Here is a 57,671-nt window from a genome sequence, read left to right as displayed (position 1 = left end):
ACTTTTTCTAGTTGCTCTTGGTCCAATTGGTTTAAGAAATAGGTTTGATCCTTATTTGTGTCTTTTCCTCTAAGCATCCGGGTTTCGCCATCTCTAACCTCTACTTGTGCATAATGACCTGTTGCTAAGTAGTCCGCTCCTAATGCCAATGCATGTTCTAAAAAGGCTTTAAATTTTATTTCTTTATTACACATAACATCTGGATTTGGTGTTCTACCTGCTTTATATTCTTCTAAAAAGTAAGTAAATACTTTATCCCAATATTGTTTTTCAAAATTTACGGCATAGTACGGGATGCCAATTTGATTGCATACTTTTATAACGTCCTCATAATCCTCCGTAGCGGTACAAACGCCAAATTCATCGGTGTCATCCCAGTTTTTCATAAAGATACCGATAACATCATAGCCTTGTTCTTTTAATAAGTACGCTGCAACGGATGAATCCACTCCACCTGACATTCCGATAACTACTCGTGTATCCTCAATTTTTTTCATTTATACTCACTCATTTCAATTATTCATTATGAACCTAGAATAATTTTACTTATTTTCTTTGCTGCATCGATAACTTGTTGCTCTGTATTACTAATACCAAAACTAAAACGAACTGAATTTCGAAGTTCGGGTGTGTTTTCCCCGTACATCGCTACTAAAACATGTGATGGATCAATGGAACCAGCAGTACATGCGGATCCACTTGAAGCATCAATTCCTGCAAGATCTAATTGTACTAAAAATGTTTCAACGTCTGTTTTTGGAATACTTATGTTTAATACATGTGATAGTACTTGTTCCTTCGATCCGTTAACAGTGAACTCAACTCCATCACTTTCAAGTTGGCTAAGGAAAGTACTCTTTAACTGCTTATAATGGCTTATGCTTTTTTCTAGTTGATGTTGTTTTAATTCAACTGCTTTTGCAAATGCAACTATTGCTGGTACGTTTTCAGTTCCTGCACGTTTTTTTCTTTCCTGTTGTCCACCATAAAATAATGACTTCAAGTGAATTCCTTTACGTTGATATAAAAAACCAATACCTTTTGGTCCATTAATCTTATGACTAGAAACACTTAGTAAATCTACTTGTAGATCATTTACATTAATCGGGATACTTCCATATGCCTGCACTGCATCTGTATGAAAATAAGCAGTGTGACCTTTCAAAATTTCTCCAATTTCACGAATCGGTTGTATCGAACCAACCTCGTTATTTCCATACATAACAGAAACTAAAATAGTATCCTCTCGAAGGGAATTTTTCAAGTCATTGACATCGACAATTCCTTCTTTACTTACAGGTAAGTACGTTACTTCAAATCCTTCACGTTCCAATTGTTCGCATGCGTGAAGAATCGCGTGATGCTCAACTTGCGTTGTAACAATATGCTTCCCTTCATTTTTCCTAGAATATGCTGTACCAAAAACAGCGTAATTATCTGCTTCTGTTCCACCACTTGTAATTGTTACTTCTGTTTCATATGCACCAATACTTGCAGCAAGAATAGTTCTAGCATTGTCTAATTTTTTTCTAGCATTTCTACCTGTATGATGAATACTTGAAGCATTACCAAATTCATTATTCATTTCATCTGTGAATGTTTTTATTACTTCTTCTGCCATTGGTGTTGTAGCTGCATGATCTAAATAAATTCTAGTCATTTTCAAACTGCTCCTTAAATATAAAACATATATCCAGTATTATCCGGATTTTCTTCCGTGTATTGTGCCAAATCTTCAATTGTTGTTGTATCTAGCACATTTTTAACAGCATCTCGAATACGCATCCATAATTCACGCTGTGGTGGTTCTTCGTTTTCAATGCCCTCTACAGGTTGTATTGGTCCCTCTAAAACTCTAATTACATCTCCAGCGGTAAGTACACTAGGGTCTTTTGCCAGCATATATCCGCCATAAGCCCCCCGTACACTTTTAACGAGTCCTGCATTTCTTAGCGGAGAAACGATTTGTTCTAGGTACGCTTCAGATAAATCATGGTCAGCAGCAATTTGGCGCAAAGCTACTGGCCCTTCTCCAAATTGTTTTCCTAACGCTATCATTATAGTTAGTCCGTAGCGCCCTTTCGTCGATATCTTCAATACATTTCACCTCAAAAGTTAGTAAAAATTCTTTCATAAGTATAGCATAATTCATGGATAGAACGACTTCAAAATGACTTTTCCAGTAAACTTCGATATAATGATAGAACACACGTACGAAATAAATTAAGAACCGACTGTCTAAATAACAACAACGTTATAGCTAGACTTGAGTAAGGAGAGATCATTTTGCATAATGAACCATTAGCATATCGTATGAGACCTCATACAATTGATGAAATAGCCGGTCAACAACATGTCATTGGAAGTGATACGGCATTATATAAAATGATAAAAAATGGACATGTACCTTCTATGCTTTTATACGGTGACCCCGGTGTTGGGAAAACTTCACTTGCTTTTGCAATTGCAGGTACAACAAAACTCCCTTTTATTGCATTAAATGCTACTAAGGCCGGCAAAAAAGATGTAGAAGATGTTGTAGCCGATGCAAGGCTAAGTGGTAAAGTGATTTTGTTTTTAGACGAAATTCATCGATTTAATAAGCTACAACAGGACACACTTTTACCCCATGTAGAAAATGGGTCTATTATTTTAATCGGTGCAACAACAGAAAATCCATTTCATGATGTAAACCCTGCAATACGATCTCGTTGTGGCGAAATCAAACAACTTAAGCGACTCACGACAGAAGATGTAGATATGTTACTGCAAAGAGCCCTGCAAGATAAAGAAAAAGGACTCGGTCAAACAAAAATTGATCTAACTGACGACCAAAGAAAAAAAATTGCGGATGCAGCAAATGGAGACGCTAGAAAAGCATTAACATTGCTTGAATCTACCGTATTCGCAAGTTTCGAACAGAATGGAGTCACAGTAATAGAGGATTCTATTTTGAACAGTTTAATTGATCGAGTAGGAGTTTTTGGAGATAAAAAAGGATCACACTTTTATAATCTTTTGTCTGCATTACAAAAATCTGTTCGTGGAAGTGACACAGATGCGGCACTATATTACTTAGCTCATTTACTTGAAAATGGAGATTTAGTAGCTGTTTCTAGAAGACTTCTCGTCATGTCCTATGAAGATATCGGCCTTGCTAATCCTTCCGTTGGACCACAAGTACTTGCAGCCATTCAAGCAGCTGAAAGACTTGGTCTGCCAGAAGCACGTATTCCATTAGCAAATGCAATCGTTTTAATGTGTTTATCTGAGAAATCGAATTCCGCTTACGCTGCACTTGATGCGGCAATTTCAAGTATTCATCAAGGGAAAACTGGAGATATTCCAAGTCATTTAAAAGACACCCATTACACAGGAGCAAGCGAACTTGGTCATGGAGGTTATATATATCCGCATAATCATAAAATTGGTACTTTTGGTGGTTGGGTGAAACAAAATTATCTTCCAGAAAATTTGATTGGGACACAATTTTATAAGCCAATAGAGGCTGGTGAAGAAAGACGTCTTGCTGCGATTTATCACCGTATAGAAAAATTTAAAAAAGAATAATAAGTACTCCGTAAAAATACTAGAATAGAAAGAGCATGAATACATTTTTCTATACTAGATGGTTGTAGTGAAAATCGGCGACTCCAGCGGGATAAGCGTTAGTCGAAGACCCCACAGCGTAGCGAGGAGGGCACTGAAAAACTCGAATTAGTATTTTTGGAGGAACAATTTGCTGTATTTATTTAAGAGAATATAGCGCGACGCATGAGGCTCCTGCGGGAAAGCGAGACAGACGAGACCCCGCACGAAGCGAAGCGTAGGAGGAGGCTCGGCGCTCGCCCGCGGAAAGCGAATGCCAAAGCGCTAAATACTCTTAGGACTATTTGATAGATAATTTATTTGAATGACACTTTTTCAGCGCCCTCGTAGCGAGGAGGCTGAGGCAACGCCCGCGGAAAGAGTCCGCTTGGAACGGAATCCATTCTATAAATTTATATACTTTCATATTCTTTAAAAAGATAACCTATATTCAAATTAAAAATCCAGTCTAGATTAATACTAGACTGGATTTATAAGTTTTACTACATTTATTCTATGTAGTAATCTTTTCGCAGAACATATTGCATTAAATTCTAAGGAGTGTTTCTTTTACACACCCATTTTACGTCTTGTATTACTAACTTTTTTTGTTTGCTGACTTTTCATTTTTTGATTTGTTGCTGGTCCATTTCCTGTACCTTTTCCACCAGAAGATAGTTTCTTCTTTTCTTCTAGCTTTTGCTTTACTGCTTCTTGCAATGTCATTTTCTTTTTCGGTGCATCTTGGTTATTTGTTTCAGTCATTACGTTCTCCTCCTTATTACTTCACTTTTTATACTGCTGTAATTATAGTATATGGGAATAGGAAAAAACTTCAACTAATTATTGCACTCGATTAATATGAATTTCCCTAGTAATATCATTTATTACCCAACTTGCACATATTAAACCAACTGACGATGGTACAAACGCATTCGAAGATGGTGGCATTTTCGCTTTACGAATTGCTGCATCTGGCTTTCCTACTGTCTCCACAACATCTTCTCGAACAATAATTGGACTTTCATCGGAAAACACGACTGGAATCCCTTTTGTAATACGATCTTCTTTTCGTAATTTAGTTCGAATTATTTTCGCGATTGGATCTGTATGTGTTTTAGATATATCCGCTATTTTAAAACGGGTAGGATCTGTTTTATTAGCAGCACCCATACTTGAAATAATTTTAATGCCTCTTTTTAAGCACTCTTTCATCAAATGTATTTTGTAAATAATCGTATCAGAAGCATCGATTACGTAATCAATATTCATTGCAAAGAATTGTTCAAATGTTTCTTCCGTATAAAACATATGCATATCAATCACTTCACATTCTGGATTAATATCTGCTATACGTTCTTTCATTACCTCTGATTTAGAGCGACCTATCGTCGAAATATAAGCTACAAGCTGTCTATTAATATTAGTAATATCAACATTGTCCTTATCGACTAAAATAATTCGACCAACCCCACTTCTTGCACATGCTTCTGCAGCGAAAGAGCCAACTCCTCCAACTCCTAAGATTGCCACGGTCGTATTTTTTAATAAATCCACGCCTTCTTTACCTATTGCAAGCTCATTTCTAGAAAATTGATGTAACATATATAAAACACTCCATTTATATAAAATTAGTCGGAATAGTTTCCATGAAAAACCCTCCAGCAATTGTTGCTAGAGGGGAAATTGATCAATGTAAGGACGAATCCCAATCGTGCCGTCAAATGAAAGCGTATCGTTTTGAACCCGCACTCAGCAGGTGGGTGTCCTCTTTATTATGCCTGACGTCCTCAATGGAGGCATGTCATTTGTAATAAAAGTTAGACTCCCGACGATATAAATTGTTCGGTCAAAACTGATTGGCATGTTGCGAACACATCAGGATTCGTATTACTTGTATAATAGCATACGTATTTTGAAACTTCAATTATTTTATTGCGTTATTTTTTCACTATTCTGAACAATTACGTTTAGGCTTAATTCCTCAAGTTGAGCTGTGGCTACAGTACTAGGCGCTTGAGTTAACAAGCAACTTGCACTTGCCGTTTTCGGAAATGCGATTGTATCGCGTAAGTTTGTACTACCTGAAAGTAACATTACGACACGATCCAAACCAAAAGCAACACCGCCATGTGGAGGAGTACCATATTCGAACGCTTCCATTAGGAAACCAAACTGTGCTTTCGCTTCTTCCTGTGAGAATCCAAGTATTTCAAACATTTTTTCTTGAACTTCTCTTGAATATATACGTAGTGATCCTCCACCGAGTTCATAACCATTTAAAACTAAGTCATATGCTTGTGCTCGGACTTTACTTGGATCTGTATCCATTAAAGGCAGATCTTCTTCGAACGGTCTTGTGAAAGGATGGTGAGCAGCTTTGTAACGCCCATCTTTTTCATCATATTCAAATAACGGCCAGTTAATAACCCAAAGAAATTCAAAGCGGTTTTCATCGATTAATTGAAGATCTTTCCCAAGTTTTAAGCGAAGTGCTCCTAGAGCATCTGCTACTACTGATTTTTTATCTGCAACGAATAACAGTAAATCTCCTGCAGTTGCTTCTAAAGTTTCAATTAAACTAGTTGCCGCTTCTCCTTCGAAAAACTTCGCAATTGGACCTTTTAGACCTTCTTCATCTACTTTTAACCAAGCAAGTCCTTTTGCTCCATAAACTCCTGCAAATTCACCAAGTGCATCGATATCTTTTCGAGAATAGTTATCAGCGGCACCTTTCACATTAATCGCCTTAACTTCTCCTCCATTTTCAATCGCAGATGCAAAAACTTTAAATGCACTATCCTTCACGATTTCGGATAAGTTTACTAACTCTAATCCAAAGCGAACATCAGGTTTATCCGAACCAAATCGCGCCATTGCTTCATCGTAATCCATACGTTGGAACGGGATTGTCACATCTATGCCTTTGACGTCTTTCATCACTTTTTTCATCATACGCTCATTCATTTCCAGAATCTCATCCATAGATAGGAAACTCATTTCCATATCGATTTGAGTAAATTCTGGTTGACGGTCTGCACGTAAATCTTCATCTCGGAAGCATCTAGCAATTTGATAATACTTTTCGAATCCAGCAACCATTAGCATTTGCTTAAACAATTGTGGCGATTGAGGTAATGCATAAAATTCACCGCTATGCACTCGACTTGGCACTAAATAATCACGTGCTCCTTCTGGAGTAGACTTTGTTAAAATAGGTGTTTCTACTTCCAAAAAGCCTTCTTCATCCAAAAAACGTCTAACTGTTTTAGTAATGTCTGATCGCATCTTAAACGTGTCGTACATTACTGGTCTTCTTAAATCTAAGTAACGATATTTTAATCTAATATCTTCTCCAGCGTCAGATTGATTTTCAATTGCGAAAGGAGGATTCTTTGCTTCATTAATAATAGATACTTCTGCTGCGTGTACTTCAATCTCTCCAGAAGGCATATTGGGATTTACTTGATTTGCAGCTCGAGCAATTACTGTACCCTGTACCTCAATGATGTATTCATTACGAAGTTTATCTGCTACTTGAATCGCTGTTTCGGAAATTTCCGGATTAAATACTACTTGCACAATACCTGAACGATCTCTTACATCTACGAAAATAAGTCCGCCTAAATCTCTTCGTTTTTGTACCCAACCGATTAAATGGACAGTTTCTCCAATTTGTTGCATGTTTAATTCTCCACTAGTATGTGTTCTTTTCATTTTTCTTCCTCCACCCAAGCTGTAATACTATTTTTTACTTGCTCTACTAATTTGTTTAGTGGTATCAGTTGCTGTTCTCCATTTGACAAATTTTTAAGCATAACACTTTCTTTTTCAAGTTCATCGTCCCCTATTATGAGGACAAATTTTGCTTTCATTCGATCCGCAGACTTCATTTGTGTTTTTATTTTACGATCTAAATAATCCATTTCTGAAGTGATGTTATTCTGTCTGAATACATTTGTAAGTTCCACTGCTTTTTTCTTAGCAGCTTCTCCCATACTAATTACATATACATCTAACATAGAAAGGGTTGCCCAATTATTATCCTCTGCCTCTAAAGCAAGTAATAATCGTTCAATACTCATTGCAAATCCAATTCCTGGTGATTCTGGTCCACCAAGCTCTTCAACAAGGCCATTGTATCTCCCACCGCCAGCTAAAGTTGTAATTGCACCTAAGCCTTCAGCAGTACTCATTATTTCAAATGCAGTGTGATTGTAATAATCTAATCCGCGAACTAAGTTAGGATCCACTACAAAAGGAATATTTAAAATGGTCAAATATTCTTTTACTTTTTCAAAATAAGTAGCAGATTCATCGTTTAAAAAATCTGCAAGAGATGGCGCTGACGCCATTAATGGGTTATTACGATCAACTTTACAATCTAATATGCGAAGTGGATTTTTTTGCAGTCTATTTTGGCAATCTGTGCAAAATTCTTTAATATGTGGTTCGAAGTGATTTACTAACGCCTCTTTGTGTGCAACTCGGCTTTCTGTATCTCCAAGAGAGTTAATAACAAGCTTCAAATTTTTTAACCCTGCTTTTTGGTAAACGGACATTGCCAATGAGATTACTTCTGCATCTATTGCTGGATCGGCACTTCCAATCGCTTCAATTCCAAATTGAACAAATTGTCTGTATCTTCCTGCTTGCTGTCTCTCATATCGGAACATCGGTCCCATATAATACAATTTAACTGGCTGGTCAGCGTAACCAAACATTTTATGTTCTACATATGCACGAACTGTCGAAGCAGTCCCTTCAGGTCTTAATGTTAATGATCGATCGCCACGATCTTGAAATGTATACATTTCTTTTTGAACGATATCCGTCGTATCCCCAACACTTCTTGTAAATAATTCTGTATGTTCAAAAATGGGAGTTCTAATTTCTTTATATTGGAACAAACTACAGGTTTCTCTGATCAATTCCTCTACTATTTGCCATTTACCAGAATCACTAGGCAATATGTCTTGTGTTCCTCTAGGTACTTTAATATCCATAACTTTATCTCCCTTCAAATAAAAAATAAAAAAGCCCTCATCCCTTGCATATATGCAAGGGACGAGAGCTTATATTAGCTTCCGCGGTTCCACCCTAGTTGGTCACAAATTAAATGACCCTCTCTTCACTGAATAACGACCAGTACCGTTTTTGCCTACTAAAGTTACACTTTTTCGACAAAAAACCTCTCGAATGTTGTTCACTGAGTTCGTCTGTAGGAAAGATTTCAGCCACGTCTCTCCTTCTCTTTTCATCCGTTTAAAACAGCTACTTTTTCGGTCTTCGGTTTGTTTATTGTTTATAATTATACTTTATCTTAATGACAGTTATTAAATAAGTCAACCCTTTTCAATAAAAGGTAGAATTTTCATGAGAAAATATTTACAATAAGGATGGGAGGGATTCAATGAACGACAAACTATTACAAAAAATGACGATTTTCCTACTTGCCATTATTTTATTAATTCCTGTCTTCAAGGTGTATGCACAAGAATCAGAAGTGACTGTAAATGTGCCTTCACTTAAAGTCCGTTCTGGCCCCGGTCTCACATTCGATATAATCGGTGAAGTTGAGCAAAATGATAAACTCACAGTAATCGGTAAAGAAAATGATTGGCTTCAAGTTAAATACGGAAATACTAATGGATGGGTCGCAGGCTGGTATACAACAAGCGATTCGACAGAAATGACGAATAAACAAGTTATTTCCAAAGTGAATAAATTAAATGTTCGAAAGGATCCATCGTTGTCTTCAGCAGTAATCGGTCAAATTCAAGAAGGAACTCAACTTACTACATTCAAATCAGAAGGACAATGGATTGAAATATCTTTCCAAGACAAAAAAGGTTGGGTCCATAGCGATTATGTATCTATTGTTAAACAAGCAATAGAGAAAGAACCGAAAACTGAACAGACTACTAGTACTCGTGAAATCTTTGTAGTTTCCGTAGACGTCTTAAATGTTCGTGCAAAGGCTGATCTTTCATCCAAAATAATAGGACAAGTTTCAAAAAGCGAGCAATTTAAAGTCATAACAAAAGATCATAACTGGGTTCAAATTGAATTAGAGAATGGTAAAAAAGGATGGGTCTATAGCTTTTACGGGCAATTTGCCGTTCATTCTTTATCTTCTGAGTCAACAACGTCTCTAGAAACCATCAAAATTTTATACAATGGGACAAACTTAAGATCAGAAAGCACGACCAATAGTGAAGTTGTTGCACGCGTAAATGCCGGAGAATCTTTCCCCGTTTTAGAGAAAGAAAAAGACTGGTATAAAATCGAGCTTTCAGATAAAACGATTGCTTATGTCGCTAGCTGGGTTGTCTCATCTTCTAATTCGGATAATTCATCCATAACAGAACCGATTAAAGAACGAAAAAAAGGAACTTTACAAGGAGTAACACTTGTTATTGATGCAGGGCATGGTGGAAATGATAGGGGAACGACAGGAGCTCTTGGTACAGATGAAAAGGATATTACCCTTCTAACAGCAGAATTATTAGCTTCTAAATTACAAGCCGCTGGGGCTAATGTCATCATGACACGTGAGTCAGATGTATACGTAGACCTTCGTAAACGAGTTTCCATTGGTCATCAGTCTGCCGCAGATGCGTTTGTTAGCTTACACTATGATGCAATTGAAAATAGCTCTGTTCGTGGTTACACTACATACTACATGCACGATTTTCAAAAAGAACTTGCTACTTATGTACATAAAGAGCTTGGGAACATGGTATCGATGAAAGATCGTGGCACGCAACCTGGAAACTATTTAATTTTAAGAGAAAATAAACAAAAAGCCATTTTAATAGAGTTAGGTTTTTTAAGTAATCCAGTGGAAGAACGCTATGTAACTACACCTCAATTCAGAGAACAAGCATCACTTGGAATTTATAACGGAATAATAAATTATTTTGATTCTCAAATAAACTAAAAAACATAGGGATGCCCTCAAAAATCATTGAAAAATGACTAATGAGGGCATCCCCTTCCTATGTTTAGTGATTCTATTTTTTATGATAAATACTTTTTTATTTCTAGAAAATCGTTGAAAAAGGCGACACTCCTGCGGGAATAGCGTTAGTCGAAGGCCCCGCAGCGTAGCGAGGAGACTGAGGCAACGCCCGCGGAAAGGGAGGCCACTGAAAAACCAAAATTCAGAAAATAAAGTCACCACTTGAGAAGTATATTTGTATCAAAATTGGCATGACGTCCCCATAAACACCCTAAAAAGTGAAGGAATTATGGGATTTCGTTTTTATTTTTTGAAAAAAAGTGACTTTTTCAGTGGCCTCCGGAAAGGGAGCCGTTTCAACGATTTTCTTATCTATTGTGTTATTGCACATTCCCGTCTTGCAAAGCAAATAATTGAGACTTTTTCAGTGTCCTCGAAGTGAGGAGAGCACTGAAAACCTTTCTATTTTTTTGATAAATACTTTTCATTTCTAGAAAATCGTTGAAAAAGGCGACACTCCTGCGGGAATAGCGTTAGTCGAAGGCCCCGCAGCGTAGCGAGGAGACTGAGGCAACGCCCGCGGAAAGGGAGGCCACTGAAAAACAAAAATTCAGAAAATAAAGTCACCACTTGAGAAGTATATTTGTATCAAAATTGGCATGACGTCCCCATAAACACCCTAAAAAGTGAAGGAATTATGGGATTTCGTTTTTATTTTTTGAAAAAAGTGACTTTTTCAGTGGCCTCCGGAAAGGGAGCCGTTTCAACGATTTTCTTATCTATTGTGTTATTGCACATTCCCGTCTTGTAAAGCTGAATTCAGGGACTTTCTAAGTGCATCCCGTTTTTCCGCAGGAGTCTCGCGCAAGCTCAATGATTTAATTAAATCTATATTAAAAATGAATAAAAAAATCGTCGCTTCTTTAAAAATGAAAGTTACCACACAACCATTTTAAGAAGGACGATTTTTTTATATGGAATCCAAAGATTACTATCGAACGCTGAACAAACATCATTTCGGATACTTCTACGAAATAACGTTTGCAGAAGAACACGCAGAAAAGCGATTTTATGCTTCAAGCATAATTGTAACAGGACCATCGTTTGTAAAAGAAACATCCATCATTGCACCAAACACACCCGTCTCCACAACAAAGCCTTTTGCACGTAGCCTACTGTTAAAAAGTTCCCATAACGGCTTCGCAATTTCTGGACGAGCTGCATCGATAAAACTTGGTCTTCTTCCCTTCCGTGTATCCGCATATAAAGTAAATTGAGAAACAGAGAGAATAGCCCCTCCACGTTCAACAATTGAGAGATTCATCTTACCCTCTACATCCTCAAATAACCGCAATCCTGCAATTTTGTCTACTAAATAGTTTATTTCTTTTTCACTGTCTGTTGCTGTAATGCCTACTAGCAATAAATAGCCAAATTCAATGGAGCCGGTAATTTCTCCATCTACTGTCACAGAAGCATTTTTACAGCGCTGAAGTAATACCTTCATAAAATAGAAACTCCTTTAATTGATAATACGTTGAACAGAATACACATCTGGTAATTGCTTAATACGATCAGCAACTTTATGCAAATGAGCAATATCAGTTATTTTAATGGTTAAATTAATCGTCGCCATATCATTTTCTGTTTTGCCACTTACTGCGGCAATATTTGTTTTTGATTCATTTACCACTTGTAATACTTCGTTCAACAAGCCTGGACGATCAAAAGCTGATACTTCAATATCAACATGATAGTCTTTTTTCATTGGCGTATCAGACTGTTCCCATTCCACTTCAATAATTCTAGAAAGTGATTCGTCACTTTGTACGTTCGGACAATCTGCACGGTGAACGGATACGCCTCTTCCTTTAGTAATAAAACCAACGATATCGTCTCCAGGAACTGGACTACAACATCTAGAGAGACGAATGAGCAAATTTTCAATACCTTTTACAACAACACCTGATTCTGTTGTCTTCTTCACAACTGGTGCTTTCATTTCAGTTGTAATTTTTTCTAATGCTTCTTCTTGATCGCGTATTTTTCTCATTTTTTCCGCTAAACGATTTACAACTTGTTGTGCTGTAATACCGTTAAAACCAACTGCTGCATATAAATCTTCTTCACCAGCAAATGCATATTTTTCGCAAACACGCTTTATATTTTCAGCAGTTAATACTTCTTTTACTTCAAACTCTTGTGCTTTTATTTCTTTTTCTACTTGCTCTTTACCTTTTAAAACATTTTCATCACGCAGCTGCTTTTTAAAAAACTGTTTAATTTTATTTTTTGCTTGAGAAGATTGTGCAATTTTCACCCAATCACGGCTTGGCCCAAATGATTGTTTAGAAGTTAAAACCTCGATAATATCTCCCGTTTTTAACTTCGTATCTAACGGGACCATTTTACCGTTCACTTTAGCTCCAATTGTTTTATTTCCTACTTCAGAATGGACGCGATAGGCAAAATCGATTGGAACAGATCCTGCTGGAAGCTCAATTACATCACCTTTTGGAGTAAAAACATACACCATATCAGAAAATAGATCGAATTTCAAAGACTCCATAAATTCTTCTGCATTTGATGATTCTTGTTGAAATTCAAGGATTTCTCTAAACCAAGTGAGTTTGGAGTCGATAGATTGTTTATTTGTTTCAACTTTTCTTCCCTCTTTATACGCCCAGTGTGCCGCAACCCCGAATTCTGCAATATTATGCATTTCTTCTGTTCGGATTTGCACTTCTAGTGGATCTCCATTTGGTCCAATTACAGTAGTGTGGAGGGATTGATATAAGTTTTGCTTTGGCATGGCAATATAATCTTTAAATCTACCCGGCATTGGTTTCCATAACGTATGGATAACTCCTAATACTGCATAACAGTCTTTTATACTTTTCACAATGATGCGCATTGCGAGAAGGTCATAAATTTCGTTAAACTGTTTGTTTTGTACGACCATTTTTCGATAAATACTATAAATATGTTTTGGTCGACCAGATATATCTGCATCAACTTCCATTTCATCCAATTGTTTTCTAATATCATTCATTACATTTGTTAAGTAAGATTCGCGCTCAGTACGCTTTTTTTTCATGAAATTTACGATGCGATAATATTGTTGTGGATTTAAGTAACGAAGTGCTGTATCTTCTAACTCCCATTTCACAGCAGATATACCTAAACGATGTGCAAGTGGGGCAAATATTTCTAATGTTTCATTGGAAATACGACGTTGTTTTTCTTCAGGTAAATGTTTTAACGTGCGCATATTATGTAAACGGTCAGCAAGTTTTATTAAGATGATTCGAATATCCTGAGCCATAGCGATAAACATTTTACGATGATTCTCTGCTTGTTGTTCTTCTTTTGACATATATTTTATTTTACCGAGTTTTGTTACACCTTCCACTAGAAGTGCAACCTCTTCATTAAATTCTTCTACAATATCTTCCCGTGTATAGTCTGTATCTTCCACTACATCATGTAAAAAGCCAGCAGCAACTGTTTCTGGATCCATTTGAAGATCAGCAAGAATACCGGCTACCTGAATTGGATGTAATATATATGGTTCACCTGAATTCCGAAATTGTTCTCGATGAGCAAGTTCTGCTAATTTATAAGCTTTTTTTACAAATTCAACATGCCCTACATTCATATACGTGGAAACTGTATCGAAAACATCTTCCGCTGTCTTCACTTGATCTTTTGCCATGCCAAATCACCTGATTTCGTTATATTTCTAGAATAGTATATAAGCTATATTGTATAAAAAAAAAGATGGACTTGTAAAGTCCACCCTTATATTGTCGAAAAAGTGTCTATAGATAAGTGACATTATCCTACAATTCCTAATATACTCCTAGTATTGTATCAATGCACAAATGTCATATTCGTTTAGCTTATTGCGACCCTCTAAGTAAGTTAGCTCTATCAAAAATGCGCAGCCAACTACTATTCCGCCTAACTCTTCCACTAATTTAACTGTTGCTTCAATTGTGCCCCCAGTTGCAAGTAAATCGTCTACGATTAATACTTTTTGTCCTGGTTTTACTGCGTCTTTATGCATTGTAAGCACATCTTTGCCATATTCTAAGCCGTATTCCGCACGGATAACTTCTCTAGGAAGTTTACCTTCTTTACGCACTGGAGCGAATCCAACACCAAGTGCATAAGCAACAGGACATCCAATGATAAATCCACGTGCTTCCGGTCCAACTATAATATCTGCATCTACTTTTTTCGCATATTCAACAATTTGATCTGTAGCGTATTTATAAGCTTCCCCATTATCCATAATTGTTGTAATGTCTTTAAATCTTATTCCTGGTTTTGGCCAGTCTTCCACGATTGTAATATATTGCTTTAAATCCATGTTTGCTCCTCCTCAGGAACGGTTTGTACTGCTTTTCGCTCTTCAAACCATTGTTTCAGCTCAATATATGGCGCGTATAATAATTTTTGCTCTAGCTCAATTTGTTGTGCGCGCTGTTTATAAGATGGTGCTTCCGATAACTCCGTTTTCACTACGCTATCATTTAGAACTAACATCCCACCCTCTATTTTAACAAAACTAAGCTCAAAAAACACCTTTGACATGAAATTAAATGTCTTTTGACTCCACCCTGTATGCTTCGATAATTCGTGGACATGTTGTTTTAATGCAAAAGTTTTCCGTTTTACTAAAAAGGAATAGTACCACTTAAATTGTTCTCTAGTTGGCAATCCTTCAAAATAAGTCGATTCACTAGCGTAGAAATGGACGTAAATTCTTGACCAGTCATGATATTCTAAAACTTGTTTCAACAACATCTCATCCGGTGGTAAATCAAGAATTACAACATAATCGTATGTTATTTTTTGCTCCATTAGTTCTGAAAACAACCAAACTTTTTCTTGTATTAAAGAACTAAAGTGAGTAATAGTTGCTTCATTAAAGGCAATAAATACGGTCTTCTCTGCATGTATATTTGGTAGCCAACGGTTAACTTGTCTTATTCCTCTTATATCAAAGAGTTGCCATTCATTCACTTTTGCATCATGAATCATCAGTTGCGGTTTTTTTCGACCATTCCATTCATTAATTTGAATATCGCCAACAAAGGAAACCTTTGTTGCTGGGGCTATCTCATCTGCTAATTCCCCTCTTCCAAATCCAATAGCATCTAGAGAACTTGAACCTTGGGAAATCTCCATTTTTACATGATTTTGGGCTGAACCTATTTTTCGCATAGAAGAAATTTCAACATCCTCGATACAATAAATTGGTTTTGCAAAATCCATTCCGAATGGTGCTAGCTTCTGAAGTGATTCTATAGAATCCGTTGTTATTTCATGCACTTCTAAAGGAACATCAATGGATATTACTGGAATTAATTGTTCCTCTGTTAAACATTCTTTAGCTTGTCCCTCTAATCTATTACGAAATAGATCCACATTTTCTAATGGGAGAGTCATTCCAGCTGCCATCGGATGTCCACCAAAGTGAGGGACAATATCGTTATTTTTAGCAATTTCTTTGTACATATGGAATCCATCAATACTTCGAGCAGAGCCTTTTGCAACTTGTTTTTCGTTATCAAATCCTAAAACAATTGCTGGAAGATAATACTTTTCCACTAGCTTGGAAGCCACAATACCAAGTACACCTGGATTCCAATCTTTCTTACCTACGACGATGACACTAGGTCCATCTAATCTATACTCCTGTTCAATTATTTCCGTAGCTTCGTCTGTAATTTTTTTCACTATAGCCTGACGTTCTTTATTTTTCTCATTTAACATATTAGCTATAGATAAAGCATGAGTTCGGTCATCCGTTAAAAATAATTCTACTCCCGGTGTCGCGTCACCTAGTCTACCAACTGCATTTATGCGAGGACCGAACATAAAACCAACTGTTTCCTCATTAATGGTTGGAATCTCAACTCCACTAACATTGGATAATGCTTCAATTGCAACTGATTTCGTTCGTTTCATTTGATGGATACCTCGTTGAACAAAATAACGATTCTCATCCGTTAAAGAAACTAAATCGGCAATTGTTCCTATTGCAACTAAATCCAATAATTCCTCTGGAATCTCTCCAATTAGAGCATGGGCTACTTTAAACGCAACGCCAACTCCAGCTAAGTGGGGAAATGGATAGGTAGAATTTTCTAATCCTGGATGAATTATAATATCTGCTACGGGCAGCTCTTCTCCAGGTTCATGATGATCGGTCACAATCACATCCATTCCTAAATCCTTAGCAAATTGTATTTGTTTCAAGCCTGAAATACCATTATCTACCGTTATGATTAATTGAACCCCTTCTTCAAACGCTTCTTGAAATAATCGTTCACTTGGTCCATAACCATCGATAAATCGATTAGGAATTTTATATAAAACGTCAGCTCCCATTGATAACAATGTTTTCATCAAAACTGTAGTACTTGTAATACCATCCGCATCATAGTCGCCATAAACCATAATTCTTTCTTGGTTTTCTATTGCTCTATGAACTCGTTCCACTAATTGATCCATTCCATTCAACAAAAATGGACTATGTATATTTTCTTCCGTTAAATTTAAAAAATTCTGCGCTTCTTGTATTGATTGAAACCCTCTTGAAACTAATACTTTTGCACATACACGAGGTATGATTAGTTCATTTTCAAATAAGGACACTAGGTGATCATTTGGTCTAGATATACGCCATCTTTTCTTCGATTGAATCATATTTTCACTTCCTCGTTTCTTATTATACTAGAGTTATAGTCGCAAAAAAACCTTTTGACTTTTGCCAAAAGGTTTCTAGATTTCTAAAAATATCTCATTTTTTCAAAGTAGAATCATATTACTTTATATCGTTGTGTTTTGATCCTTTAGTTCCTCATCTTTTTTAACTGCTTTTTTCTCTTGATTTAATAACAATTCATTTTGAAGTGCACCGATTGAAGCTTCCTTCTTTTCAAGCTCTTTTTCTAGATGTTTTACTTTTCTTGAAAGTATAAAGGAACGATAAATTGCTACTGTACCACTTAATAGAGCTCCAAGTAGTGCAGAACCTAGAATGACTAAAATAAGAGGCCATCCTGCTGTTCCAAATACATAATTCACTGGAACCGCATCAACATTATAAACAGCAAATAAAGCAATGATAACAGCAAATAATAATCCAAATAATAATGACCATTGAAGTTTCATATGTAGCACCTCTTTTATTGTTTATTTTACCATAAAATCACATAAAAATGGAACAGAATATATGCACCATATACTCTGTTCCATTGAATTAATAGGCTTCATACTACAGGCTCATCAGAACCCCATTTTTTCTCTTCTTTCTTTACATCAATGCCACCAGATTTACGAAGCTCTTTTGCTTTAAGATCATACCAAATTTGAGCACCGATAAAAATAGAAGAATACGTCCCAGCTATTAAACCGATTAATAATGCAATCGAGAAGTTTTGAATACCTTCTGCCCCAAATAATAGGAGCGCAACAACTACTAAAATTACAGTTAACACGGTATTAACAGAACGGCCTAGCGTTTGACGTAATGATTTGTTCACGATTGTTGCCAGTTCCTCTTCAGAAGTAATCTTTTTGCTACGATGTAAGTTTTCACGAATACGGTCAAATGTAACGATTGTATCATTGATCGAATATCCGACAATCGTTAGAACTGCTGCAATGAATGTTATGTCTACTTCTAATCGTAATATACTAAAAATTGATACCATTAAGAATGCGTCATGTAGTAATGAAACAATGGAAGCAAATCCCATTCTCCATTCAAAACGGAACGCTACGTAAATAACAATTCCAATAGCAGCAATTAGTAGAGCGTTTATTGCATCTTTAGCAAGTTCTACTCCAACGGTAGGTGAAACAGTACTTACAGTTGGCTCGACCCCAAATTGCTCATTCATTTCTGTTTTTAATTTTTTTATTTCATCTTGTGTAAAGTCTTCTTTATAACGAATAACTGCATTTTCGCTATTATCTCCCGATAGAACAATATCTTCAGAAGACAATTCTACCTTATCTAACTTCTCAGCTACAAATTCTTTTGTTAACGTTTCATTTGTTTGAATTTCAACACGAGTTCCACTAGAGAAATCTATTCCTAAGTTCAGTTGAATTGTACTTAAGGTGATAATTCCAGCTACCGTTAAAATAATAGATAATGTATAGAAAATTTTTCGACTGCGTACAAAATCGAATCGGTCAAATTTAGTAGTTAAGTCAAGTGTATCCACTTCTTCTTCAGGAGGGTGAATTCGTTTCTTTGGAATACCGAACCAACCTGGCTTATTATCGAAGTAACCACTGTTTACAAGTAACCCTAATAGTATTCTAGAAGCCCATACCGCAGTTAGGAACACGACTAAAATACTGATCATTAGTAATGTAGCAAACCCTTTAACAGAACTTGTACCAAAGAAGAATAACACTGCTGCAGCTAATAGTGTAGTAATATTTGCATCAAAAATCGCTGTGAAAGCCTCTTTTGCTCCAGTATTAAATGCCTTTTTAACTGATTTACCAACTCGTAATTCTTCCCTTATTCGTTCATAAGTTAAGATATTTGCATCAACTGCCATACCAACCCCAAGAACAATTGCTGCAATACCTGGTAATGTTAATACTCCATTAATCCAATCGAATATAACTAGGATTAAGAAAATATACACTACTAATGAAATAACTGCTACTAGCCCAGGTAAACGGTAGTAGAAAAGCATGAAAATAAAGATTGCAGCAATCCCAATAATTCCAGCTAAAATAGTACTATTTAATGCTTGAGCTCCAAATTGTGCACCTACAGATGTAGAGTAAATTTCCTCTAAGTGAACAGGTAATGCTCCAGCATTTAATATACCAGCTAGATTTTTTGTTTCTTCCACATCGAAAGATCCAGATATTTCTACACTATTTGAACTAATTCTTTGTGAAACTCTAGGATTTGAAGTGAATTTAGGTTTCTCTTTCAACACTTCAGCTGCGTATGAATCTACACCTTCTTTAAAATCCATCCAGATTACCAAGACATTGTCCGGTGCTGGTTTTGCAGCAATTTCAGAAGTAACTTCTGCAAATTTGTTTGCGTCTTTCAATTCTAGTGTCACGATAGGTTGGCCTTGCTGATTAAAGGCAGCCTTTGCTCCACCCTCTTTTAAATCAGTTCCGTCTAGCATAATATTATCATCTACATCACGGAATGATAAATTTGCCTCCGTAGAAAGTAGTTCCCTTGCGGAGTTTTGGTCTTCGACACCAGCAAGCTGAACTCGAATACGATTGCCACTTTCAATTTGAATACTAGGTTCACTTACTCCTAATACATCAATACGGTTAGAAAGTGCTGCTGCCGTATCTTTTACAACGTCCTCTGTAATTTCTTGTCCTTCTTTCAATTTTTCCACTTGGTAAAGTACTTCAAACCCACCTTGCAAGTCTAAACCTAGCTTAATATTATTTAATACTCCACTAATGGTTGGACTGATGGTACCAGCAAAAATCACAATCAGCAGTAAAAACGCGACTAAGCGTCCTCTAGTTTTCATATGTATATTTCCTCCTAAAAGAGCGGCAGACACTTTTTTTGTAGCGAGAGAGGTTTCTCAAACACAAGCATCTGAAGCTAAACAATTACTAAATAACTACTTGTAAACTTTCTTTAAGTACAAAAAACGCAACATGTTTATTATGAAACACGATGCGCTCACTGTCAAATAACGGATTGTTCATTCATCATCATTTTTGTGATTTAATAACAATTGTAATTCTTCTTGATTAATTTCAGAAAACCAATTCGAAGTTTTAAAATTTTCTATCTGTTCGAATGTCATATATTCGGCTGGTGATATTGAGAGAATATCATTTACTATTTGATGTAACGGAATTTCTGCCACAACTTTTTTACGCCACTTTTTTGTATTACAAAAATTCCATATATCTTTTTCAGAGACAGTCTTATATTGATATACTTCAAATTCACTTTTTTTACTCTCTAAAGCAGGTAGTACATGTTTAAATATTTCTTCGTAAGTGTTTTCCAAAATACAGCACCCCATTTAAAGAATAATGTACCAAGTAGTAAGCATATTGTTATTGTAAACGATGTTCCTGTATTTGAGAAGGAAGTGTTTATATGTCTACATTTTTAAGAGGATCTATTTTGTTAATGCTTGCAATCTTTTTGTCCAAGTTTCTAGGGTTTGTTTACCGAATGCAATTCGTTCGATTAACTGGAGAAGAAGCATATGGCATATATATGACTGCTTATCCAGCGTTTATTTTCTTTCTATCTCTAATTCAGCTTGGCATACCTATTGCAATGTCCAAAATTATTGCTGAGTTAAGAACAAGAAATGCTATTTCTAGTTATTTCTCGGTCATGCGAACATCTGTCATCGTTACTGTTATATCTATTCTAGCATTTACTCCAATTTTCCTTTATGTCGCTCCATTTATTTCTGAAAACTTATTAAAGAATGATGCCATAACAATGACACTTTATGTTTCCATTGCCATAGTACCAATTGCTGCAGCCGGTGGTATCTTAAAAGGATTCTTTCAAGGAATAGCAAGAATAGAAGAGACAGCTGTTTCCCAATTGATGGAGCAAATAATACGAATTCTACTCATTAGCTTTTTATTGCCATTTCTACTAACTTCAGCTTCCCCAAAAGAGGCAGCAGCTTATGCTATGGGAATGTCCTTATTAGGAGAAGTTGCGGCTTTACTTTACCTGAGATGGAAGTATGTAAAATGGAAAGCGAAGCAAACGATAAAAAAAGCTTCAAATGCCTATCCACTTTCACCTCTTTTTTCTATTGCTTTGCCATCTTCGGGTAGTAAATTATTTGGATCGTTCACATGGTTTTTAGAACCCATCATCTTTATCAAAGCTTTAGCAATAACAGGTATTACAAGTGTTGCTGCTACTACTCTATATGGAGTTATCTCGGGTGTTTTAGTACCATTAGTACTCTTTCCATCCTTTATTCCTTACGCATTATCTGTCGTACTGATTCCAGCTGTAAGTGATGCATTTGCAAGAAGGAATAATTCTTTATTAAAAGAAAGAATTCATCTATCTTTAAAATTCTCTACCTTAACAGGTTGTTACGCTGCGACACTATTTTATTTACACGGTGGAGAACTCGTTTCCGCACTTTTTCATGTTGAAAATGCTACTGTATATATGAAAATATTGTCTCCTATTTTTTTCTTTTATTATATTCAAAGCCCGTTGTTTTCCATTTTACAAGCTTTAAACAACTCCAAGGCGGCTTTCTTAAACTCTCTATATGGCGGAGTTGGTAAATTACTTTTACTATTTTTTCTTGCTTCTCAAGCAGCAATCCAGGAAAAAGGAGCCGTCGTTGCGATTGGTTTTGGTGTATTAATCACTTCCTTTCTACATATTGCTTCTTTAAGAGAAAAAAAAGAAGCACAAATAGGCTTCTCGTTTTTTGCACTTCCATATGCTATTTTTTTACTTACAATTGTTTCACGTCCATTAATTTTTTCTATAGGTGAAAGATCCTTAATAGTTGATTGTTTAGTGTCTGTTCTTTATCTAACGATAGGATTAGTTCTTTTTAGACAAATAAAAAGAAAAGAGGTCAGTGTTATTCTACAAATACTTCGAACATCTAAAAAGAAGTTTTAAGTTGAATATACAATGAATCATCTTCATAACTACAATAAAAAATTTTCTTTTCATCTTCTATTAATTGTTTTTTTAGTTCTTCTCTCAACCATTTTTCACTTTTTCCTATTCTTTGAAGATGACTTTCTTGAATATCTCCGTCTATAATTAAAGGATAAACGTATTGTTCACTTTCTTTTTTAAAGACAGATAAGTTACCGGAAGGTTCTAAAAATGCATAAGAGACTGTCTGTATAGAACCAATTTGTTGTTCACGTAACTGTTGCAAAAGATCATCTAAATTATATCGTTGTTTTCTCATTTCTTTTTCTATAATAATGCCGTCTTTGATAATAATCGATGGAATTCCTTCCATCGTATCGCGAAACTTTTTATTTTTTAATGATATATAAGATACGGTCATTTGAATAATTAATAGAGTGATCATAGGAATGATTGAATGTACAAAATTACTCTTAGGATCATCTAAAGCAAATGCCGCAACTTCTGCTATCAATAAAAAGACAACTAAATCAAAAAGACTTAGCTCACCAACTTCTCTTTTTCCCATTAGACGAAGTATGGTCAAAATTAACCAATACAAAATAAAAGTTCGAATAATTATGATGAGAATATCGTTCATCATATCACCTCTGTTTTACTATGCCCACAAAAAAAGAACTTACTCATATATTTATGAGTAAGTTCTTTTATTTATTGTTTACTCAGAGACAACTCGTCCAACTGCTACGCGTTCAAATTGTAAACGTGTACCGTCAGCTACTACTACAAAAATTGTTGAATCGTCTACTGCATCAATCTTCCCGTGTAAACCACCAACAGTAATAATTTTGTCTCCACGTTTTAGACTATTTTGCATTTGAGCTGTGTTTTTTTGTCGTTTTTGCGCTGGACGAATGATGAAAAACCACATCACTGCGAACATTGCAATTATCGGTAATAATCCTACCAAAGTATCCATGTATTTATTCCCCTCCTTTTTATCTCTTACTAGTATACAAGAATCAGAAATTTTTTGCATTCGGTTTATTGTAACCGTATTCTTCAAAAAATTCTTCTTTAAAATCTAATAAGCGATCTTCTCGGATTGCTTGTCGTACATCCTTCATCAAATTCATTAAGAAATGAAGATTGTGGTACGAAGCTAAACGTAAACCAAATGTTTCATCTGCTTTGAATAAATGGCGAAGATATGCTCTTGAATAATTTTTACAAGTATAGCAATCACATTTTTCATCAATTGGTCCAAAGTCGCGTGCAAATGCTGCACCCTTAATAACTAAACGTCCTTTCGATGTAAAGAATGTTCCATTACGTGCAATACGAGTTGGTAACACGCAGTCAAACATGTCTATACCTCGAATAGAACCATCTATAAGCGAGTCTGGTGAGCCTACTCCCATCAAATAGCGTGGTTTATTTTCAGGCATTAGAGGTGCCGTAAAATCAAGCACACGATTCATTACATCTTTTGGTTCTCCAACTGATAAACCACCAACCGCATAACCAGGGAAATCCAAAGATATTAAATCTTTTGCAGATTGACGACGTAATTCTTCATATTCGCCTCCTTGGATAATACCAAATAAGCCTTGTTTTTCTGTATTTGTATGAGCCTCTAAACAACGTTCTGCCCAGCGCGAAGTACGTTCGACAGAAGCTTTCATATACTCAAAACTTGCAGGGTATGGTGGACATTCATCAAATGCCATCATAATATCTGACCCTAATGCATTTTGAATTTCCATTGATTTTTCTGGACTTAAAAACAGTTTATCTCCGTTTAAATGATTTCGGAAGTGTACACCTTCCTCTTCAATTTTACGCATATCACTTAAGCTAAAAACTTGGAAACCACCAGAATCAGTTAAAATAGCACGGTCCCAGTTCATAAATTTATGCAATCCACCTGCTTCACGAATAATATCATGCCCAGGACGAAGCCATAAATGATAAGTATTACTTAAAATAATTCCTGCTTCCATTGCTTTTAAGTCTTCAGGTGCCATTGTTTTAACGGTAGCCTGAGTCCCTACTGGCATGAAAGTTGGCGTCTCAAATGATCCATGTGGCGTATGGACAATTCCTAGTCGTGCGCCTGTTTGTTTATCTTTTTTTATTAATTCATAAGTTATTGCAGCCATTTAATAATTCCTTCCCTTTATAAACATTGCATCACCGAAACTGAAAAAGCGGTAACTTCTTTCAATTGCTTCTTTGTATGCTGTTAATATAAATTCTCTTGATGTAAGTGCACTAACTAACATGACAAGTGTAGATTTAGGTAAATGAAAATTAGTGATCATTCCATCAATACATTTAAATTGATATCCTGGATAGATAAAAATAGATGTCCAACCACTATCTTCTTCCATCTGACCATCAAATTTAGTTGCAACTGTTTCCAGTGTTCTTGTAGAGGTAGTACCTACTGCTACAATTTTACCTCCAGCTGCTCTTACTTCATTTATCGTCTGAGCAGTTTCTTTCGATACGCGATAAAACTCCGAATGCATTTCATGATCGTCAATGGAATCTACACTAACTGGACGGAATGTTCCAAGTCCTACATGAAGTGTCACAAAAGCTATTTTAACACCTTTTGCACGAATGTCATCTAAAAGCATTTCTGTGAAATGTAAACCAGCAGTCGGTGCTGCAGCAGAACCTTGTTCTTTTGCATATACCGTCTGATATCGATCTTTTTCTTCTAGTTTTTCATGAATATACGGTGGGAGTGGCATTTCACCCAGTTTATCTAACACTTCAAAAAACACACCTTCGTATTCGAAGCGGAATATTCGTCCCCCGTGATCTTTTAATTCCGTACAAACAGCAGTTAACAGTCCTTCACCAAATGTAATTTTTGTTCCTACTTTTACTCGTTTAGCAGGTTTAACTAGTGTTTCCCAATTGTCCCCCTCTATTTGCGTTAAAAGTAAAACTTCTACATTTGCACCTGTCTCTTCTTTTACTCCCATTAAACGAGCTGGCATTACCTTTGTATCATTTAGCACAAGGCAATCTCCCTTGTTTAATTCACCGAGAATAGCAGAAAAAGTTTCGTGTTTATATGCATCGTTTGGATAATCTGCTACTAAAAGTTTACTGCTTGTACGATCTAATAGTGGAGTTTGTGCAATTAGTTCTTCTGGTAACTCAAAATCAAAATCTTCTACTTTCATTTTTTGTACATCCTTTATTGGTCAATTCTTTCAATTGGTAATGGAATACCAAAATGGTCATATGCAAGTGTTGTTACAATTCTTCCTCTAGGAGAACGTTGAATAAATCCAATTTGCAATAAATATGGTTCATATACATCTTCAATCGTAGTAGATTCTTCACCAATACTTGCAGCAATTGTATCTAGACCAACAGGACCTCCTCGGAATCGTTCAATCATTGCAGTAATTAATTTGTAATCAATGTGATCCAATCCTCTTGGATCTACTTGTAGTAATTCTAACGCTTCTTTAGCTATGTCAATCGATATATGACCATTTCCTCTTACTTGCGCGTAATCTCTTACTCGTTTCAATAAACGATTAGCAATACGTGGAGTTCCTCTTGCACGTCTAGCAATTTCACCTGCAGATTCATGGTCAATAGATGCATTAAACAACTCTGCACTTCTAGCAACAATGGAGGTTAACGCTTCTTCATCGTAAAAATCCAGTCTTAGTAAAACACCGAATCGGTCACGAAGAGGAGCTGACAATGCTCCAGCTCTTGTTGTTGCTCCGATCAAAGTAAATGGTGGCAAATCCAAACGAACACTACGTGCTGATGGACCTTTACCAACAACAATATCCAAACAAAAATCTTCCATAGCTGGATACAATACTTCTTCAATAGAGCGATTTAATCGATGTATTTCATCTATAAATAGAACGTCGCCTGGCTCAAGAGAACTAACAATAGCAGCCAAATCACCAGGTCGTTCAATCGCAGGACCACTTGTCATACGCATTTGCACGTTCATTTCATTCGCAATGACTGCTGCTAATGTAGTTTTCCCAAGTCCAGGCGGTCCATACAATAGACAATGATCTAGACTTTCGTTTCTCATTTTAGCCGCTTCAATGAAGATTTCTAAATTATGTTTTATCTTATCTTGTCCGATATATTGAGATAAAAGTTGAGGTCGAAGCGATTGTTCAAATGGTTCATCAAAATGGGATATTTCACTTGAAATAACTCGTTCCGTCATGTTTAGAACCTCCTTCCCTTATTTACCAGAAAATAATAATTGAAGTGCTTTTTTCATGAAATCATCTGTTGTATGTAAAGAGTCATTTCCTTTTAATAATGGTCGTATTTTCGTTAACTCTCGCTCTGAGTAACCTAATGCAGTTAAAGCAAGCATTGCCTCTTCTAAATCATGATTTGCTTGACTATCTACAAATAAAGTTGGTTGGTCATTCTCAAACTCAAATTGTTCTATATCAAATAAATCGTGCAACTTTCCTTTCAGATCTAGAATCATTTGACGTGCTGTTTTCTTCCCGACTCCAGGGAATTTCACTAAAAATGTCTCATCTTCCCGCTCAATTGCTTGAATTACATGAGTAGGCTCTCCACTAGCTAATATGGCAAGTGCACCTTTCGGACCAATGCCTGAAACAAGAATAAGTTTTCTAAATAACTCACGTTGTGATAACTCCAGAAAGCCCATCAATTGTTGGGCATCTTCTCTTACATGAAAATGGGTATAAACTTGAACCAATTCTTCACTCTTTCGAAACGCAAATGGATTTGGTGTAAATAATTGATACCCAATTCCTTGTTGCTCTACTACAACATACTCTGGTGTAACGCGTGTAACTTGTCCTTTTATATAGTCATACATATACAATATCCCTCACAATCAACAGACCAATTATAGCATATTAAGAGAATCGAAAGCCCCCTATGACAACCCCGACGAGTAAACTGAGGAGACAACTCCTCAGCAGCAAGTAGAAATAGGCATTAATGAATGGCAAGGCGCTGTACTTCATCAATAAGAAAAAGCTCTTACGTCCCACTTAACACAAATTATTCTCTAAAAGCTATTTTGTGACAATTATTTTCTAAAGTCTAGACATCAAGAAAAAGGTCGCTCTCAACATGAGCGACCAACTCTAAGTCTAAACGTTTATAATTGACTTAAATTATAGCATAATTTCGGCCATTCTGTTAATGCTTTATTCGTATACGGGATTAACTGATCGATGAATTTCTGCTTTCTTTCTAAAGGTAAAGCATACGCGTATAACCATTCTCTATACAATTCATTTGGATACATTAATGCTTCTTTATGCTTTAATACTACCTTTTCCAATGATGGGAATTCACTTAATAAAAAATGGATATCATAGTCAATCGCAGGAAGGACACGGTGCATCCATAATATTTCCTCCATTTCTCGAGGTCCAACTACTGCTAAATCAAAGTCTATTATTTTATAAGCAGAATCATTGGATAAAAAATTATGATGTACGACATCTCCGTGCAAAATCGTAATATCTTTATTTTTAAATGATTGCATATTGTTCAGTGCTACTTCACCATATTGCAAAAGAATCATAGTTTCATTTATTCCTAAATAAAACTCTATGAAATATGAAATTTCTTTCATTTTCATACTACGATTTTGCCATTTTGAAATTAAATGAAATGGCTGGAGTAAACTGTGATCTTCCCAGTTAATCTTTCGATTTGTTTCATGTAAACGATTTAATAGAGTATATACTTCTTTACGATCTGATTCACTTCCATAGTCAACCGAATGCGTACCTTTAAACCAAGGCTGAATGATAAAATCATCTTGTGTTGATTCCACTACTGGTAAAACAAATGGCTTCTCAAGTTTTTCTAATTCATTGTGTATCAAGCGAATTTTTTCAGCTTGTTCTAATGTTGGATATTTTTTCACAGAAAAAATGCCATTTTCATTTTCCCATTTCCACACATTCTTTTTTATTTGCCGAATATAGTAACTCACTTTTTAAAAGTGTTGGTAAGGATATGGGGGACATGGATATACTGGTACGTAACATACGATGCATGGATAACCACCGTGTGGATGCATATGTGGGTGCATATGTGGGTGCATATGTGGGTGCATTTGTGGATGCATTTGTGAATGCATTGGATGGTGCATGTATGGGAATTGCTGACATGGATCACACGGATACATTTCTGGCATCATTGGAGATGGTTCTTCTACTTCCGGACTTACATACTGTGGAATAGGTTGCACTGGTGCTCTTGGCGATTCAGCCCTTTCACGATCCTCATTATGAATATTTATTTGAATCGATGTAGATTCCATCAATCTCCAACCTTGAGGTGATGGCGTCATGTCTAAATCTGGTACAGGCATTATATGAAAAGGCATTGTAAATGACGGCATCGGTTGCATTGGCGGTGATGGTTGCGGTGGTTGCACTTGCGGCATTGGTTGTGGCATTGGCATTGGTTGAGCTTTTGGCATAGTTTTCATCGGTTTAGATGGTTGAATAGGTGGAACTTGTGGCATCGGATGTTGTGGTTGAATTTTGACTTCCTCCTTTTTTACCATTTCCTTTTTAACTGGTCGATCCTCACTATACGGATGTCTCATGGACTCCATTTTTTTCGTTTCAGGAATAAATATTTTCATCCCTGGCACAATATACTCCGGATTTGCTAAATGTGCATTTAATTTTTTTAATTCCTCAAAGGAAACGTTATAGCTTCTCGATATTTTCCAAAGAGTGTCCCCTTTTTGTACAATATGGATGTGCACAGTCTTCCTCCTTCCTTCTCTTTAAAATATGTACCTCAATTTCAAATGTTACATGTTTTTAAAACAAACTAACTTCCTTCATGTTAAACTTATGATAAAGCAGTATGTAGTTATGCAAGTTTGGAGGGGTTATCGGTGAAAAAGTTAAAAGGTCAAGAGAGACGAGACTGGCTTATTTCTTATTTAATTGAACAGACACATCCTGTTACAGGAACAGAATTAGCAAAACTAGCAAATGTCAGTAGGCAAGTAATAGTAAACGATATAACGCTATTAAAAGCAAAAAACGCTCCTATTGTTTCGACTAGTCAAGGTTATTTGTTATTGCCGGATAAAGAACATAATTCTTATGCACAAAAACGTGTAGCTTGTAATCACCAATCAAAAGATTCTGAAGACGAATTACAAACACTTGTAGATGCAGGAGTCACTGTTGAGAACGTCTCAGTTGAGCACCCTGTTTACGGTGAAATCACTTCTTCAATAATGGTATCGAACCGTCACGATGTAGAAATGTTCTTAAAAAAAGTAAGGGAAACAGAAGCTTCTTTTCTATTGGAATTAACTTCCGGCATTCATCTTCATCTATTATCCGCACCAACTGAAGAAATATTAAATCGAGGAATTGAAGCTATTCGGCGTAAGGGGTACTTGGTGGAGGATTAAAAAATTTACTTCTATTGTATAATCAAAGGTTCTAATCATTCAATTATGCATCTTAGAAAATGGTGCTTCATTTTTATAAAAGAATGAAGTCTAATTAAGTGTGGAAAAAGCTACTCGCTTTCCGCGGACGAATCGCCAAGCCTCCTCCTCACAGCGCTGAGGGCACTGAAAAAGTGTCATTCAAATAAATTATCTATCAAATAGTCCTAAGAGTATTTAGCGCTTTGGCATTCGCTTTCCGCGGGCGAGCGACGAGCCTCCTCCTACGCTTCGCTTCGTGCGGGGTCTCGTCTGTCTCGCTTTCCCGCAGGAGTCTCATGCGTCGCGCTAAATTCTTTAAACTAAATACAGCAAATAGTTCCTATAAAAATAATTTTGAGTTTTTCAGTGGTCTCGCTTAGCTCGTGCGGGGTCTTGGACGCTCCGTTTTTCCGCAGGAGTATCGCAGCTTTTTCCTCTATGTATTAATCAATAAAGGTGTTTTTATGTGATAATGCCACATACTTAACAAAATGAACGCCATCAAAGCTAAAGAGGATTATATTTTTTTTATAAATTCCAATCAAAACTTATTGAGTCCGGAAAAGCTACTCACTTTCTGCGGACGAAACGCCAAGCCTTATTCTCCCTTCTCTGAGAGCATTGAAAAACTGTCTGTTATTAGAATAAATACTTTTTCATTTCTAGAAAATCGTTGATAATGGCGATACTCCTGCGGGAATAGCGTTAGTCGAAGACCCCGCAGCAAAGCGAGGAGGCTGAGGCAACGCCCGCGGAAAGGGAGGCCACTGAAAAACCAAAATTCAGAAAATAAAGTCACCACTTGAGAAGTATATTTGTATCAAAATTGGCATGACGTCCCCATAAACACCCTAAAAAGTGAAGGAATTATGGGATTTCGTTTTTATTTTTTGAAAAAAAGTGACTTTTTCAGTGGCCTCCGGAAAGGGAGCCGTTTCAACGATTTTCTTACATATTGGAATATTGGACAACCTCATCTGGTAGCGTCTAATTATATGTACTTCTTCATTTCTAGAAAATCGTTGAAGAAGGCGATACTCCTGCGGGAATAGCGTTAGTCGAAGACCCCGTAGCGAAGCGAGGAGGCTGAGGAAACGCCCGCGGAAAGGGAGCCATTTCAACGATTTTCTTATGTATTGGAGTATTGGACAACCTCATGTGGCAGCGTATAATTATAGGCAGTGCCCTTTGCTTCACTAGTGTAGGGGCTTTGACGCTACATTTACAAATCAATCAAGGCGTTATTACTCGGAATTAGAAGGAAAAATTAAAAAGGCTTCGGAAATGTTCAACATTCCAGAAACCTTCAGTGTTCAAACTGTAAACACCTTATCGAAAGATGCTTACTCTACATATTTAATTATATACTTTAGAAAATAGAGTTATGTACGATGAAGTACTAATGAGTAGATACGGGAGTCAACAGCGTAGATAAAACACTTTCCCCTCAGTCTGAAGCAATTTTCTTTTCGGTTTCATATGTATTATAAGAGCCAAGAGATTTTACTTCACATCCTAAAGCCTTTAACTCTTCCATAGCTCCAATCATCATTGGCATTTGTTCATCTTCCAAAACATCCATGACGAAAAAGTATTGCCCTAATCCAGTTTTTAAAGGTCGGGATTCGATTTTGCTTAAATTGAGCTGTCTCCAAGCAAAAACAGAAAGTACTTGATGTAATGCTCCCGATCGATCATCTTTTGGTAAAGTAATCATAACAGTAGTTTTTACTTGGCCGATATGGCCAGGCTTTTGAATACAATGATTGCTCCTAGAAAGTACAAAAAAGCGAGTATGGTTAAAATGGAAATCATGAATATTATGTTCTACTATAGTAAGTCCATATTCAATTGCCGCAGAGGAGTTTCCAATTGCCGCTATACAAGCTTTTTCATTTTCAGAAACAAATTTAGCTGCTGCTGCTGTTGAAGTAGATTGTTCCAGTGGAACTTTTCCAAATCGATAGTACAAATATTTATGACATTGAGCTAATGCATGGGGATGTGAATAGATTGACGTTATTTCTTCCCATTTTTTATGATTGTTTGGATGTACCATTAAATGTTGTTCAATAGGAGCCTGTATTTCTGCAATAACGGACACATCTACTTCATGGAATAAATAATCAATCGTTAAAGGCACGGTCCCTTCTAATGCATTTTCTAAAGGAACAACAGCAACATCTACTTTACCATTTGCAACTGCCTCTATACATTCTGGTATTGTTCGAATCGGGACAAGCAGTTCATCTTGAAATAGTGCTTTAGATGCTAAATGTGTAAAAGAGGCTTCCGGACCTAGATAAGCTACCTTTTGCGCTGACATATGTAATCCTCCTTATAAAGCACCTGAACTAATTACTTCAGCAGATTCTACAAAATCTAGTCGCTTCATTTCATTCACAAAATCATCTAATTCTTTCGTCATAGCAGTCACATCAAGAGATAATGTAACACTTGCTCTTCCTTGAATAGGAATTGTTTGATGAATTGTTAAAATATTTATAGTAGATTCAGCAACAAGTTGTAACAATCTAGCAAGGGTGCCTTCTCTGTCTTCAAGCTGTAAAAATACCGTCAATATTCTTTCCTGTACAATCGAATGGAAAGGAAAAACCGCATCACGATATTTATAAAAAGCACTCCTTGATAGATCAACTTCTTTTACTGCATCCCATATCGAAGATACTTTACCAGATTGGAGAAGATGCTTAGCTTCCAATGTTTTTTGCATTGCTTCGGTAAGTACATCCTCTCTTACTAAATAAAAGCGCTGGTGTGTAACATCCTTCATGCGGTCCCCTTCTTTCTCTACTCGATAAATTCAAATTCAAATTTTAACAATCGTACAATATCTCCATCTTTTGCACCGCGTTCACGTAATGCATCGTCGATTCCCATACCACGTAATTGTCTAGCAAAACGACGGATGGAATCCTCTCTGCTGAAATCGGTCATTTTAAACAATCTTTCTACCGAACCACCAGATAATACAAACGCACCGTCATCATCTCTAGAAATAATGAAGTCATCTTTTTTCGCCTCATGCTTATACATAACAGAAGTATCGGTTTCGTTATCCTCTAATTCTTCTAATGGGAATTCCGGAGCTACTTCTAATTGATCTGCAATAGCAAAAAGCAATCCTTGCAGCCCTTGACGTGAAATTGCCGAGATAGGGAAAATCTTTGTTTCCGCCCCAATTTTTTCTTTAAATGCTATCAAGTTTTCCTCTGCATCAGGCATGTCCATTTTGTTAGCAACGATAATTTGAGGTCTTTCCGTTAAACGAAGATTGTATTGTTTTAATTCCTCATTAATCGTTACATAATCCTCATATGGATCTCTTCCTTCCATACCCGACATGTCAATAACATGTACAATTACTCGTGTACGCTCAATATGACGTAAAAATTGATGTCCTAGCCCAACACCTTCATGAGCACCTTCAATAAGGCCTGGTAAATCTGCCATTGCAAAACTGCGATGATCTTCTGTTTCAACCATTCCAAGATTTGGAACAATCGTAGTAAAATGATATGCTGCAATTTTTGGTTTAGCTGCTGAAACTACAGATAATAACGTGGATTTACCAACACTTGGGAATCCTACTAAACCAACATCTGCCAATACTTTCAATTCTAATGCAATAGTAAACTCAAAACCAGGTTCCCCTTTTTCAGAAAGCTCTGGAGCAGGGTTGGCTGATGTAGCGAAGCGAGAGTTCCCTCTTCCTCCACGTCCACCTTTTGCAATAACTGCTTTTTGTCCATGCTCTACTAAATCCGCAATTACTTGTCCAGTTTCTTCATTAGATACAACAGTACCAGGTGGAACTTTGACATATAAATCTTCTGCATTTTTCCCATGCTGATTTTTGCTCATCCCGTGTTCTCCACGATCTGCTTTAAAATGACGTTTGTAACGAAAATCCATTAATGTACGAAGACCTTCATCTACAACAAAAATAACGTCTCCACCATTTCCGCCATCTCCACCAGCTGGACCACCGTTTGGTACGTATTTCTCACGACGGAATGCTACCATTCCATCTCCACCGTCTCCGCCTTTAACATAAATCTTGACGTGATCTACAAACATTTATTTCACTCCAATCTCTCACTTGCTATTAGTTTAAATTTTATTTGTGACTCGGTATTAACTTCTTTTTCCATCCGGAACAATCCATTAAACGTTTCCTCTATCCAAGTATAAGGAGACCAGTCTCCCTTTAAATCTACATGGATTTCCAAAGTTTCATTCGTAAGGATATGCACTTTTAATAGTTGTTCTTTGTACCCTCTAAATAGCGGATAAATCGATTGGATGAATCGTTCCAAATAATCTTTTAAAAGGACATCATATCGTTCAGCTCCTCTTTTCTGAAGAGAAGTTTGAATTTCTAATGTAACTTTATTGTATGTCCAACTGAACATCTGTAGCAATTCATTTGTGTTATATAAACCAGTGTTATTGACATCAAAAAACTGATTACACTTTAATGAGTACTTTCGAATAAGATTCTTCGCTTCATCAAGTCTACCCATATCTAAATTCATTTGGATTAAATGCATATTGTTTAAAAAATCATGCATCGAATGACGCAATATTTCATTTGCTGTAATTTTTTTAGGCTTCATTTTAGTATACACGCTCCGTAGTAGGCTATCCTTAATAAGTATAACAGGAATAGCATCTTTTTGCTGTGAAGTAAAGAGAACTTACTCGTTTTAATTTACTTTGTAACTAAAATGAAAAAAAGGACCGCATAAATGCAGTCCTTTAATTTCTTCATTAAGCTTCTTGAGCTACAGGATATACACTTACTTTTTTCTTGTCACGGCCGAAACGCTCAAAGCGTACTACACCGTCAACTTTCGCAAAAAGTGTGTCATCTCCACCACGTCCAACGTTTTCACCAGGGTGAATTTTAGTACCGCGTTGACGGTATAAAATAGATCCGCCTGATACGAATTGTCCGTCAGCACGTTTAGCGCCTAGACGTTTCGATTGAGAGTCACGACCGTTTTTAGTCGAACCTACTCCTTTTTTGGATGCGAAAAACTGAAGATCTAATCTTAACATATGTTCCACCTCCTACTTTTTGAAGGTTATTTGTATATACATTCCATAATCTTGCTCAATCGTTTGTAAAGATACAATCATCGCTTCTAAAATTAACTGTATATTAGCAGCTTTTTCAGAATCTGAAATGCTTGGCACTTCAACGTATAAATAGCCTCCGTTGCCTTTTTGCTCGATTATAGGAGTGATTTCCGTAAGTGCAATAACTGCATTGACTGCACCAAATGATACAGCGGAAGCACCTGCACAAACTAAATCTTTCCCATGTTCCGCAAAATTAGCATGTCCTTTCATTTCAAAAGAATGAATAAGACCTGATTGATCTCTCGTTACAGTCACTTTAATCATCTTATAAACTAATAGATTCTACTACTAATTTTGTGTATGGTTGACGGTGACCTTGTTTTTTACGGTAGTTCTTTTTCGCTTTGTATTTGAAAACGATGATTTTTTTAGCTTTGCCATTTTTTACAACTTTCGCTGTAACTTTAGCACCTTCCACGAATGGAGCACCAACTTTAACATCATCTCCACCTACGAATAAAACTTTGTCAAAAGTTACAACTTCATCAGCGTTTACATCTAATTTTTCAATGTAGATTTCTTGCCCTTGTTCAACTTTGATTTGTTTTCCACCAGTTTCAATAATTGCGTACATACTTGCACCTCCTCTTAGACTAAGACTCGCCTTCCAAAAGGTGATCCGATTACTCGAATGCTTATAACCTTTTCAGAGCGGTTGTAGCAACGGGTGCTGCTACAAACAATAACATTTGAATATTATCATATCCACAGAGTCGCGTCAAGAGTTTTTCGTAATATAGTCGAAAGCAAGCTTGTACTTCCGAAATCTCCAATAAGAATAGTTTTGTATCGATAAATATAAAAATATAATCGTGATGGATAGTGCCTTCGGAAAATAATATAAACTTGAACAAAAAACAATTACACTACAACATAAAGAAAAACCAACCAATTCTACATATTTATCTGGGATAAAAACGAACAAAGCTCGTCCTCCGTCTAGTGGATAAATAGGTAGTAGATTAAGAGATAAAATTATTAGTTGAGTAAGAAGTATAATTTCATTTTGCGGAAAATCAAATAATCTACTTATTCCTAACAATAATAATGTAAATAATGGTCCAGCTAATATAACAAAAAGCTGATGCATTTTATTTTTCCTCGAAAACTGCTCCATTTTAATTTCTCCACCGTATGGCAAGATTGTACATGAATTCACTTTTACACCAACAAGCTTTGCGGCAGTTAAATGTCCAAGTTCATGGAAAAGTAAGGATCCAAATACGATGGAGTAAATGGCAATTTCTCCGGATAAATAAAAGAAAAGAAAAAAAGGTATCATAATGGGATGTACTTTGAAAATCTTTTTATTCATGTAGAGCTGTTAGCCATTCAACAAGTTCTTCCGTCTCTAAATTTTCTCCGTCTTTTTCCACTTTAATATAGAGTAAATCATTTTTAACAGATGCAAAAATGTCCCCAGTATTTATCGTCGTATAAGGCAATTGCTGGAAATCTTCTACAAATCCATAAGTAGCTGTCTCCCCAGAATCATAGAGAATAGAGAGGGTTTTCCCCGTTTGTCTCGTATACCCAGTAAAAATGATGAGACCATTATCGGAAGCATGTAGATTTTGTGACTCATCAATGGACAATAAAGCTCCATCAGCAAAAGGCTGAATCGATTTATACTCGAGTAAAGGTGGTGTGATTGGTGCACTAACATTGATTAATTCATCTGAATTATTCACCCATGCTACCACTTTTTGATAAACTTCTGATGGCTTTTGTGGCGCAAGGAGTGATTCAGCATAATTAGTAGATAAGACATCATTATTTTCTAATCTATCTAACATATAAAATAACAATACAAATGCAAATGCAAGAAACCATTTCTTTTTTGACAGCATAAACATTCCCCCTATTAGGAATGTATGACAGCATGGACAATTTCATGAAGAAAAAAATAAACCGACTCCTAAACTTCTTGGAGTCGGTTTTTACACTTTTACTAACTACTTTGCAAATAAGGACTTAATTTTAGACATAACACCCTTTTTCGGATTGTCCATAGACATGAGTGGTACGGACTCTCCTAAAATACGGCGAGCAATATTGCGGTAACCAAGAGCTGCTCTGTTGGACGGATCCATAACGACAGGCTCTCCTTTATTAGAAGAAGTAATGACGTTTTCATCGTCTGCAATAATTCCTAATAAATCGATCGACAAATGCGTCGTTATTTCATTTATATCAAGCGCTTCCCCTTTATTCATTAGATGTTGGCGAATACGATTAATAATAAGTTTCGGAGGCGCAATGGACTCCTCTTGCTCCAATAAGCCAATAATTCTATCAGCATCACGAACTGCAGAAATTTCTGGAGTTGTCACAACAATTGCTTTGTCAGCACCAGCTATTGCATTTTTGTATCCTTGCTCAATACCAGCAGGACAATCAATTAATACATAATCATAATCACGTTTCAATTCTGAAACCAATTCTTTCATTTGCTCTGGATTTACAGCATTTTTATCTGTTGTTTGAGCAGCAGGTAATAAGTATAATTTATCTTCAAAACGCTTATCTTTCACTAGCGCTTGATGAATTTTACAACGACCCTCTATTACATCTACTAAATCATAAATAATTCTATTTTCAAGACCAAGAACGACGTCTAAATTTCTTAAACCAATATCTGTATCCAATAAACAAACTTTCTTCCCTTGAAGAGCCAATGCAGTTCCAAGGTTTGCAGTTGTAGTCGTTTTACCGACCCCACCTTTCCCTGAAGTTATTACGATTGCTTCTCCCACATTAGCTTCCTCCTTTAAATGTTGATAGATTCGGGCGTATTAATCGAAGTTCTTGCAAACGATCAATTGCGATAAATCCATTTGTATGTAAGTAGGCACATTCCATTTCTGGATGCTCTGATAGAACACTTAACTCATCTGTCATTGTTTCTACAACATTATCAATAATAAGGTGAGTTGCTTCTAACCACGAAGCTGCAATTACTGCATCTCTTTTGCCATTCGCTCCAGCATGTGCTATCCCTTTTAAGCGACCTAGCACAAACACATTCCCTCCTGCAACCACTCGACCATTCGGATTAACATCTCCGATAACTACTAGGTCACCAACTGCAGTTACAACTTGTCCCGATCGAATAATACCTACATACGTTTCAGACTGGTTTTCTAGTAATCTCTTATTACATTCTTCCACAGTCATTACTTCACTCTGAATCTTCGTTACACGAAGATGCTCTGTTTGTTGTACACAGTTAATAATTTCTTTTGCTTGTTCATCGTTACAATAACGATATCCTAGATGTAAAAGTACTTCTGCTTGACCTTCAAAACCTTCGTCAGAAACCTTTTTTGTTAACTCTTCTAAAAGCTCTGCATATGAACACTGATCGTCTAGGCGTAATACAAGGCCCTCTTTCGTTCCTTTTATAGATATTAACTGCTTTTTCGTCAATCAAGTCACCTCAGGTCCACTGTTTAAACGAAAGCACTATTTTTGAAGCAGTAATGCTTTTTGTTTAAACCGATTTAGAAGAATATATTTAAATCCCCATCCGAACATCAAAATAAACACTAAATTTGCTATCATCGTTGGAATGAGATTAAACTGAAAAAATTCTGTATATGTCATGCTTTTTATACCAATAAAAGTATAAAATAAAAACAATAATAACTCTACTAAAGCTACTAAAACAAGTGTTAATATCGTAGCTACTAGCAAATGTTGATGTATATATTTAGCGATTAAACTCGCCACTAAACACATTAGCGGATAAATAAAAGAATATAATCCAATAATATCAATGAAAAACACATCATACAAGAGTCCAAATATCAATCCATATAGCATTGCACGTTTTCGATCATAGTATATGGAAACGAATATTAAATACATGATTAAAAAACGAGGGACTAAAACATAGAAATCCCCTTGCAGTTCGATTGGCGAAAAAAGTCCAAAAATCGGTTCCATATAAAATAATAGAACCGAAATAATAATTACTAGAAAACGAATCATGAACCGTCCCCTGCACCTTCTGTTAAATCGCTCTCCGTATTATTACCATCCGTACCATCTATCGGTGATATTGATCGTTTCGAAATAATTACGTGGTCTAAAATGGAGAAGCTAGCTGCTGGTTTCACATATGCAAGCTTTGTCAACCCATGATCATCCGTAGTCACTTCGGAAACTTCACCTATTAAAATACCTTTTGGAAATATTCCACCTAAGCCGGATGTGGTAACTTTTTGCCCTTTTTTCACTTCGAAGTCAGAATCAATTCTTTTTAAAATTAATTCTTTTCGCTGTTCATCATAACCTTCTATTAATCCAAACACTTCCTCTTTATCTGCAATTACTGCTGATACTCGGTAATTAGGATTTTGTGTAGACAAAAGCTCTACTGTAGAAGTATACGGTGTTGTTAAAATGACTTTTCCTATTAAACCTTGTGAAGTCATCACTGCCATATTTACTTCTACACCATGTATTTCGCCTTTATCAATAATGATTTTTTCTTCCCATTGATCAGGATTCCGTGCAATTACAGTTGATTGGATCGGATTGAAGGCCCGAAGGTTTTCTTCTTTATCTACTATTTTTCTTAACTCTTTGTTCTCTATTTCCAAGTCATTTACATTTGCTTGTAAGGAAGCATAATCCTCTAATCTTGCTTTCAATCGTTTATTTTCATCATATGTATTTAGTAAAGATTCAACATTATTAAAAACACCAGTTACATACTGAGTCGGTTTGGAAAAAAACGATTGTCCAAAACCGACCACATCTTTAATAAGTTGCTCAGGAACAGATGCATGATTTCGATCTCGCAAAGAAAAGCTGATGAGTGCCACAAGAAATATAATCCCTACAAGCAGCAATATTAATCGCTTATTCGAAAAAAATTGTGGCATAACTCACTTCCCCTTAATGTCTAGTTTGTTGACGTTTTAATAAATTCATATGATCTAAAGCTTTCCCAGTACCAAAAGCTACACTATCTAACGGATTCTCTGCAATGAATACTGGCATATTTGTTTGATGGCTTATGACTTTGTCTAAATTTTTCAGTAGTGCTCCTCCACCTGTAAGCATAATACCACGCTCCATTACATCAGCCGATAATTCTGGAGGAGTTTGTTCTAAAGTTTTTTTCACGCCATCAATAATGGCAGAAATAGACTCACGGAGAGCATTTGCAATTTCTTTTGAAGAAATCTCTATTGTTTTTGGTAATCCCGTAACTAAATCACGCCCACGGATGTCCATCGAATCTTCCGCATCCAATACTCTCGCTGACCCAATTTCCATTTTAATGGATTCAGCAGTACGCTCACCAATAGTCAAATTATAAGTTTTACGAACATAGCTAGTAATTGCTTGATCCATGGCATCGCCACCTACTCGAACAGACTCACTTGTTACAATACCACCAAGCGAGATAACAGCCACTTCTGTTGTTCCACCACCTATATCAACGACCATACTTCCAGTAGGTTCCCATACAGGCAAATTAGCACCTATTGCAGCCGCAAATGGCTCTTCAATTGTTACTGCATCACGAGCTCCAGCTTGTTTTGCTGCATCGATAACAGCACGCTGTTCTACTGATGTAATACCAAATGGTACACAAATCATTACATTTGGTTTACTCCATGACATCCCAGCAGCTTTCATAGCGTTTTTTAAATAATATTCAATCATAGCGGATGTCGTATCAAAATCCGCAATAACTCCATCTTTCATCGGACGAATTGCTACTATAGAACCAGGTGTACGTCCAATCATATTTTTCGCATCGTTACCTACAGCAACAATGGATCCGTTTTGTACATTTTTTGCTACAACGGAAGGTTCTCTTAGTACAATTCCCTTCCCTTTAATAAAAACAAGTGTATTCGCTGTTCCTAAATCGATTCCTACATCTCTTGATCCAAATCCAAACACTATTTTTTACTCCCTTTCTATCTTACGCAAGTTTCACTTAGTTGTTTTAAAGTCATAACTCTCATTATAACGGATAGAAAGCAAAATGCACAGTGTCACATGTACCCCTTTTCTTTTAAACTAATAAATTGATGATCTCCAATGATGACATGATCAAGAATTTCGATCCCCATTAAGTGTCCTGCTTCTAATAATCTTTTCGTTACATCTATGTCTTCGGAGGAAGGTGTTGGGTTACCGGATGGATGATTATGGGCACAAATAATAGAAGCTGCTGAACGTTTCACAGCTTCTCGGAATATTTCTCGAGGATGGACTATGGATGCATTAAGCGAACCAATGAAGATAGTTTGTTTATGGAGTATTTGGTTCTTAACGTTCAAAAAAAGAACAACGAAATGTTCTTGTTTCAATGAGGTCATGTCTGGCATTAAGTAGCTAGCTGCATCCTTTGGTGAACGAATCGTGAATTTTTCTTCTGTATTTTGCTGGGATACTCTTCTTCCTAACTCGACTGCAGCCAGAAGTTGAACTGCTTTTGCTTCTCCTATACCTTTCACCGACATAATTTCTTCTAATGTTGCATTTTTTAGTTCTTGAATATGTTCAAAAAAATGGAGTACACGATTTGCTAGATGAAGAACAGACTCTTGCTTCGTTCCTGTACGAAGCAAGATGGCTATTAGTTCCTGATTAGATAAACTTTCAGCACCTTGTCTGATCAATCTTTCCCGAGGACGGTCTGCAGTATGGACATCGCGAATCATTAAGGAGGGAGGTGAATTTAAGGTCATTTAGTTAACTCCTTGTCGAATTCTATTAACTCAAGCTTCAACAAAGTTTGAAATAAACGACTAATAGGCAAACCTACTACATTATTGTAATCTCCTTGAATCTTTTCAACGAAGAGTCCCCCCATCGTTTGAATTCCATATCCACCTGCTTTATCTAATGGATCTCCTGATTGGACATAAGCATCAATTTGCTCATCTGTAAGGTCATAAAACTTTACTAGCGTAGATTCCGCAAATGCTATGCTTACATTAGCACCTAAAATAGAAACACCAGTAATTACTTGATGTGTGTTACCAGATAATTTTTTCATAAATTCTTTTGCTTGAAGTTTATCTGATGGTTTAGTTAGTAACTCTTCATTGATTCTCACAGTTGTATCTGCACCAATTACTACTGCATCTGGATTTTTTTCTGCAATCACGATTGCTTTATTATGCGCAATTTTTATCGCCATTTCTTCTGGAGTATAAACTCCATCTAATGTTTCAACGATTCCAGATGGTTGTACTTCAAATGGAATCCCTAATATACTAAATAATTCTTTTCTTCTTGGTGATTCAGTTGCTAAAATTATGTTTTTGTTCGCTATGAGTTTCATGTATATTCCCCCTTTACAATAGAATACAAAAGAATTGTAAAAATGGAAATTGTCATAAAAACCGCATAATTGTATTTTGGCTTAATAAAAGCCTTAAAAACTCAATTTTAAGCACTCATTTTGTTCTAAATAATGTGTAAATAGATGTAATCTAATAACTGAAGATTCATCTGAAAAACTTGTTATCGCGGCAACTATGTTCATCAAATCGTCTGGATACTCTTCTTTTTTAGCAATAGATTCAAAATAATTTTTTGATAATTTTTCTTCCTGTAAAAGATTCATCAAATTTTTCAATTTTTTATCTTCACAGCTTTTCGTGGATACAAACATTGGCTTAATAAAAGTAGGAAGTGCTTCAGTCCCAACTGTGCCTACATCATTAACATAAAGCTGACTCCACACATAAAACTGATTATCCACACTTACAATACCCGCTTTTTCTAAGCTAGGCTGTTCACTCATAAAGGCAACAGCACTTTCTTTCGTTGTAAACAAACCATATTGCTTTGCTTTAAAAGGGAGAGCAGCATCAGCTGTTACCTCTACTTTTTCACCTTTATCATCTTTATCTACTTTCTCTTCCTCTGTTGGTGTAGAAACTTGTTCTTCCACTTTCTTGTCATTCGAATAGTTTAATATAAAACCGAAAAGTAATACTCCCACAACACCAATAACTAGTCCTTGCATACCCGCTAATATTACTTTATTTCTCGGGTTTCGCCTTCTAATTGGCATGATACCCCCCCCTTTTACCCACCACCTTAACATGTAAAAAGTAAAAAAAGACTAGACCTATGTCGGCTCGTCCAAAAAATTTATCGTGTTAAAAAAACAAATTCACATACCAGTCGACAAATGCTTCTCCGTAAAAATAAGAAATAATCGATCCAATCGCAATCGATGGACCAAATGGGATAGGAGTTTTCCGTCCTTTGTTATATTTTTTTAATATTATTATGCCAAAGACAGCTCCAAACAGAGAAGCTAAAAACAATGTTAGTAACGTTAAAGACACACCTAACACAGTACCTATAACAAAAAATAGTTTAATATCTCCTCCACCCATGCCGCCTTTCGACATAATCGCAATCAAATATAACACACCAAAACCAATTACTGCTCCTAAAATACTATCCCACCATGGTGTAAGAGGCGATAAGATTCTAGCCCCTATTAAAGGAATTAAAAAAAAGAGAAGAATTTTATTTGGAATAAGCATATACGCTATATCTGAAACAGTAATGATCACAAGCATCGATAAAAATAATATAGCGACAATCAGTTCTTTAGAAAAGCCTAGTTCAAGAAATGCAATTGCAAATAATAAACCTGTAGCAAGCTCCATTACTGGATACACCCAATGTATCTTCTCGCCACATTCTCTACATTGTCCTTTCAAAAATAGATAGGAAAAAACAGGTATTAAATCTAGTATAGTCAATTTCCTATTACAAACGGTGCAATGGGATGGCGGCCGAACGATAGATTCCCCTTTGGGGACACGTAAGCCTACAACATTGAAAAATGAACCGAATATTAATCCATAAATGAAAAAAAATATAGTGATGACAGTAATCATTGCAACCTCTTATTTTCATAATTTTATGGTATTACAAGTGTTTCTCCAATAATGACAATATCAGATCTTTTATTGTTAGCATTTTTAATAAGCGTTTCTCCTTTTCGTGAGCCGTAAAACTTTATCGAAATGGAAAAAAGAGTGTCCCTATTTTTTACGACATATTTTCGTACTAAAGGTTTTTCAGTTTTGGTAGGTTGTTCTTTTTCTCCAACAGTTTCCTCTCCTGTGTTCTCTTCAATAGATGGAGTAGGCTTGATATCAGGTACAACAGTTGTTTTTTCCTCTACTTTTTCTACCATCACTTAAGTTTGAAACAGGAATTACGAGGTCGTATTAAAATACCAATTAGAATATAATCTAATTGGTATTAATTCACTATTAATCTACTTCACGTATTCTGCTACTTTATTTCTTCCTGCTTGCTTCGCACCAATGTAAAGTGCACGATCTGCATTGCGCAATAGTGACATTCCTTCATCACTGTCATCCGGTGATGTAGAGACTCCAATACTCGTAGTAATGAATATAATTTCTTCACTTGCAACTTCATCTAAATCCAATTGAACAATAAATGGTGTGTTTTCGATTTTTCTTCTAAGTTGTTCCGCAAGATTCTTCGCTTCTATTTTCGAATAATTAGGTAGTAAAATAACGAACTCTTCTCCTCCATACCTTGCTACAGTCCCATTCAGTCCGATTTCTTCACTAATAATTTTTGCAAAATCTTGCAGAATAATATTACCACTATGATGACCATACGAATCATTAACAACTTTAAATTTATCGATATCCATCATGATAAGTGACAACGAATTATATTGCCCTAATGCCAATCTATCCATATCATTTCGCAATTGCTTGTCCAAATAACGATAATTATAAATTTTCGTTAATTCACACCGTTCACTTTTAGCAACGGCATTACTTACATACTTAGCTTTTTCTACAGAAACAGCAAAATATGAACAAAGCAAATGAATAATTTTTAATTGATATGCTTCAAATGCATGCTTATTTCTAGAAGCCAGAACTAGCACGCCTTCTATCTTCTGATTTCGGTATATTGGCACACACATAACACTTTGCATATCAGATGTAAGAAAAGGTGGTTTAATATGGAGCCATTCAGATTGCTTATTATATAATATTGGAACTCCTTTTTCATATCCAATACCTGCAAGACTATCTTTTATATCTTCATGAGAAAAGTGGAGTTCTTTGTTCTCACCATCTTCAATTGCACGTAGAATCAAAAATTGTCCCTTAAAATAGTCCACAATGTAAGCCGAATCCATTGGAAACATATTCGCAATTCGACCAATAAACATATCAATGATTTCTTTACCAGTCATTCGTTCTGCCATTTCATGGCCGAACTCACTTGCTTTGTTGAGATCAGCATTTACTTTTTCTGAGTCACTATATAGTCTTACTAATAAAGTAATCATAATAAAAGGAATTCCAAGTAACCAAAAAGCACTAGTACCTATATAATTTTCAAGTAAGTATAAACTAAGTCCAAAAGGTAACGTCATTATTAACCCAGCTAGATCCCAGAAAAAATCTTTTGTAAAAAACCTAGGATTTTTCCCAGTAACGGACTCACGGATAAATAATAGTACGTGATTTAAAAGGATATAAATTATAGAGTAAATAGAACCGAATATTAATACCTCTTTCACTACTAATGTACCTAAATTGTATCCAAAAAAGTGAGCAATTGAACCACAAGCTACTGAAATAAGAAAAAACATAAAGGAACTATAAACAATTCGATAAGCATTTTCTTTGTTCGTTTTCATATGGTAAGCAATTGGTATTAAACACAATTGCATAACGAGTAATTCTGCAAGTATTCCATAATTTAAATAGACTGCGAGTGTAACCCACTGCACAAGAAACATCGTAGTTCCAGAAATAAAAAAGGGAAATATGGTAGTAAGCAACCCTAAGACTATTAAGAAAATAAATGTATCCCATTCAATCTGCCTACTCGATGCAAAATGATAGACCAAATAAATACCAAAAGGCACAGTTAATATCCATAGGATGTATATATTCTTCTTGGCTTTATCTGAAATATCCATAGGACTATTATTCTCCTTTTAGTATATATTAACCACTACTAATAGCATATTTCATGATCAGATTTATTATATCACAGAAATTATAGAAAATTTCAAATACTATTTACCTGTTTTTCTTCTTACTTCTGTAAGGAAATATAATGATCCTGTGACAATTGTAATATTAGAATCATCATTTTTCTTAAAATGGATTTTTTCCATATCTTTAGTAATGTGTTTTTGACTAGCTGAGCAGTGTTTTAATAATTCAGAAGCGGATAATGCTCTTTCATGTTGGAAGTCAACAAATTCAAAAGACGAACCAACATCCTCTAACTTTCTTAACATATATAAATAATCTTTATCTTTTAATACCCCAACAATAAAGTGTATTTGTTTATCTTGAAAATAAATTCGCATTGTTTCAACTAGAGCATCTATACTTGCTTCGTTATGTGCTCCATCGAAATAAACATTATCCCATACCTTTTCCATTCTACCTCGTAAAGAGGCACGCTGCACCGCTGCTCGGACACTACTTTCTTCTAATATAAATCCACATTCAATAAATGCAGTGAGAGCTAATGCCATATTCGATAACTGATGGGTTCCTATCATTTGAGGATAAAGGTTGGCAATTTGAATATTCTTATATGTATAGTTATGGTTATTCATTTTAAAATCTTTTGTATATTCAATGACCGTTGTATTTTTTTCATTTGCCTCTTGAAAAATCACATTTCTTGCTCCCTCTAATAACTTACCTATAACTAATTTGCCACTCTCTTTTAAAATCCCTGCCTTATGCCAACTAATTTTTTCTATTGTATCTCCTAAAAAGTTTGTATGATCAATCGAAATACTTGGAATGACAGCAATAGCGTTTTCCATTATATTTGTACTATCGAATCTTCCCCCCATACCTGCCTCTATAAACACAACATCTAAATCTTCTAGCTCAAAAACTAAAAAAGCAGTTACTGTCAATAATTCAAAATTAGTTAGCTTTCCACTTAGTTCAGCCAATTGCATTTTTTGAAAAGCTCTATCCATTTGTTCTACTGTTACATTTTGTCCGTTTATTTGGATTTGATCATGTACATCGATAATACATGGAGATGTAAATGATCCATAAGTTAGTCCATGTTCTTTTGCAAGAGCACTTAAAAATGCAATCGTAGAGCCTTTACCGTTTGTTCCAGCTACGTGAATCACTCGATGTCTGTTTTGAGGATTACCGAGTTTTATCATTGCTTTTTGGATCGATTCTAATCCCGGTTTTATCGTATTTTCACTTTCAATATTCCACTTTTTTTTATATCTATAAAAATTAGTTATTTCCACATACTTCACCCTATTCCGTCTTATTAAATTTCGTGCTAAACTTCATATGAACACTATTATAACACGCATTAGCGGAGGTCATTCATTATGCAAACATGTTGGATCGTATACAATGGTAGTCTTACACATGATAAATTTATTGATCAAGCGCTCCTCCTTCAAGAAGCAGCTGAAAAGCAAGGAATTCAAGCAACTTTAGTGAAAAATTATGAGCTCTTAATGAACGTTCAACAAAGTTTAACAACAAAACCTGATTTTGTTGTCTTTCTTGACAAAGACATATTACTTGCCAAGTATTTAAAAAATGAAGGAATACCTGTTTTTAATGACCCTGACGTTATTGAAATTTGTGACAATAAAGCTCGCCAATATATGGCATTAGCAAAAGCACAGGTTCCAATGCCTCTAACAATTATTGCACCAAAAGTGTATCCAGAATTTTCGATTCAACATACCGGCTATTATGAACAAGTATTAGAAACAATTGGACTTCCTATGATTATTAAAGAAGCACATGGTTCCTTTGGAATGAAAGTATATTTAATAGAAACTAGAGAGCAATTTTTTGAAAAAGTAGAAGAACTAAAAGGAATTGAATATGTATTTCAAGCATTTGTTGCTTCAAGCCGTGGTCGCGACATTCGCGTCAATGTGGTCGGTGGACAAGTTGTTGCATGTATGCATCGCCAATCACAGACAGATTTCCGCGCAAATATTACAAATGGTGGGACTGCATCACAAATTATCTTAACGGAAAGACAAAAGGAAGTTGCTATCCAAGCTGCGGGGGCATTGAATGCAGAGTTTGCAGGAGTCGACTTACTATTTGGAGAAAATGAAGAACCACTTGTTTGTGAAGTAAATGGCGTTGCACATATCCGTAATATTTACAATGTAACCGGTATCAATGTGGGAGATGCAATGATCAACTATATACTTTCCAAAATTGGTGCTGTTGTAATATGAAGGGCATCCTTATCTATGAATTTAAAGAAATAGAAAGAAATCAGAGTTTTATAGACCGATTGGTAAAAGCTGCTGAAAACAATGGACATTCTCTTACCGTTTTAGATGACCAATGTGCATCTATTCCGGAGGTTGATTTCATCTTTTTCAGAGCAAGAAATCCAAAGCTTTCAAAACAATTGGAACAACGGAATGTCCCTATGTTTAATCGTTCAGAAGTGAATGTTATTGCAAATGATAAGTGGAAGGCAATTCAACTTGTTCAGCTTCTTGGCATTGCTACTGTTCCAACTAAAATAATTAAAACTGCTTTAGATATTAATAAATATCCAGTTATCTTAAAAACAGTCGATGGTCATGGGGGTACCCAAGTAGAATTACTACATACGAATGATAATGTAGAAATTTTTCTAGAAAACCATTCTTCTAAAATGATAATTGCCCAACCTTATATCGAAACAAATGCTACAGATGTTCGAGTTTTTATGTTAGGAACATCCGTCATCGGCGCCGTCAAAAGAATTGGTGCGAAAAATAGCTTTAAGTCAAATTTTACATTAGGTGGAACAGTAGAAGAGTATATATTAAATAATCAACAACTTGCCGAAGTAGAAAAAATTGCTAACGCACTAAAAAGTGATTATATTGGCATCGACTTTCTTTTACTTCCTGATGGAAGTTGGTTATTCAATGAAATTGAAGACCCAGTAGGAGCAAGATCCTATTTTCAAACAACTAAAAAAGACATAGCTATTCCAATAATGGAATATATACATCAAAAACTATCACAAAAAGACTGCTCCGAATTATAACTAAGGGCACTGAAAAACTATCGTTTCAAAAGAGCGATGGGATTGTCTCAAAAACAATAAAAAGTAGAGGGGATCCAAAAATCCACACTCTACTTTATTTATAGAAAATCGTTGAAAAAGGCGACACTCCTGCGGGAATAGCGTTAGCCGAAGACCCCCGTGCTGCGCGAGGAGGCTGAGGCAACGCCCGCGGAAAGGGAGCCATTTCAACGATTTTCTTATGAATCGGGCTATTAGACAAACCTCTCTGGCAAAGTCAGCAAAATGTTGTCTCAAAAACTAAAAAAAGTAGAGGGATAGACTGCCATAGCGATATGAGACATATATAAAACACCTTTATTAGGCTGCCATGGCACCATATTTTATGGGTGTCAGGTAGCCTAATTTTTCTTGGATACGCTCTTCATTATAATAATTCAAATAGGTTATTACCCGCTCACCAACCTCTTGATTGCTTAGTGTATTGAATTTAGTGAATTGAAACTCCTCGGACTTCAAGTTCGAGTGAAAAGATTCGATTACCGCATTATCCCAACAGTTCCCACGACGAGACATACTACTGACAAGATGGTGCTCCTTCACATAGTTTTGGAAAGCGTATGATGTATAGACACTTCCTTGATCCGAATGTACAATAACCCCCTCAGGATTGTTGCGGGCAGCCAATGCTAACTTTAAAGTATCGATAACCAGTGGCGTCTGTTGATGGTCGTACAACTTATAAGCGATAATTTCATTATTGAATAAATCCATGATGGTTGATAGATATTTTATTGTACTCCCGTATTGAATATAGGTGATATCCGTGACCCACTTTTGGTTCGGTTCGCTTGCGAAGAAGTCACGCTTAAGAAGATCAGGGGCGACAATGACAGATTCACCCTGTGACTTCCATTTCCGTTTCGGTTTTATACGACACTGTAAATTGTGCTTTTGCATGATGTCCTGAACTGTATTACGATTCAATTGTATTTGATATTCTTGTTTTAATAGTGCCTTAATTTTTCTATGACCATTACGATACTTCGTTCTTTTACATAGTTCGATGATGGCTTCTTCCTTAACCGAAAGCAGTTTCTCCACGCCTTCAGCGCACCATCTATAATAGTTTGCCCGTGGTACTCCTAAAGCACTCAAAATGGCTGTAACGGTATATTTGCCCTTCAATCTTCCTACGGTTTGTAAAACTACTTCTTTTTCAACTCCTTTTCGATTTCCATGTACTTTTTTAGAATCTCATTCTCCATTTTCAAATGAGACATTTGACGCTCTCGCTTGTCATTTTCGCTAGAGAATTCGGGACCATGACCGAAGGTATATTGTTTACCAATCGGCTGATCAAATCGATAAGTTTCATTTGCATGATACCATTTCATCCAGGTTTCGATCTGTGATTTGTTTTTGATTCCGTGTTTCTCCATGATCTCTTTTATTGTCAATTGCCCACTTAGTTTATCTTTGACAACCGCCCATTTAACTTCTCTTGAATATACGTTTTTGCCCATGCAAAAACACCTCCGATGCAAGTACTTTTTACAAGTGTACCACTTCGAAGGTGTTTTATATTGTCTCAATAATTTAGGTTAGTCCAGGAATCCAAAAATCCACACTCTACTTTTTTTATTTCTAGAAAACCACTGAAAAAGGCGACACTCTTGCGGGAATAGCGTTAGCCGAAGACCCCCGTGCTGCGCGAGGAGGCTGAGGCAACGCCCACGGAAAGGGAGCCATTTCAACGATTTTCTTATTTCTTGGACTTTGGACAACCTTATCTTACAACGTCGATTTATAGTGACTTTTTCAGTGCCTCATCTTAACTTCGGAGCAGTCTTTTTACATATTTTTCAATTCTTCTAAACGATTTAAAACAGTTGCATGCTTTTCTAAATATTCTTGTTCTTTTGCACGTTCTTCAGCAACAACTGCTTCTGGAGCTTTGGATACGAATCGTTCATTCGATAGTTTCCCTTGAACTAGCTTCACTTCTTTTGCCCATTTTTCTAATTCTTTTTCTAAACGAGCTTTCTCTGCATCAATATCGATTAATCCTTGTAGTGGAAGATATAAAACTGCTCCTGTTACAACTGCTGACATAGATTGACCTGGTGCTTCAATATCTTGACCGATTACAAGTGGTTCTGGATTACAGAAACGCTCTAAATATTTTGCATTTGCTTCTAACACTGCCAAAGTTTCCGTATCTTTTGCTGAAATGTATAATGGCACTTTTTTACTCATTGGCGTTTGTACTTCTGCACGGATATTACGTACAGAACGGATAATTTCTGCAAGTAGTTTCATGCTAGCTGCTTCATCTTTATTCGAAAGTGCTTCGTTCACGGTTGGCCAAGCAGCTACAGTAATTGACTCTCCTTCGTGAGGAAGGTTTTGCCAAATTTCTTCTGTGATGAAAGGCATAAATGGGTGTAATAGTCTCATTGTATTGTCAAGAACATATGCTAATACAGAGCGAGTCATTTTCTTTGCTTCTTCATCTTCACCGTTAAGCGGTAGTTTCGACATTTCAATATACCAGTCACAGAAATCATCCCAAATGAAGTTATAAAGAGCACGACCAACTTCACCAAACTCATACTTCTCAGAAAGTCTCGTTACTTGTTCGATTGTTTCGTTTAGACGAGTTAAAATCCATGCATCCGCCACTGATTTTTTACCATCTAAATTGATCTCTTCAAATTTCATGCCGTCCATATTCATTAATGCAAAACGAGAAGCGTTCCAAATTTTATTTGCAAAGTTCCAAACTGCTTCTACTTTTTCGGTAGAGTAACGTAAATCTTGCCCTGGAGACGAACCAGTACTTAAGAAATAACGAAGGGAATCCGCTCCGTATTGATCGATTACTTCCATAGGATCAATACCATTTCCAAGTGATTTAGACATCTTACTTCCATCTTCTGCTCGAACAAGTCCGTGAATTAATACATCATCAAACGGACGAGTTCCCGTAAATTCTATCCCTTGGAAAATCATACGTGAAACCCAGAAGAATATAATATCATAACCGGTAACAAGAGTATTCGTTGGAAAATACTTTTTAAACTCTTCGTTTTCTGTATTAGGCCAACCTAATGTCGAGAACGGCCAAAGTGCAGAAGAGAACCAAGTATCTAATACATCATCTTCTTGTTTCCAGTTTTCAGCATCTGCTGGAGCTTCGTGTCCAACATATACTTCTCCCGTTTCTTTATGATACCAAGCAGGAATTCGATGCCCCCACCATAATTGTCGAGAAATACACCAATCATGAAGGTTTTCCATCCAGCGTAAGTATGTTTTCTCAAAGCGATCTGGTACAAAGTTTACTTTTTCTTCTGATTGTTGTAATTTGATTGCTTCTTCAGCTAGCGGTTGCATTTTAACAAACCATTGCGTTGATAAATACGGTTCTACAACTGCTCCACTGCGCTCTGAATGCCCTACAGAGTGAAGATGCTCTTCAATTTTGAATAAAACACCTGCTTCTTGTAAATCTTTTACGATTTGTTTACGACAAGCAAAGCGGTCCATTCCATCATAAATTGCAGCGTTCTTATTCATCGTACCGTCTTCATTCATAACTAAAATACGTTCTAAATTATGACGATTTCCAATTTCAAAGTCGTTAGGGTCATGTGCTGGTGTTATTTTTACTGCACCACTACCGAATTCCATATCTACGTAGTCATCTGCAACAATTGGAATTTCACGCCCAACGATTGGTAGCTTAACTGTTTTTCCGATTAAATGTTTGTAACGATCATCTTCTGGGTGTACTGCAACTGCAGTATCACCTAACATTGTCTCTGGTCGAGTTGTTGCAACATCTATAGAACCAGTACCATCTGCAAGTGGGTAATGCATATGATAGAAAGCACCCTGTACATCTTTATGAATTACTTCAATATCAGAGAGCGCAGTTTTCGTTGCAGGATCCCAATTGATAATATATTCACCACGGTAAATTAATCCTTTATTGTAGAGCTTTACAAATACTTCTTTTACAGCATTTGATAAGCCTTCATCTAATGTGAAACGTTCACGTGAATAGTCTAGACCTAACCCAAGTTTCGACCATTGTGCACGAATATGACCTGCATACTCTGTTTTCCATTTCCATGTTTCCTCTACAAATTTTTCACGACCTAAATCGTAACGGGAAATATTTTCTGAGCGCAGCTTTTCTTCTACTTTCGCCTGTGTAGCGATACCTGCATGGTCCATACCAGGTAACCAAAGTGCGTCATATCCTTGCATACGTTTCATACGAATAATAATATCTTGTAAAGTAGTATCCCAAGCGTGGCCTAAATGCAATTTCCCAGTTACGTTTGGTGGTGGAATTACGATTGTATAAGGTTTTTTCTCACTTTCTGGATGTGCTTCGAAGTACTTCCCTTCGAGCCACCACTCATAGCGACCTTTTTCAATCGACTGCGGATCATACTTAGTTGGCATCGTTGTCTCATTTGTCATTTTCTGTTCCTCCTAAAAAAGAATATAAAAAAACTCCGTCGTCACTAAAGGACGAAGGAGTTTGTTCGCGGTACCACCTTTATTCGCAGATGCAAAAATGCACATCACGCTCTCAATTAGATAACGGCTTCAAACCGGCAATTGCTACTATAAGTTCACAAGTGCTGCTCGTGGGCTACCTTCAAATGTTGATTAACAGAAACATTTCAGCAAATTGTTTCCTTTCTTTTGATAACCAGATCATTTTACTCTTCCCATTCATTGCATCAATATTTTATTGTTCGACAAGTAGTCGCCGGATCAAATACGTCAAGACGAATTTGATTGTTAGTTCATATTGTACCTAATCTTATATTATGTCGTCAAGTCGACTCTCGTGAAAGGAGAATTTACAATGAAAAAAGGATATAACCCTTATTTATTGCCTGATTGGCTGCGAAAAACACGTTTTTATTGCAAAGGAATCATTATTCCTATTTGTGGATTCCAGCTAATTCGAGTAATAATTGTTCCAACTACATGGGATTTTTTTCTTCTAGTCTTTTTGTTATTCCTCTGCTTCTTGTTTTACAAAGACATAATTTGATGGGACTGTTAGTTTAGACATCCCATCATCTAAGTCGAAAATGAATTGAAGTTCCGATTGTTCCATATTTGTGCTCTCTGCATAATTCGCTTCTTTTGTAGCTTCTTTTATAGCTTCTTGTGTAGATTCTTTCTCTACTTCTACCTTTTCTTTTGAAGCTTTTACCGGAGATTCCTTTGCTGTTTCATATTCACATTGAACAGACCAAGCAATTTCAATAGATGCATGCTCTGTTGTTTTTGAATTAACATGTTGAACATTCAAAGTTGGAGAACATCCTGTTTGAACTTTTTCTTTTGAAATTTCTATACTCATTGGTACAGCATATTCAAAATAGCCTACTTCTCCTTGTACATCTAAATCCTCAATTTGTGTAAATTCACTCGTTGCATGATGTGCATGTTCTCCTTCTTCGAATTCAACATGACAGGTGATATGATAGATTCCAATAATATTAATCGAATCTTCAGTTTCATTTTGTTCAAATTGCGGCGTAACTTCCACCGTTTTTATTTCTTTAGGTATACCAAAGCTTTCTGGAAAAAGAAACTGCTCTTTCACATCCCAAGTTTTCACTACCATTTGTCATCCTCCTTTATATAGGACAACTTATGAAAAATTCGTTTAAAATAGAACAAAGATATAATTAGACTATATTTTTTGAACTGATTTCTTCCATTATTCGCTTCACTTCAAACCAATCTTTCAGTCTCGGAATCGTTAAGTTCTGATTATAGGATTGATTTTTCACATAAATCTTTACATTTTCGTCTTCTAATGTATTCAACACATCTGGTTTATCATCAAAATAATAATCTAAGTGTAATTTTTGAATAATATTCACTTTATGTTGATCTTTCATACCACAAAAGAAGTTTTCGTCATTTACTGGGAAGCCTTGTTCTCTCATCCACATTTTTGTGCGCTCTGCATGTTCTAAAGGTCTAGCAGTAATATAATAGATTTCATGCCCTTGGTTACTTAACTCTTGTAATATTTCTACTGCATTTGGGTAAGGTGGACAATCTGTATAATATATTTCCTCTAAAGAATTATTCCACATTAGAGATCCTTCTTCAGCTGTCATTCCAAACGGTTCATGTATTTCTACTTGTGTTAAATCGTGAAAGACTTCTAGAGCAATATTTTGATTCAATTTTTTATTGTAGATGTGAAAAGCATGTTCACGTAAGTTAATCAGTGTATCATCAATATCAAATCCAAATTTCATTTCTTTATCCCTCAATTGTTTCGTCATTTTTATAGATTGGGTATCCAACAAACTTAAAGTCTTTCCCAACTTTAATAATATCTGTATCGACTAGATCTACAGCGTCATTCATCTTATCTATTCCAGCGCCCTCCATGAATGTTGGCGCACCTTTTCCACCGATTAATTTTGGTGCTATATAAATAATTGCTTTGTCAATTAATTTATTTTCTAAAAAAGCAGCATTTATATTTCCACCACCTTCGATTAATAAGGATGAAATTAGTTTTTCACCTAATACCTCTACTACTTCATGTGGATTTACATGCCTAGGGTCGCTTGTATGGAAAATAGTAATACCTAATTTTTCTAGAGCATATTTCTTTTCCTCATTATAGTTTGCACTTGTAAATATCCAAGTATCCGCAAGCTTGTCAGTAACTAGTTTTGCATCCAGTGGAATTCTTAAGGTAGAATCTAGCACAATTCGAATTGGATTTCTTCCGTTAGGAATTCGAGTTGTTAACTCAGGATCATCTTCTATTACAGTATTAACTCCAACAAGAATTGCCATGTTTTCATTGCGTAAATGGTGAACATCGAGTCTCGCGTCTTCCGATGTAATCCATTTACTATGAGAGGAGTGAGTAGCAATCTTTCCGTCCAGTGTAGCCCCTGCTTTTAACGTAATGAATGGCTTATTTTCAGCAATGAACTTGTTAAATACTTCATTCATTTTCCTTGATGCTTCTTCTTTTATTCCAACAATCACTTCTATTCCTGCGTTTTCTAAAATGCGGACACCTCTTCCCGAGACTACCGGATTTGGATCAAGCGTGGCAATTACAACAGTCTTAATACCAGCTTTTACTATTGCTTCAGCACATGGACCAGTTCTACCGTGATGAGAGCAAGGTTCTAGTGTTACATAGATCGTACTGTCTTTTGCTTGGGCTCCAGCCATTTGAATTGCATGAATTTCTGCGTGCGGTTCCCCTGCTTTTAAATGCGCCCCAATCCCAACAATACGATTATTGTTTACAATTACTGCACCAACTAGCGGGTTAGGATCTGTTTGACCTTTCATCGCTTGAGCGTTTTTTAGGGCTAGCTCCATATAAAATGCATGGTTAGTCATTTGTACAAGTTCCTTTCTCATTTTCCATGTGTCCTGAACGTTTGATTTTCGTTTGTAAGTAGCCTTCATTATATTCAGAAACGTCTCCCCATAATGGAGTTCTACCAGAAACAAACAAGCCAGCATCTTCTAATGCTTTCAATTTCTTCGGATTATTTGTCATTAATGTTACTGGTTTAGCTCTTAACGTTTTCAGCACTTCAATCGCGTCACTATAGTCTCTTGAATCGTCAACAAAACCAAGTTTTTCATTAGCATCTACTGTGTCATAACCATTTTCTTGAAGTATATAAGCCATCGCTTTACTAAATAATCCAATTCCTCGTCCTTCATGGTTAGCAAGGTAAAATAACGCCCCAGTACCATGATCCACGATCATCTGCATCGATTGCTTCAATTGGTATCCACAATCACATCGTTTACTACCAAAAATATCACCAGTATGACAAATGGAATGCATTCTAATAAGCGCGTCCTCTTCATTTTCAAAATCACCATAAACGAGAACACTTGATTGTTGGTATTCTGCCAAATTTGCAGACGATAGGCTTTCAATCACTTGCTGAATATCTTCGTGTTCTTCCTTACTATTTAGCCAACAATACCACTGAAAAATAACTGTTTCCCCATATAAATTGACAGGAAGTCGGATTGGTCCTACTAAATAAATGGCACCATCATTTGTATTTATCATTTGAATCTTCTCTTTTAATATTGATAAGGCTTCCGCTGAAGCATCTTTTAATTCATTCATCTAGAAATCCCCTTTATCGTTACTTTCAAAATCTTTGTTTTCTTTATTTTATTACATTTAGATTACTTTGCGTAAGTAATTATATTTTCGTAAGCAACAGAAGTCAAATATGTTGAACTAAATGCAAAATAAATAAGATACTTCTTAAAAATATTTGCCTTTTTTCAAAAAGCTCAGTTAAACAATACTGTTGATTTCCGTTACAGATGGACGCTTTCCGCGGGCGTTGCCTCAGCCTCCTCGCTTCAAGGGCACTGAAAAAGTGTTATTCTAATAAATTTTCTATCAAATAGTCCTAGGAGAATTTTGCGCTTTGGCATTCGCTTTCCGCGGGCGAGCGACGAGCCTCCTCCTTCGCTCTGCTTGAGGGCACTGAAAAAGTCATTATAATTCGACTTTGCTAGAGGGGATAGTCCAATAGCCCAATTAATAAGGAAATCGTTGAAACGGCTCCCTTTCCGGAGGCCACTGAAAAAGTCCATATAGTTTCACTTTTAATGAAGTTCCCCCGTAGTTTTCCGAAGCTTACCGCTCGCTTTCCACGGGCGAAGAATTTAGCCTC

The 57,671-nt window shown here is 36.1% G+C and carries 55 protein-coding genes, 1 other RNA gene and 3 other annotated features (1 of these 59 running past the window's edge); of the genes, 6 read left to right on the top strand and 50 right to left on the bottom strand.

The annotated features are described in order from the left end of the window. The 3 genes in view from mnmA to cymR are tightly spaced (at most 26 nt apart) and all read right to left on the bottom strand, a layout consistent with a single transcriptional unit that may run on beyond the window. Window positions 1-497, bottom strand: the beginning of a protein-coding gene (gene mnmA / locus FG384_RS13570; protein WP_142643147.1) for a tRNA 2-thiouridine(34) synthase MnmA. 616 nt of this gene lie to the left of the window's left edge; 497 of the gene's 1,113 nt are visible here — the first part of the coding sequence; the start codon lies at window positions 495-497; its stop codon lies off the left edge, out of view. Between the two features lie 26 nt (window positions 498-523). Then, a complete protein-coding gene (locus tag FG384_RS13565) occupies window positions 524-1,660 on the bottom strand; it encodes a cysteine desulfurase family protein (RefSeq protein WP_142643146.1) in 1,137 nt (378 codons plus the stop codon). 14 nt (window positions 1,661-1,674) lie between these two features. Further along, the gene (gene cymR, locus FG384_RS13560) at window positions 1,675-2,097 is read right to left on the bottom strand and encodes a cysteine metabolism transcriptional regulator CymR (RefSeq protein WP_142643145.1); all 423 of its coding nucleotides are present in this window, start codon (window positions 2,095-2,097) and stop codon (window positions 1,675-1,677) included. 189 nt (window positions 2,098-2,286) lie between these two features. On the opposite strand from cymR, the gene FG384_RS13555 reads away from it, so the two are divergent. Further along, window positions 2,287-3,570 (top strand): replication-associated recombination protein A, encoded by a 1,284-nt coding sequence (locus FG384_RS13555; RefSeq protein ID WP_142643144.1) that lies wholly within the window; start codon window positions 2,287-2,289, stop codon window positions 3,568-3,570. Between the two features lie 588 nt (window positions 3,571-4,158). Here FG384_RS13555 and FG384_RS13550 read toward each other — a convergent pair. From FG384_RS13550 to hisS, 5 genes are all read right to left on the bottom strand, one after another. Then, the gene (locus FG384_RS13550) at window positions 4,159-4,353 is read right to left on the bottom strand and encodes a hypothetical protein (protein ID WP_142643143.1); all 195 of its coding nucleotides are present in this window, start codon (window positions 4,351-4,353) and stop codon (window positions 4,159-4,161) included. Window positions 4,354-4,431: 78 nt separating this feature from the next. Beyond that, a complete protein-coding gene (locus FG384_RS13545; protein WP_142643142.1) occupies window positions 4,432-5,193 on the bottom strand; it encodes a tRNA threonylcarbamoyladenosine dehydratase in 762 nt (253 codons plus the stop codon). 96 nt (window positions 5,194-5,289) lie between these two features. After that, window positions 5,290-5,476: non-coding RNA, 6S RNA (ssrS, locus tag FG384_RS13540), on the bottom strand. A gap of 44 nt (window positions 5,477-5,520) precedes the next feature. Continuing rightward, window positions 5,521-7,305 (bottom strand): aspartate--tRNA ligase, encoded by a 1,785-nt coding sequence (aspS, locus tag FG384_RS13535; RefSeq protein ID WP_142643141.1) that lies wholly within the window; start codon window positions 7,303-7,305, stop codon window positions 5,521-5,523. After that, window positions 7,302-8,594, bottom strand: a complete 1,293-nt coding sequence (gene hisS, locus FG384_RS13530; protein WP_142643140.1) for a histidine--tRNA ligase — start codon at window positions 8,592-8,594, stop codon at window positions 7,302-7,304. Before hisS ends, aspS begins: the two co-directional genes overlap by 4 nt. 54 nt (window positions 8,595-8,648) lie before the next feature. Then, window positions 8,649-8,887 (bottom strand) — a binding site (T-box leader). 114 nt (window positions 8,888-9,001) lie between these two features. On the opposite strand from hisS, the gene FG384_RS13525 reads away from it, so the two are divergent. After that, a complete protein-coding gene (locus FG384_RS13525; protein ID WP_142643139.1) occupies window positions 9,002-10,531 on the top strand; it encodes an N-acetylmuramoyl-L-alanine amidase family protein in 1,530 nt (509 codons plus the stop codon). Between the two features lie 1,090 nt (window positions 10,532-11,621). On the opposite strand, the gene dtd is transcribed toward FG384_RS13525, so the two are convergent. The 7 genes from dtd to FG384_RS13490 form a co-directional block, all read right to left on the bottom strand. After that, on the bottom strand, window positions 11,622-12,059 hold the full coding sequence (gene dtd, locus FG384_RS13520) for a D-aminoacyl-tRNA deacylase (RefSeq protein WP_142643138.1): 438 nt from the start codon (window positions 12,057-12,059) through the stop codon (window positions 11,622-11,624). A gap of 15 nt (window positions 12,060-12,074) precedes the next feature. Further along, a complete protein-coding gene (locus tag FG384_RS13515; protein ID WP_142643137.1) occupies window positions 12,075-14,267 on the bottom strand; it encodes a RelA/SpoT family protein in 2,193 nt (730 codons plus the stop codon). A 147-nt stretch (window positions 14,268-14,414) separates the two neighbouring features. Beyond that, window positions 14,415-14,927 carry an adenine phosphoribosyltransferase gene (locus tag FG384_RS13510; RefSeq protein WP_142643136.1) on the bottom strand — a complete coding sequence of 171 codons (513 nt, stop codon included), beginning with the start codon at window positions 14,925-14,927 and terminating at the stop codon, window positions 14,415-14,417. Then, complete coding sequence (gene recJ, locus FG384_RS13505) at window positions 14,918-17,272, bottom strand: single-stranded-DNA-specific exonuclease RecJ (RefSeq protein ID WP_142643135.1); 2,355 nt, start codon at window positions 17,270-17,272, stop codon at window positions 14,918-14,920. Before recJ ends, FG384_RS13510 begins: the two co-directional genes overlap by 10 nt. 123 nt (window positions 17,273-17,395) lie before the next feature. Next, window positions 17,396-17,740 carry a LapA family protein gene (locus FG384_RS13500; protein WP_142643134.1) on the bottom strand — a complete coding sequence of 115 codons (345 nt, stop codon included), beginning with the start codon at window positions 17,738-17,740 and terminating at the stop codon, window positions 17,396-17,398. A gap of 98 nt (window positions 17,741-17,838) precedes the next feature. Then, window positions 17,839-20,109 (bottom strand): protein translocase subunit SecDF, encoded by a 2,271-nt coding sequence (gene secDF, locus FG384_RS13495; protein WP_142643133.1) that lies wholly within the window; start codon window positions 20,107-20,109, stop codon window positions 17,839-17,841. A 180-nt stretch (window positions 20,110-20,289) separates the two neighbouring features. Then, window positions 20,290-20,604, bottom strand: coding sequence for a post-transcriptional regulator (locus FG384_RS13490; protein WP_142643132.1), 315 nt, complete (start codon window positions 20,602-20,604; stop codon window positions 20,290-20,292). A gap of 92 nt (window positions 20,605-20,696) precedes the next feature. Here FG384_RS13490 and FG384_RS13485 point away from each other — a divergent pair, with 92 nt between their 5' ends. After that, complete coding sequence (locus FG384_RS13485) at window positions 20,697-22,223, top strand: putative polysaccharide biosynthesis protein (RefSeq protein ID WP_142643131.1); 1,527 nt, start codon at window positions 20,697-20,699, stop codon at window positions 22,221-22,223. Here FG384_RS13485 and FG384_RS13480 read toward each other — a convergent pair. From FG384_RS13480 to FG384_RS20325, 8 genes are all read right to left on the bottom strand, one after another. Next, the gene (locus FG384_RS13480) at window positions 22,207-22,845 is read right to left on the bottom strand and encodes a DUF421 domain-containing protein (RefSeq protein WP_142643202.1); all 639 of its coding nucleotides are present in this window, start codon (window positions 22,843-22,845) and stop codon (window positions 22,207-22,209) included. The genes FG384_RS13485 and FG384_RS13480 overlap by 17 nt on opposite strands. Window positions 22,846-22,923: 78 nt before the next feature. After that, window positions 22,924-23,184, bottom strand: coding sequence for a preprotein translocase subunit YajC (gene yajC / locus FG384_RS13475; protein ID WP_142643130.1), 261 nt, complete (start codon window positions 23,182-23,184; stop codon window positions 22,924-22,926). A gap of 43 nt (window positions 23,185-23,227) precedes the next feature. Next, entirely contained in the window at window positions 23,228-24,367 is a 1,140-nt protein-coding gene (gene tgt / locus FG384_RS13470) for a tRNA guanosine(34) transglycosylase Tgt (RefSeq protein ID WP_142643129.1), read from the bottom strand. Then, window positions 24,368-25,408 carry a tRNA preQ1(34) S-adenosylmethionine ribosyltransferase-isomerase QueA gene (gene queA / locus FG384_RS13465; RefSeq protein ID WP_142643128.1) on the bottom strand — a complete coding sequence of 347 codons (1,041 nt, stop codon included), beginning with the start codon at window positions 25,406-25,408 and terminating at the stop codon, window positions 24,368-24,370. 14 nt (window positions 25,409-25,422) lie between these two features. Further along, on the bottom strand, window positions 25,423-26,436 hold the full coding sequence (gene ruvB, locus FG384_RS13460; RefSeq protein ID WP_142643127.1) for a Holliday junction branch migration DNA helicase RuvB: 1,014 nt from the start codon (window positions 26,434-26,436) through the stop codon (window positions 25,423-25,425). Window positions 26,437-26,454: 18 nt separating this feature from the next. Continuing rightward, entirely contained in the window at window positions 26,455-27,075 is a 621-nt protein-coding gene (gene ruvA / locus FG384_RS13455; protein ID WP_142643126.1) for a Holliday junction branch migration protein RuvA, read from the bottom strand. A 288-nt stretch (window positions 27,076-27,363) separates the two neighbouring features. Further along, window positions 27,364-28,179 (bottom strand): phosphotransferase, encoded by an 816-nt coding sequence (locus FG384_RS13450; protein WP_276612768.1) that lies wholly within the window; start codon window positions 28,177-28,179, stop codon window positions 27,364-27,366. Between the two features lie 36 nt (window positions 28,180-28,215). Further along, the gene (locus FG384_RS20325) at window positions 28,216-28,998 is read right to left on the bottom strand and encodes a LysM peptidoglycan-binding domain-containing protein (protein WP_205961803.1); all 783 of its coding nucleotides are present in this window, start codon (window positions 28,996-28,998) and stop codon (window positions 28,216-28,218) included. Window positions 28,999-29,133: 135 nt separating this feature from the next. On the opposite strand from FG384_RS20325, the gene FG384_RS13440 reads away from it, so the two are divergent. Then, entirely contained in the window at window positions 29,134-29,664 is a 531-nt protein-coding gene (locus FG384_RS13440; protein WP_142643124.1) for a transcription repressor NadR, read from the top strand. A 1,468-nt stretch (window positions 29,665-31,132) separates the two neighbouring features. Here FG384_RS13440 and pheA read toward each other — a convergent pair. The 21 genes from pheA to FG384_RS13335 form a co-directional block, all read right to left on the bottom strand. After that, on the bottom strand, window positions 31,133-32,011 hold the full coding sequence (pheA, locus tag FG384_RS13435; protein ID WP_142643123.1) for a prephenate dehydratase: 879 nt from the start codon (window positions 32,009-32,011) through the stop codon (window positions 31,133-31,135). Between the two features lie 12 nt (window positions 32,012-32,023). Continuing rightward, window positions 32,024-32,479: an ACT domain-containing protein gene (locus FG384_RS13430; protein ID WP_142643122.1), complete on the bottom strand. Its 456-nt coding sequence runs from the start codon at window positions 32,477-32,479 to the stop codon at window positions 32,024-32,026. A 17-nt stretch (window positions 32,480-32,496) separates the two neighbouring features. After that, on the bottom strand, window positions 32,497-33,786 hold the full coding sequence (gene obgE, locus FG384_RS13425) for a GTPase ObgE (RefSeq protein ID WP_142643121.1): 1,290 nt from the start codon (window positions 33,784-33,786) through the stop codon (window positions 32,497-32,499). Between the two features lie 5 nt (window positions 33,787-33,791). Further along, on the bottom strand, window positions 33,792-34,325 hold the full coding sequence (locus FG384_RS13420) for a Spo0B domain-containing protein (protein WP_142643120.1): 534 nt from the start codon (window positions 34,323-34,325) through the stop codon (window positions 33,792-33,794). 154 nt (window positions 34,326-34,479) lie between these two features. Continuing rightward, window positions 34,480-34,770, bottom strand: coding sequence for a 50S ribosomal protein L27 (gene rpmA, locus FG384_RS13415; protein ID WP_142643119.1), 291 nt, complete (start codon window positions 34,768-34,770; stop codon window positions 34,480-34,482). A gap of 12 nt (window positions 34,771-34,782) precedes the next feature. Beyond that, window positions 34,783-35,118 (bottom strand): ribosomal-processing cysteine protease Prp, encoded by a 336-nt coding sequence (locus FG384_RS13410; protein ID WP_142643118.1) that lies wholly within the window; start codon window positions 35,116-35,118, stop codon window positions 34,783-34,785. Between the two features lies 1 nt (window position 35,119). Then, complete coding sequence (rplU, locus tag FG384_RS13405; RefSeq protein WP_142643117.1) at window positions 35,120-35,428, bottom strand: 50S ribosomal protein L21; 309 nt, start codon at window positions 35,426-35,428, stop codon at window positions 35,120-35,122. Window positions 35,429-35,440: 12 nt separating this feature from the next. Continuing rightward, window positions 35,441-35,521: a sequence feature (ribosomal protein L21 leader region), on the bottom strand. Window positions 35,522-35,572: 51 nt separating this feature from the next. Further along, window positions 35,573-36,136, bottom strand: a complete 564-nt coding sequence (locus FG384_RS13400) for a metalloprotease (RefSeq protein WP_205961802.1) — start codon at window positions 36,134-36,136, stop codon at window positions 35,573-35,575. Between the two features lie 25 nt (window positions 36,137-36,161). Continuing rightward, window positions 36,162-36,704, bottom strand: coding sequence for a hypothetical protein (locus tag FG384_RS13395; RefSeq protein ID WP_142643115.1), 543 nt, complete (start codon window positions 36,702-36,704; stop codon window positions 36,162-36,164). A 105-nt stretch (window positions 36,705-36,809) separates the two neighbouring features. Next, complete coding sequence (minD, locus tag FG384_RS13390; protein WP_142643114.1) at window positions 36,810-37,610, bottom strand: septum site-determining protein MinD; 801 nt, start codon at window positions 37,608-37,610, stop codon at window positions 36,810-36,812. Window position 37,611: 1 nt separating this feature from the next. Beyond that, window positions 37,612-38,283, bottom strand: coding sequence for a septum site-determining protein MinC (minC, locus tag FG384_RS13385; RefSeq protein WP_142643113.1), 672 nt, complete (start codon window positions 38,281-38,283; stop codon window positions 37,612-37,614). Window positions 38,284-38,319: 36 nt separating this feature from the next. Next, the gene (mreD, locus tag FG384_RS13380; RefSeq protein WP_142643112.1) at window positions 38,320-38,847 is read right to left on the bottom strand and encodes a rod shape-determining protein MreD; all 528 of its coding nucleotides are present in this window, start codon (window positions 38,845-38,847) and stop codon (window positions 38,320-38,322) included. After that, entirely contained in the window at window positions 38,844-39,746 is a 903-nt protein-coding gene (gene mreC / locus FG384_RS13375; protein WP_142643111.1) for a rod shape-determining protein MreC, read from the bottom strand. The genes mreD and mreC overlap by 4 nt, the downstream gene beginning before the upstream one ends. A gap of 13 nt (window positions 39,747-39,759) precedes the next feature. Then, window positions 39,760-40,779 (bottom strand): rod shape-determining protein, encoded by a 1,020-nt coding sequence (locus FG384_RS13370; protein ID WP_142643110.1) that lies wholly within the window; start codon window positions 40,777-40,779, stop codon window positions 39,760-39,762. 95 nt (window positions 40,780-40,874) lie between these two features. Further along, window positions 40,875-41,573: a RadC family protein gene (radC, locus tag FG384_RS13365; protein WP_142643109.1), complete on the bottom strand. Its 699-nt coding sequence runs from the start codon at window positions 41,571-41,573 to the stop codon at window positions 40,875-40,877. After that, entirely contained in the window at window positions 41,570-42,172 is a 603-nt protein-coding gene (locus FG384_RS13360) for a Maf family protein (protein WP_142643108.1), read from the bottom strand. Before FG384_RS13360 ends, radC begins: the two co-directional genes overlap by 4 nt. A gap of 93 nt (window positions 42,173-42,265) precedes the next feature. Beyond that, the gene (locus FG384_RS13355) at window positions 42,266-42,910 is read right to left on the bottom strand and encodes a hypothetical protein (protein ID WP_142643107.1); all 645 of its coding nucleotides are present in this window, start codon (window positions 42,908-42,910) and stop codon (window positions 42,266-42,268) included. A gap of 88 nt (window positions 42,911-42,998) precedes the next feature. Then, entirely contained in the window at window positions 42,999-43,754 is a 756-nt protein-coding gene (locus FG384_RS13350) for a prepilin peptidase (protein WP_142643106.1), read from the bottom strand. A 23-nt stretch (window positions 43,755-43,777) separates the two neighbouring features. Next, a complete protein-coding gene (locus FG384_RS13345) occupies window positions 43,778-44,059 on the bottom strand; it encodes a LysM peptidoglycan-binding domain-containing protein (RefSeq protein WP_142643105.1) in 282 nt (93 codons plus the stop codon). An 81-nt stretch (window positions 44,060-44,140) separates the two neighbouring features. Further along, window positions 44,141-45,844 (bottom strand): sensor domain-containing diguanylate cyclase, encoded by a 1,704-nt coding sequence (locus tag FG384_RS13340; RefSeq protein WP_142643104.1) that lies wholly within the window; start codon window positions 45,842-45,844, stop codon window positions 44,141-44,143. A gap of 99 nt (window positions 45,845-45,943) precedes the next feature. Then, a complete protein-coding gene (locus tag FG384_RS13335) occupies window positions 45,944-47,167 on the bottom strand; it encodes a bifunctional folylpolyglutamate synthase/dihydrofolate synthase (RefSeq protein ID WP_142643103.1) in 1,224 nt (407 codons plus the stop codon). An 87-nt stretch (window positions 47,168-47,254) separates the two neighbouring features. On the opposite strand from FG384_RS13335, the gene FG384_RS13330 reads away from it, so the two are divergent. After that, window positions 47,255-48,133: an ATP-grasp domain-containing protein gene (locus FG384_RS13330; protein WP_142643102.1), complete on the top strand. Its 879-nt coding sequence runs from the start codon at window positions 47,255-47,257 to the stop codon at window positions 48,131-48,133. Further along, complete coding sequence (locus tag FG384_RS13325; RefSeq protein WP_142643101.1) at window positions 48,130-48,945, top strand: ATP-grasp domain-containing protein; 816 nt, start codon at window positions 48,130-48,132, stop codon at window positions 48,943-48,945. Before FG384_RS13330 ends, FG384_RS13325 begins: the two co-directional genes overlap by 4 nt. A gap of 339 nt (window positions 48,946-49,284) precedes the next feature. Here the strand turns inward: FG384_RS13325 and FG384_RS13320 are convergent. From FG384_RS13320 to FG384_RS13290, 6 genes are all read right to left on the bottom strand, one after another. After that, window positions 49,285-50,450 (bottom strand): IS3 family transposase gene (locus FG384_RS13320; protein WP_142643100.1). Its coding sequence is split into 2 segments (ribosomal slippage): window positions 49,285-50,174 and window positions 50,174-50,450, totalling 1,167 coding nucleotides; the frame shifts between segments, so codons are not numbered across the junction. A 328-nt stretch (window positions 50,451-50,778) separates the two neighbouring features. Then, window positions 50,779-53,421 carry a valine--tRNA ligase gene (locus tag FG384_RS13315; protein ID WP_142643099.1) on the bottom strand — a complete coding sequence of 881 codons (2,643 nt, stop codon included), beginning with the start codon at window positions 53,419-53,421 and terminating at the stop codon, window positions 50,779-50,781. Window positions 53,422-53,465: 44 nt separating this feature from the next. After that, window positions 53,466-53,692 (bottom strand) — a binding site (T-box leader). A gap of 276 nt (window positions 53,693-53,968) precedes the next feature. Then, window positions 53,969-54,589: a hypothetical protein gene (locus tag FG384_RS13305; RefSeq protein ID WP_142643097.1), complete on the bottom strand. Its 621-nt coding sequence runs from the start codon at window positions 54,587-54,589 to the stop codon at window positions 53,969-53,971. 64 nt (window positions 54,590-54,653) lie between these two features. Further along, on the bottom strand, window positions 54,654-55,238 hold the full coding sequence (locus FG384_RS13300) for a 5' nucleotidase, NT5C type (protein ID WP_240793432.1): 585 nt from the start codon (window positions 55,236-55,238) through the stop codon (window positions 54,654-54,656). A gap of 4 nt (window positions 55,239-55,242) precedes the next feature. Then, window positions 55,243-56,355 carry a bifunctional diaminohydroxyphosphoribosylaminopyrimidine deaminase/5-amino-6-(5-phosphoribosylamino)uracil reductase RibD gene (gene ribD, locus FG384_RS13295; protein WP_142643201.1) on the bottom strand — a complete coding sequence of 371 codons (1,113 nt, stop codon included), beginning with the start codon at window positions 56,353-56,355 and terminating at the stop codon, window positions 55,243-55,245. Beyond that, the gene (locus tag FG384_RS13290; RefSeq protein ID WP_142643095.1) at window positions 56,348-57,109 is read right to left on the bottom strand and encodes a GTP cyclohydrolase II; all 762 of its coding nucleotides are present in this window, start codon (window positions 57,107-57,109) and stop codon (window positions 56,348-56,350) included. The genes ribD and FG384_RS13290 overlap by 8 nt, the downstream gene beginning before the upstream one ends. Window positions 57,110-57,671: the final 562 nt, after the last annotated feature.

This window comes from Psychrobacillus vulpis (assembly GCF_006861825.1).
GTDB classification, from domain to species: Bacteria; Bacillota; Bacilli; order Bacillales_A; family Planococcaceae; genus Psychrobacillus; species Psychrobacillus vulpis.
Note: the sequence above shows the minus strand (reverse complement) of the source record. Positions and strands in the feature narration are given on the sequence as shown.

What these genes read in the sequence shown, in the direction of transcription:
- queA (WP_142643128.1), bottom strand. Translation starts at nt 25,408, where the DNA reads ATGAAAGTAGAAGATTTTGATTTTGAGTTACCAGAAGAACTAATTGCA.
- mreD (WP_142643112.1), bottom strand. Translation starts at nt 38,847, where the DNA reads ATGATTCGTTTTCTAGTAATTATTATTTCGGTTCTATTATTTTATATG.
- FG384_RS13300 (WP_240793432.1), bottom strand. Translation starts at nt 55,238, where the DNA reads ATGAAATTTGGATTTGATATTGATGATACACTGATTAACTTACGTGAA.
- aspS (WP_142643141.1), bottom strand. Translation starts at nt 7,305, where the DNA reads ATGAAAAGAACACATACTAGTGGAGAATTAAACATGCAACAAATTGGA.
- ruvA (WP_142643126.1), bottom strand. Translation starts at nt 27,075, where the DNA reads ATGTATGACTATATAAAAGGACAAGTTACACGCGTTACACCAGAGTAT.
- hisS (WP_142643140.1), bottom strand. Translation starts at nt 8,594, where the DNA reads ATGGATATTAAAGTACCTAGAGGAACACAAGACATATTGCCTAGTGAT.
- FG384_RS13355 (WP_142643107.1), bottom strand. Translation starts at nt 42,910, where the DNA reads ATGCCAATTAGAAGGCGAAACCCGAGAAATAAAGTAATATTAGCGGGT.
- FG384_RS13550 (WP_142643143.1), bottom strand. Translation starts at nt 4,353, where the DNA reads ATGACTGAAACAAATAACCAAGATGCACCGAAAAAGAAAATGACATTG.
- yajC (WP_142643130.1), bottom strand. Translation starts at nt 23,184, where the DNA reads ATGGATACTTTGGTAGGATTATTACCGATAATTGCAATGTTCGCAGTG.
- obgE (WP_142643121.1), bottom strand. Translation starts at nt 33,786, where the DNA reads ATGTTTGTAGATCACGTCAAGATTTATGTTAAAGGCGGAGACGGTGGA.
- FG384_RS13545 (WP_142643142.1), bottom strand. Translation starts at nt 5,193, where the DNA reads ATGTTACATCAATTTTCTAGAAATGAGCTTGCAATAGGTAAAGAAGGC.
- FG384_RS13360 (WP_142643108.1), bottom strand. Translation starts at nt 42,172, where the DNA reads ATGAAACTCATAGCGAACAAAAACATAATTTTAGCAACTGAATCACCA.
- dtd (WP_142643138.1), bottom strand. Translation starts at nt 12,059, where the DNA reads ATGAAGGTATTACTTCAGCGCTGTAAAAATGCTTCTGTGACAGTAGAT.
- FG384_RS13305 (WP_142643097.1), bottom strand. Translation starts at nt 54,589, where the DNA reads ATGGTAGTGAAAACTTGGGATGTGAAAGAGCAGTTTCTTTTTCCAGAA.
- FG384_RS13430 (WP_142643122.1), bottom strand. Translation starts at nt 32,479, where the DNA reads ATGAAGGATGTTACACACCAGCGCTTTTATTTAGTAAGAGAGGATGTA.
- FG384_RS13290 (WP_142643095.1), bottom strand. Translation starts at nt 57,109, where the DNA reads ATGAATGAATTAAAAGATGCTTCAGCGGAAGCCTTATCAATATTAAAA.
- mreC (WP_142643111.1), bottom strand. Translation starts at nt 39,746, where the DNA reads ATGCCACAATTTTTTTCGAATAAGCGATTAATATTGCTGCTTGTAGGG.
- FG384_RS13400 (WP_205961802.1), bottom strand. Translation starts at nt 36,136, where the DNA reads ATGATACCTTTTTTTCTTTTCTTTTATTTATCCGGAGAAATTGCCATT.
- FG384_RS13500 (WP_142643134.1), bottom strand. Translation starts at nt 17,740, where the DNA reads ATGAAACTTCAATGGTCATTATTATTTGGATTATTATTTGCTGTTATC.
- FG384_RS13315 (WP_142643099.1), bottom strand. Translation starts at nt 53,421, where the DNA reads ATGACAAATGAGACAACGATGCCAACTAAGTATGATCCGCAGTCGATT.
- ruvB (WP_142643127.1), bottom strand. Translation starts at nt 26,436, where the DNA reads ATGACGGAACGAGTTATTTCAAGTGAAATATCCCATTTTGATGAACCA.
- FG384_RS13480 (WP_142643202.1), bottom strand. Translation starts at nt 22,845, where the DNA reads ATGAACGATATTCTCATCATAATTATTCGAACTTTTATTTTGTATTGG.
- secDF (WP_142643133.1), bottom strand. Translation starts at nt 20,109, where the DNA reads ATGAAAACTAGAGGACGCTTAGTCGCGTTTTTACTGCTGATTGTGATT.
- FG384_RS13330 (WP_142643102.1), top strand. Translation starts at nt 47,255, where the DNA reads ATGCAAACATGTTGGATCGTATACAATGGTAGTCTTACACATGATAAA.
- FG384_RS13350 (WP_142643106.1), bottom strand. Translation starts at nt 43,754, where the DNA reads ATGATTACTGTCATCACTATATTTTTTTTCATTTATGGATTAATATTC.
- recJ (WP_142643135.1), bottom strand. Translation starts at nt 17,272, where the DNA reads ATGATTCAATCGAAGAAAAGATGGCGTATATCTAGACCAAATGATCAC.
- rplU (WP_142643117.1), bottom strand. Translation starts at nt 35,428, where the DNA reads ATGTACGCAATTATTGAAACTGGTGGAAAACAAATCAAAGTTGAACAA.
- FG384_RS13325 (WP_142643101.1), top strand. Translation starts at nt 48,130, where the DNA reads ATGAAGGGCATCCTTATCTATGAATTTAAAGAAATAGAAAGAAATCAG.
- FG384_RS13515 (WP_142643137.1), bottom strand. Translation starts at nt 14,267, where the DNA reads ATGGCAAAAGATCAAGTGAAGACAGCGGAAGATGTTTTCGATACAGTT.
- rpmA (WP_142643119.1), bottom strand. Translation starts at nt 34,770, where the DNA reads ATGTTAAGATTAGATCTTCAGTTTTTCGCATCCAAAAAAGGAGTAGGT.
- FG384_RS13410 (WP_142643118.1), bottom strand. Translation starts at nt 35,118, where the DNA reads ATGATTAAAGTGACTGTAACGAGAGATCAATCAGGTCTTATTCATTCT.
- pheA (WP_142643123.1), bottom strand. Translation starts at nt 32,011, where the DNA reads ATGTCAGCGCAAAAGGTAGCTTATCTAGGTCCGGAAGCCTCTTTTACA.
- FG384_RS13510 (WP_142643136.1), bottom strand. Translation starts at nt 14,927, where the DNA reads ATGGATTTAAAGCAATATATTACAATCGTGGAAGACTGGCCAAAACCA.
- tgt (WP_142643129.1), bottom strand. Translation starts at nt 24,367, where the DNA reads ATGGCTGCAATAACTTATGAATTAATAAAAAAAGATAAACAAACAGGC.
- FG384_RS13420 (WP_142643120.1), bottom strand. Translation starts at nt 34,325, where the DNA reads ATGAAGCCTAAAAAAATTACAGCAAATGAAATATTGCGTCATTCGATG.
- ribD (WP_142643201.1), bottom strand. Translation starts at nt 56,355, where the DNA reads ATGACTAACCATGCATTTTATATGGAGCTAGCCCTAAAAAACGCTCAA.
- FG384_RS13525 (WP_142643139.1), top strand. Translation starts at nt 9,002, where the DNA reads ATGAACGACAAACTATTACAAAAAATGACGATTTTCCTACTTGCCATT.
- FG384_RS13395 (WP_142643115.1), bottom strand. Translation starts at nt 36,704, where the DNA reads ATGCTGTCAAAAAAGAAATGGTTTCTTGCATTTGCATTTGTATTGTTA.
- radC (WP_142643109.1), bottom strand. Translation starts at nt 41,573, where the DNA reads ATGACCTTAAATTCACCTCCCTCCTTAATGATTCGCGATGTCCATACT.
- FG384_RS13565 (WP_142643146.1), bottom strand. Translation starts at nt 1,660, where the DNA reads ATGACTAGAATTTATTTAGATCATGCAGCTACAACACCAATGGCAGAA.
- FG384_RS13340 (WP_142643104.1), bottom strand. Translation starts at nt 45,844, where the DNA reads ATGGATATTTCAGATAAAGCCAAGAAGAATATATACATCCTATGGATA.
- FG384_RS13485 (WP_142643131.1), top strand. Translation starts at nt 20,697, where the DNA reads ATGTCTACATTTTTAAGAGGATCTATTTTGTTAATGCTTGCAATCTTT.